General features: G+C 69.1%; 62 protein-coding genes (1 of these 62 cut by a window edge). 11 read left to right on the top strand and 51 right to left on the bottom strand.

What is annotated here, in order from left to right:
• A protein-coding gene (locus tag ABZ345_RS05060; RefSeq protein WP_359843037.1) for an isochorismate synthase crosses the window boundary here: on the top strand, positions 1–161 show its end. It extends 1,072 nt beyond the left edge of the window; 161 of the gene's 1,233 nt are visible here — the last part of the coding sequence; its start codon lies off the left edge, out of view; it ends in the stop codon at positions 159–161.
• Here ABZ345_RS05060 and ABZ345_RS05055 read toward each other — a convergent pair.
• The 3 genes from ABZ345_RS05055 to menD all read right to left on the bottom strand — a co-directional run bounded on the left by ABZ345_RS05055 (position 158) and on the right by menD (position 3,960).
• Entirely contained in the window at positions 158–697 is a 540-nt protein-coding gene (locus ABZ345_RS05055) for a GrpB family protein (protein ID WP_359843035.1), read from the bottom strand. The two genes, ABZ345_RS05060 and ABZ345_RS05055, sit on opposite strands and share 4 nt — an antisense overlap.
• A gap of 116 nt (positions 698–813) precedes the next feature.
• Positions 814–2,334: a M1 family metallopeptidase gene (locus tag ABZ345_RS05050; RefSeq protein WP_359843033.1), complete on the bottom strand. Its 1,521-nt coding sequence runs from the start codon at positions 2,332–2,334 to the stop codon at positions 814–816.
• 54 nt (positions 2,335–2,388) lie between these two features.
• Positions 2,389–3,960: a 2-succinyl-5-enolpyruvyl-6-hydroxy-3-cyclohexene-1-carboxylic-acid synthase gene (menD, locus tag ABZ345_RS05045; RefSeq protein ID WP_359843031.1), complete on the bottom strand. Its 1,572-nt coding sequence runs from the start codon at positions 3,958–3,960 to the stop codon at positions 2,389–2,391.
• A 71-nt stretch (positions 3,961–4,031) separates the two neighbouring features.
• Between menD and ABZ345_RS05040 the strand changes: the two genes are divergently transcribed.
• Both ABZ345_RS05040 and menE read left to right on the top strand, forming a co-directional pair.
• Entirely contained in the window at positions 4,032–4,934 is a 903-nt protein-coding gene (locus ABZ345_RS05040) for a 1,4-dihydroxy-2-naphthoyl-CoA synthase (protein WP_359843029.1), read from the top strand.
• 10 nt (positions 4,935–4,944) lie between these two features.
• Positions 4,945–5,979, top strand: coding sequence for an o-succinylbenzoate--CoA ligase (menE, locus tag ABZ345_RS05035; RefSeq protein ID WP_359843027.1), 1,035 nt, complete (start codon positions 4,945–4,947; stop codon positions 5,977–5,979).
• Between the two features lie 76 nt (positions 5,980–6,055).
• On the opposite strand, the gene ABZ345_RS05030 is transcribed toward menE, so the two are convergent.
• Both ABZ345_RS05030 and ABZ345_RS05025 read right to left on the bottom strand, forming a co-directional pair.
• A complete protein-coding gene (locus ABZ345_RS05030; RefSeq protein ID WP_359843025.1) occupies positions 6,056–7,033 on the bottom strand; it encodes a transposase in 978 nt (325 codons plus the stop codon).
• Positions 7,030–7,251, bottom strand: coding sequence for a helix-turn-helix domain-containing protein (locus ABZ345_RS05025; RefSeq protein ID WP_359843024.1), 222 nt, complete (start codon positions 7,249–7,251; stop codon positions 7,030–7,032). The genes ABZ345_RS05030 and ABZ345_RS05025 overlap by 4 nt, the downstream gene beginning before the upstream one ends.
• A gap of 170 nt (positions 7,252–7,421) precedes the next feature.
• Here ABZ345_RS05025 and ABZ345_RS05020 point away from each other — a divergent pair, with 170 nt between their 5' ends.
• Positions 7,422–8,513 carry a hypothetical protein gene (locus tag ABZ345_RS05020; RefSeq protein WP_359843023.1) on the top strand — a complete coding sequence of 364 codons (1,092 nt, stop codon included), beginning with the start codon at positions 7,422–7,424 and terminating at the stop codon, positions 8,511–8,513.
• Positions 8,514–8,559: 46 nt separating this feature from the next.
• Positions 8,560–9,432: a 1,4-dihydroxy-2-naphthoate polyprenyltransferase gene (locus ABZ345_RS05015; RefSeq protein ID WP_359843021.1), complete on the top strand. Its 873-nt coding sequence runs from the start codon at positions 8,560–8,562 to the stop codon at positions 9,430–9,432.
• 4 nt (positions 9,433–9,436) lie between these two features.
• On the opposite strand, the gene ABZ345_RS05010 is transcribed toward ABZ345_RS05015, so the two are convergent.
• The 9 genes from ABZ345_RS05010 to ABZ345_RS04970 are packed head-to-tail and all read right to left on the bottom strand — an operon-like array spanning position 9,437 to position 17,118.
• Positions 9,437–9,838, bottom strand: coding sequence for a hypothetical protein (locus ABZ345_RS05010; protein WP_359843019.1), 402 nt, complete (start codon positions 9,836–9,838; stop codon positions 9,437–9,439).
• On the bottom strand, positions 9,838–10,287 hold the full coding sequence (locus ABZ345_RS05005) for a hypothetical protein (protein ID WP_359843017.1): 450 nt from the start codon (positions 10,285–10,287) through the stop codon (positions 9,838–9,840). Before ABZ345_RS05005 ends, ABZ345_RS05010 begins: the two co-directional genes overlap by 1 nt.
• The gene (locus ABZ345_RS05000; RefSeq protein ID WP_359843015.1) at positions 10,287–11,258 is read right to left on the bottom strand and encodes a hypothetical protein; all 972 of its coding nucleotides are present in this window, start codon (positions 11,256–11,258) and stop codon (positions 10,287–10,289) included. Before ABZ345_RS05000 ends, ABZ345_RS05005 begins: the two co-directional genes overlap by 1 nt.
• The gene (locus ABZ345_RS04995) at positions 11,255–11,674 is read right to left on the bottom strand and encodes a hypothetical protein (protein ID WP_359843013.1); all 420 of its coding nucleotides are present in this window, start codon (positions 11,672–11,674) and stop codon (positions 11,255–11,257) included. The genes ABZ345_RS05000 and ABZ345_RS04995 overlap by 4 nt, the downstream gene beginning before the upstream one ends.
• Positions 11,650–14,907: a hypothetical protein gene (locus tag ABZ345_RS04990; protein WP_359843011.1), complete on the bottom strand. Its 3,258-nt coding sequence runs from the start codon at positions 14,905–14,907 to the stop codon at positions 11,650–11,652. Before ABZ345_RS04990 ends, ABZ345_RS04995 begins: the two co-directional genes overlap by 25 nt.
• Positions 14,904–15,209, bottom strand: coding sequence for a hypothetical protein (locus ABZ345_RS04985; protein WP_359843009.1), 306 nt, complete (start codon positions 15,207–15,209; stop codon positions 14,904–14,906). The genes ABZ345_RS04990 and ABZ345_RS04985 overlap by 4 nt, the downstream gene beginning before the upstream one ends.
• Positions 15,210–15,264: 55 nt before the next feature.
• Complete coding sequence (locus ABZ345_RS04980; protein WP_359843007.1) at positions 15,265–16,353, bottom strand: PLP-dependent cysteine synthase family protein; 1,089 nt, start codon at positions 16,351–16,353, stop codon at positions 15,265–15,267.
• Positions 16,354–16,379: 26 nt separating this feature from the next.
• Positions 16,380–16,649 carry a DUF4229 domain-containing protein gene (locus ABZ345_RS04975; RefSeq protein WP_359843005.1) on the bottom strand — a complete coding sequence of 90 codons (270 nt, stop codon included), beginning with the start codon at positions 16,647–16,649 and terminating at the stop codon, positions 16,380–16,382.
• Between the two features lie 4 nt (positions 16,650–16,653).
• Entirely contained in the window at positions 16,654–17,118 is a 465-nt protein-coding gene (locus ABZ345_RS04970; RefSeq protein ID WP_359843003.1) for an Lrp/AsnC family transcriptional regulator, read from the bottom strand.
• A gap of 168 nt (positions 17,119–17,286) precedes the next feature.
• Between ABZ345_RS04970 and ABZ345_RS04965 the strand changes: the two genes are divergently transcribed.
• Both ABZ345_RS04965 and ABZ345_RS04960 read left to right on the top strand, forming a co-directional pair.
• Positions 17,287–17,493, top strand: a complete 207-nt coding sequence (locus ABZ345_RS04965) for a BldC family transcriptional regulator (RefSeq protein WP_030473853.1) — start codon at positions 17,287–17,289, stop codon at positions 17,491–17,493.
• A 57-nt stretch (positions 17,494–17,550) separates the two neighbouring features.
• Entirely contained in the window at positions 17,551–17,718 is a 168-nt protein-coding gene (locus ABZ345_RS04960) for a hypothetical protein (RefSeq protein WP_359843001.1), read from the top strand.
• Positions 17,719–17,773: 55 nt separating this feature from the next.
• On the opposite strand, the gene ABZ345_RS04955 is transcribed toward ABZ345_RS04960, so the two are convergent.
• From ABZ345_RS04955 to ABZ345_RS04940, 4 genes are all read right to left on the bottom strand, one after another.
• Positions 17,774–19,117, bottom strand: coding sequence for an AAA family ATPase (locus ABZ345_RS04955; RefSeq protein ID WP_359842999.1), 1,344 nt, complete (start codon positions 19,115–19,117; stop codon positions 17,774–17,776).
• A 103-nt stretch (positions 19,118–19,220) separates the two neighbouring features.
• Positions 19,221–20,144, bottom strand: coding sequence for a c-type cytochrome biogenesis protein CcsB (gene ccsB, locus ABZ345_RS04950; RefSeq protein ID WP_359842997.1), 924 nt, complete (start codon positions 20,142–20,144; stop codon positions 19,221–19,223).
• Complete coding sequence (locus ABZ345_RS04945; protein WP_359843140.1) at positions 20,144–21,619, bottom strand: cytochrome c biogenesis protein ResB; 1,476 nt, start codon at positions 21,617–21,619, stop codon at positions 20,144–20,146. The genes ccsB and ABZ345_RS04945 overlap by 1 nt, the downstream gene beginning before the upstream one ends.
• A gap of 41 nt (positions 21,620–21,660) precedes the next feature.
• A complete protein-coding gene (locus ABZ345_RS04940; protein ID WP_359842995.1) occupies positions 21,661–22,437 on the bottom strand; it encodes a cytochrome c biogenesis CcdA family protein in 777 nt (258 codons plus the stop codon).
• Positions 22,438–22,576: 139 nt separating this feature from the next.
• Here ABZ345_RS04940 and ABZ345_RS04935 point away from each other — a divergent pair, with 139 nt between their 5' ends.
• The gene (locus ABZ345_RS04935; RefSeq protein WP_359842993.1) at positions 22,577–23,572 is read left to right on the top strand and encodes a M64 family metallopeptidase; all 996 of its coding nucleotides are present in this window, start codon (positions 22,577–22,579) and stop codon (positions 23,570–23,572) included.
• A gap of 336 nt (positions 23,573–23,908) precedes the next feature.
• On the opposite strand, the gene ABZ345_RS04930 is transcribed toward ABZ345_RS04935, so the two are convergent.
• The 19 genes from ABZ345_RS04930 to ABZ345_RS04840 all read right to left on the bottom strand — a co-directional run bounded on the left by ABZ345_RS04930 (position 23,909) and on the right by ABZ345_RS04840 (position 39,857).
• Positions 23,909–24,466: a TlpA disulfide reductase family protein gene (locus ABZ345_RS04930; RefSeq protein WP_359842992.1), complete on the bottom strand. Its 558-nt coding sequence runs from the start codon at positions 24,464–24,466 to the stop codon at positions 23,909–23,911.
• A complete protein-coding gene (locus ABZ345_RS04925; protein WP_359842990.1) occupies positions 24,463–25,092 on the bottom strand; it encodes a histidine phosphatase family protein in 630 nt (209 codons plus the stop codon). The genes ABZ345_RS04930 and ABZ345_RS04925 overlap by 4 nt, the downstream gene beginning before the upstream one ends.
• Entirely contained in the window at positions 25,089–26,384 is a 1,296-nt protein-coding gene (gene hemL, locus ABZ345_RS04920; RefSeq protein ID WP_359842988.1) for a glutamate-1-semialdehyde 2,1-aminomutase, read from the bottom strand. The genes ABZ345_RS04925 and hemL overlap by 4 nt, the downstream gene beginning before the upstream one ends.
• An 11-nt stretch (positions 26,385–26,395) precedes the next feature.
• Positions 26,396–26,755: a hypothetical protein gene (locus tag ABZ345_RS04915; RefSeq protein WP_359842986.1), complete on the bottom strand. Its 360-nt coding sequence runs from the start codon at positions 26,753–26,755 to the stop codon at positions 26,396–26,398.
• Positions 26,756–26,760: 5 nt separating this feature from the next.
• Entirely contained in the window at positions 26,761–27,180 is a 420-nt protein-coding gene (locus ABZ345_RS04910; RefSeq protein WP_359842984.1) for a hypothetical protein, read from the bottom strand.
• Positions 27,180–27,794: a hypothetical protein gene (locus tag ABZ345_RS04905; RefSeq protein ID WP_359842983.1), complete on the bottom strand. Its 615-nt coding sequence runs from the start codon at positions 27,792–27,794 to the stop codon at positions 27,180–27,182. The genes ABZ345_RS04910 and ABZ345_RS04905 overlap by 1 nt, the downstream gene beginning before the upstream one ends.
• On the bottom strand, positions 27,791–28,189 hold the full coding sequence (locus ABZ345_RS04900) for a hypothetical protein (protein ID WP_359842981.1): 399 nt from the start codon (positions 28,187–28,189) through the stop codon (positions 27,791–27,793). Before ABZ345_RS04900 ends, ABZ345_RS04905 begins: the two co-directional genes overlap by 4 nt.
• Complete coding sequence (locus ABZ345_RS04895; RefSeq protein WP_359842979.1) at positions 28,186–28,632, bottom strand: hypothetical protein; 447 nt, start codon at positions 28,630–28,632, stop codon at positions 28,186–28,188. Before ABZ345_RS04895 ends, ABZ345_RS04900 begins: the two co-directional genes overlap by 4 nt.
• Before the next feature lie 9 nt (positions 28,633–28,641).
• Positions 28,642–29,151 (bottom strand): hypothetical protein, encoded by a 510-nt coding sequence (locus ABZ345_RS04890; protein WP_359842977.1) that lies wholly within the window; start codon positions 29,149–29,151, stop codon positions 28,642–28,644.
• On the bottom strand, positions 29,136–30,110 hold the full coding sequence (gene hemB, locus ABZ345_RS04885) for a porphobilinogen synthase (protein ID WP_359842975.1): 975 nt from the start codon (positions 30,108–30,110) through the stop codon (positions 29,136–29,138). Before hemB ends, ABZ345_RS04890 begins: the two co-directional genes overlap by 16 nt.
• A gap of 74 nt (positions 30,111–30,184) precedes the next feature.
• Entirely contained in the window at positions 30,185–31,717 is a 1,533-nt protein-coding gene (locus ABZ345_RS04880; protein WP_359842973.1) for a bifunctional uroporphyrinogen-III C-methyltransferase/uroporphyrinogen-III synthase, read from the bottom strand.
• A gap of 18 nt (positions 31,718–31,735) precedes the next feature.
• Positions 31,736–32,671 (bottom strand): hydroxymethylbilane synthase, encoded by a 936-nt coding sequence (hemC, locus tag ABZ345_RS04875; protein WP_359842972.1) that lies wholly within the window; start codon positions 32,669–32,671, stop codon positions 31,736–31,738.
• Positions 32,668–33,984, bottom strand: coding sequence for a glutamyl-tRNA reductase (locus ABZ345_RS04870; RefSeq protein WP_359842970.1), 1,317 nt, complete (start codon positions 33,982–33,984; stop codon positions 32,668–32,670). Before ABZ345_RS04870 ends, hemC begins: the two co-directional genes overlap by 4 nt.
• Positions 33,985–34,021: 37 nt before the next feature.
• Positions 34,022–34,792 (bottom strand): redox-sensing transcriptional repressor Rex, encoded by a 771-nt coding sequence (locus tag ABZ345_RS04865; RefSeq protein ID WP_359842968.1) that lies wholly within the window; start codon positions 34,790–34,792, stop codon positions 34,022–34,024.
• Positions 34,793–34,955: 163 nt separating this feature from the next.
• Positions 34,956–35,516: a fasciclin domain-containing protein gene (locus tag ABZ345_RS04860; protein WP_359843138.1), complete on the bottom strand. Its 561-nt coding sequence runs from the start codon at positions 35,514–35,516 to the stop codon at positions 34,956–34,958.
• A gap of 131 nt (positions 35,517–35,647) precedes the next feature.
• A complete protein-coding gene (locus ABZ345_RS04855; RefSeq protein WP_359842966.1) occupies positions 35,648–37,126 on the bottom strand; it encodes a molybdopterin-dependent oxidoreductase in 1,479 nt (492 codons plus the stop codon).
• A 68-nt stretch (positions 37,127–37,194) separates the two neighbouring features.
• Entirely contained in the window at positions 37,195–38,091 is an 897-nt protein-coding gene (locus ABZ345_RS04850; protein WP_359842964.1) for an HAD-IB family hydrolase, read from the bottom strand.
• A gap of 41 nt (positions 38,092–38,132) precedes the next feature.
• Entirely contained in the window at positions 38,133–39,227 is a 1,095-nt protein-coding gene (locus tag ABZ345_RS04845) for a DUF5667 domain-containing protein (protein WP_359842962.1), read from the bottom strand.
• A gap of 54 nt (positions 39,228–39,281) precedes the next feature.
• Positions 39,282–39,857, bottom strand: coding sequence for a sigma-70 family RNA polymerase sigma factor (locus ABZ345_RS04840; RefSeq protein ID WP_359842960.1), 576 nt, complete (start codon positions 39,855–39,857; stop codon positions 39,282–39,284).
• Between the two features lie 211 nt (positions 39,858–40,068).
• Here ABZ345_RS04840 and ABZ345_RS04835 point away from each other — a divergent pair, with 211 nt between their 5' ends.
• A complete protein-coding gene (locus tag ABZ345_RS04835) occupies positions 40,069–41,544 on the top strand; it encodes an AMP-binding protein (RefSeq protein WP_359842958.1) in 1,476 nt (491 codons plus the stop codon).
• Positions 41,545–41,546: 2 nt separating this feature from the next.
• Positions 41,547–41,783 carry a glutaredoxin family protein gene (locus ABZ345_RS04830; RefSeq protein ID WP_359842956.1) on the top strand — a complete coding sequence of 79 codons (237 nt, stop codon included), beginning with the start codon at positions 41,547–41,549 and terminating at the stop codon, positions 41,781–41,783.
• Here ABZ345_RS04830 and ABZ345_RS04825 read toward each other — a convergent pair.
• Entirely contained in the window at positions 41,776–42,426 is a 651-nt protein-coding gene (locus ABZ345_RS04825; RefSeq protein ID WP_359842954.1) for a winged helix-turn-helix domain-containing protein, read from the bottom strand. The two genes, ABZ345_RS04830 and ABZ345_RS04825, sit on opposite strands and share 8 nt — an antisense overlap.
• Before the next feature lie 65 nt (positions 42,427–42,491).
• On the opposite strand from ABZ345_RS04825, the gene ABZ345_RS04820 reads away from it, so the two are divergent.
• A complete protein-coding gene (locus tag ABZ345_RS04820; RefSeq protein ID WP_359842952.1) occupies positions 42,492–43,751 on the top strand; it encodes an isocitrate lyase/phosphoenolpyruvate mutase family protein in 1,260 nt (419 codons plus the stop codon).
• Here the strand turns inward: ABZ345_RS04820 and ABZ345_RS04815 are convergent.
• The 13 genes from ABZ345_RS04815 to ABZ345_RS04755 form a co-directional block, all read right to left on the bottom strand.
• The gene (locus ABZ345_RS04815) at positions 43,720–44,679 is read right to left on the bottom strand and encodes a lysophospholipid acyltransferase family protein (protein WP_359842950.1); all 960 of its coding nucleotides are present in this window, start codon (positions 44,677–44,679) and stop codon (positions 43,720–43,722) included. The two genes, ABZ345_RS04820 and ABZ345_RS04815, sit on opposite strands and share 32 nt — an antisense overlap.
• 16 nt (positions 44,680–44,695) lie before the next feature.
• On the bottom strand, positions 44,696–45,733 hold the full coding sequence (locus ABZ345_RS04810; protein ID WP_359842948.1) for an NAD-dependent epimerase/dehydratase family protein: 1,038 nt from the start codon (positions 45,731–45,733) through the stop codon (positions 44,696–44,698).
• Positions 45,734–45,997: 264 nt separating this feature from the next.
• The gene (locus ABZ345_RS04805) at positions 45,998–46,099 is read right to left on the bottom strand and encodes an AURKAIP1/COX24 domain-containing protein (protein ID WP_015105422.1); all 102 of its coding nucleotides are present in this window, start codon (positions 46,097–46,099) and stop codon (positions 45,998–46,000) included.
• 130 nt (positions 46,100–46,229) lie between these two features.
• Entirely contained in the window at positions 46,230–46,442 is a 213-nt protein-coding gene (locus ABZ345_RS04800) for a helix-turn-helix domain-containing protein (RefSeq protein ID WP_030477960.1), read from the bottom strand.
• Positions 46,443–46,571: 129 nt separating this feature from the next.
• A complete protein-coding gene (gene proC / locus ABZ345_RS04795; protein WP_359842945.1) occupies positions 46,572–47,381 on the bottom strand; it encodes a pyrroline-5-carboxylate reductase in 810 nt (269 codons plus the stop codon).
• A gap of 10 nt (positions 47,382–47,391) precedes the next feature.
• Positions 47,392–48,174, bottom strand: coding sequence for a thioesterase family protein (locus tag ABZ345_RS04790; RefSeq protein WP_359842943.1), 783 nt, complete (start codon positions 48,172–48,174; stop codon positions 47,392–47,394).
• A complete protein-coding gene (locus ABZ345_RS04785) occupies positions 48,171–49,067 on the bottom strand; it encodes a proline dehydrogenase family protein (protein WP_359842941.1) in 897 nt (298 codons plus the stop codon). Before ABZ345_RS04785 ends, ABZ345_RS04790 begins: the two co-directional genes overlap by 4 nt.
• Positions 49,068–49,077: 10 nt before the next feature.
• On the bottom strand, positions 49,078–49,890 hold the full coding sequence (locus tag ABZ345_RS04780; protein WP_359842939.1) for a sugar phosphate isomerase/epimerase family protein: 813 nt from the start codon (positions 49,888–49,890) through the stop codon (positions 49,078–49,080).
• Positions 49,887–51,179, bottom strand: coding sequence for a hypothetical protein (locus ABZ345_RS04775; protein WP_359842937.1), 1,293 nt, complete (start codon positions 51,177–51,179; stop codon positions 49,887–49,889). Before ABZ345_RS04775 ends, ABZ345_RS04780 begins: the two co-directional genes overlap by 4 nt.
• A complete protein-coding gene (locus ABZ345_RS04770) occupies positions 51,179–52,159 on the bottom strand; it encodes a Ppx/GppA phosphatase family protein (protein ID WP_359842936.1) in 981 nt (326 codons plus the stop codon). Before ABZ345_RS04770 ends, ABZ345_RS04775 begins: the two co-directional genes overlap by 1 nt.
• Positions 52,160–52,186: 27 nt before the next feature.
• Positions 52,187–52,867 carry a response regulator transcription factor gene (locus ABZ345_RS04765; protein WP_109629061.1) on the bottom strand — a complete coding sequence of 227 codons (681 nt, stop codon included), beginning with the start codon at positions 52,865–52,867 and terminating at the stop codon, positions 52,187–52,189.
• Entirely contained in the window at positions 52,864–54,033 is a 1,170-nt protein-coding gene (locus tag ABZ345_RS04760; RefSeq protein WP_359842934.1) for an ATP-binding protein, read from the bottom strand. Before ABZ345_RS04760 ends, ABZ345_RS04765 begins: the two co-directional genes overlap by 4 nt.
• A 178-nt stretch (positions 54,034–54,211) precedes the next feature.
• The gene (locus tag ABZ345_RS04755; protein ID WP_359842932.1) at positions 54,212–54,958 is read right to left on the bottom strand and encodes a phosphoglyceromutase; all 747 of its coding nucleotides are present in this window, start codon (positions 54,956–54,958) and stop codon (positions 54,212–54,214) included.
• Positions 54,959–54,973 lie beyond the last annotated feature (15 nt).

Genomic DNA, 54,973 nt, shown 5'->3' with positions numbered 1-54,973 from the left:
ACGGCGAGCTCGGCATCGCGTTGCGGTGCGCGCAGATCAACGGCTCGACGGCGCGGTTGTTCGCCGGGTGCGGGCTGGTGGCGGACTCGGATCCGGACATCGAGGTGCAGGAGGCGCACGCCAAGATGCGCCCGATGCGTGAGGCCCTCGAAGGCCTCTAGGGGTTGAGAACGCTCGCGACGAAGGCTGCCTTGCCCTCGGTGTAGGCCTCGCGGTCGTGTCCGCGGTGGTCGGCCAGGTCGCGTTTCAGGTTCTCGTACTGGCGCGCGAGGTCCGGGCTGACGCGGAGGGCGTCGCGGAATCTGATCTGGTCGGCCCACCTCTGGTGTCCTGACTGGATCAGGTGGAGGTGTGCCACTCGGCGCAGTCCGGTGGCGTCCGGTTTGACGAAGAAGCGTCGCCAGGGGCGTTGGTCCAGTGCTGGGGGCACGTAGGACCAGCCGCTGGCTGCCAGCTGGTCTGATGCCTGCTCGACCACGGCGTCGAGGTCGGTGACCGCGGCCATCAGGTCGATGATCGGTTTGGCGGCCAGGCCCGGAACGGCCGTGGAGCCGACGTGTTCGATCTCCGCCGTCAGCCATGGTGCGGGCAGGGTGGTCAGCTCGGCGGTTTCCGCCTGTGCGCGGACCGTCCACCGCGGGTCGTGCGGACTCACCGCTGCCCGCTCGTACGCCCAGGCTGGGGCGCCTTCGCTCATCACGTCCACCCGTCGCGGCCCTGGAACAAGCTGACGCAGGGGTCCCCCCTTGCTGGGAACCCCTGCGTCATAACGTACTCAGCTGGTCTGACAGTCAGGTGCGGTCGGACGAGCGCTTACTTGTGCGCGTCCAGCAGCTCGTGCGTCAGCTGGATCTTGGCGCGCGACTTCGGCTCTGCAGCCTTGGCCGGAGCCGACGCCACCGACAGCGACTTGGCCGCCGCGTCCGCAGGGCGCCCCGGAGCCTCGGCCGGCTTGCCCTTGGTGAACAGCCACGTCTGGAACAGCTGGTCCAGCTGCTGGCCCGACACCCGCTCGGCCACCGCGATGAACTCCTCGATGGTGGCGTCGGAGTACTTCTTCTCGGCGGTCCAGGTCTTCAGGATCTGGAAGAACTTGTCGTCACCCACGGCCACGCGCAGGGCGTGCAGGGTCAGGGCACCGCGGTCGTACACGGCGCCGTCGAACACCTTGTCGGCGCCGGGGTCGCCGGGCAGGACGTCCCAGAACGGGCTGTCGGCCGGGTACAGGTCGTAGGTGAAGTCGGCGTTCTCCTGGGCCGTGCCCTCACCGATGTGCTCGGACCAGAGGAACTCCATGTAGGAGGCGAAGCCCTCGTTCAGCCAGATGTCTCGCCAGTGGTGGACCGACGTCGAGTCGCCGAACCACTGGTGGCCGAGCTCGTGGGCGATGACGTAGGTGTTGGCGCCGCGGCGGAAGAACGCCGTGTCGTAGTTCGGGCGGGTCTGGTTCTCCAGCGCGTAGCCCAGGCCCGGGGTGGCGACGCCGCCCTGCGCCTCGAACGGGTACGGGCCGACGTTCTCCGCGAGGAACTCGATGACCTCGGGAGTGCGCTCGACGCTGGCCTTGGCGGCGTCGGCGTTCTCTCCGAGACGCTCGGAGTACGCGTTGACCACCGGCAGACCAGAGGGACTGGTCGACTGACGGATCTCGAACTGGCCGATGGTCAGGAACGTCAGGTACGTCGCCTGCGGCTTGGTGCTGCGCCAGTTCCAGCGGGTCCAGCCGTTGATCTGGCGGGTCTGGCCGACGAAGGTGCCGTTCGAGATCGCCTCGACGCCGTTGGGGACGGCGACGTTGACGTCGAAGGTGGCCTTGTCGGTCGGGTGGTCGTTCGACGGGAACCACCAGGAGGCGATCTCCGGCTCACCGATGGCCAGGGCGCCGTCGGGAGTCTTGGTCCACGCCGTGAAGCCGTTGCGGTCCTTCACCGTGGACGGCGAGTCGGCGTAGGTGACGACGATGGTCAGGTCCTGGCCCTTGCGCACGCCGCCGCGGGGCGTGAGGGTCAGCTCGCCGTTGTCGGACACGAACGAGGACGGCGCGTTGTTCACCCGGACCGACTTCACCTTGAGCAGGAAGTCCAGGTTGAACTGCGTGAGGTCCTCGGTGGCCTTGGCGAGGATCGTCGTGGTGCCCGACAGCTGGTCGCCGTCCGGGTTGTAGTTGAGCCTGATGTCGTAGTGGGAGACGTCGTACCCGCCGTTGCCGTACGTCGGGTAGTACGGGTCGCCGGCACCGGGTGCACCCGGAGACGCCGCCAGCGCCGTCCCCGCGAAGAGCGTCATCGCGGCCGCGGACGCCACCGCGGCCGTCGCCTTGGATCTGATCGACATGCGCGGGACGCTAGCCACACGCCGAGATGTGAGCCACCGACTTCCGTAGGTTTCCTACCTGCTGAAAATGATTGACACCGTCGACTTGAGACGTTGGTGCAGCGCACGAAGTTCGTCTCTTTTTGCCTGCACTTCCACCACTTGGAGGCCTTTTGGCCGCGCAAGTGCGCTACGGAACTCCTCCTGGTCGTCCACTTTGGAGTGCGGAATTCGGTAGCCCGCGCACAAAGCGGTCAGATCCGTCCCGTGCGGGGTGCCGAAAATCCTTTCGAAACTTTGGTCGTGCTCCGGCGCCCCTTGTTCCAGCAATGAAAAGATCCCGCCGCCGTCGTCGTTGAGGACGACGATCGTGAGGTCCGGCCGGTGGTCGGCCAGCAGGCCGTTGCTGTCGTGCAGGAACGTCAGGTCGCCCATCAGCGCATATGCCGGGCCCTGGTGGTTCACCGCGAGCCCGATGGCCGTGGACACGCTGCCATCGATGCCCGCGGCACCCCGGTTCGCGTGAACGGTGATGTCCGGACGGCGCTCGCCCGCGTGGTCCACGTCGCGGATCGGGTTGGACGAGCCGACGAACAGCAGCGAACCCGACGGCATCGCCTGGGTGAGATCACGCGCGACGTGCAGCCCTGTCGGCCACGGCTCCGCGTCCAGCAGGTCGTCGACGGCCACGCTCACGGTCTTCACCGCGCTCTGCCACGCCTGCAGCCACTCCCCGTCGTGCTCGGACGGCTCGGGCAGCCACGTCGAGGCACGCGATGCGGTGAACTGCGTGTCCGGCCACTGCGCCTGGTCACCGACGGCGTGCACGATCTCGGTCTGCTTCAACAGCGCCTGCTGCCCCCGCGACAACGTCACGCGCCCCACGACGAGCACGGCATCGGGCCGGAGGTGCTCCGGCAGACCCGCGTTGAGCAGCAACGAACCGTGCCGCAGACCACCGGGAGCGGTCGGCTCGGCGATCACCGGCCAGCCGAGCCGGGACGCGGCGAGCACCCGTTCCGGGCGGTCGTCGCCGAGCAGCACCAGCGTGCGGGCCGGAAGCTCCGACGGCCTGGTCTCGACCGTGAACGTGCGGTCCGTCGCGGTCCACGGAGTCCGGTCGGAGGACGGCCACGCGTCGTCGTCCGGGGTGAGCGGCGGCCGGAAAGGCACGTTGACGTGCACAGGACCGGGAGTCGCGATGGCCCGGCAGACCAGCGAGCGCGTGGTGGGCTCGTCGGCGCCCTCCGGCATGTGCAGCGTCGGGATGCCGAGCACGTCGTGCTGGTTGATCGTCTGACTGGAGCCGGTGCGGTAGAGGTCGACCGGCCGGTCGGCGGTCAGCGCGATCAGCGGCACGTTCGTCAGCTGCGCCTCGACGACGGCGGGGTGCAGGTTCACGACCGCCGTGCCGCTGGTGCACGTCACGACTGCGGGCTCGCCCGTCTTCGCGAGACCTAGCGCGAGGAATCCGCCGCTGCGCTCGTCGATGCGCACGTGCACCGTGAGCAGGCCTTTCTGCTCGGCCTGGTGCAGCGCGAACGACAGCGGGGCGTTGCGCGAACCGGGGCACAGAACGGCGTGGCGGACGCCGTTGCGCACCAGTTCGTCGACGATCACCCTCGCCTGCGTCGTGGACGGGTTCATCCCGCAATTGTCACCGGGACACCTGAGAGGTCGCCCGCTGGTCTCAGCTCCAGGCGCCTAAAGTCTCCCGCGTGGCAGATCAGCAGCTCTTCGACCCGTCGCTGTGGAAGCCGATCGAGGGCTTCGACTTCACCGACATCACCTACCACCGCGCGCTCGACCAGGGCACGGTCCGCATCGCGTTCAACCGCCCCGAGGTGCGCAACGCGTTCCGGCCGCACACCGTGGACGAGCTGTACCGGGCGCTCGACCACGCGCGGATGTCGTCCGACGTGGGTTGTGTGCTGCTGACCGGCAACGGGCCGGCGCCTAAAGACGGCGTCTGGGCGTTCTGCAGTGGCGGTGACCAGCGGATTCGAGGTCGCAGCGGCTACCAGTACGCGTCCGGTGAGACCGCCGAGACGGTGGACCCGGCGCGGGCGGGCCGGCTGCACATCCTGGAGTGCCAGCGCCTGATCAGGTTCATGCCCAAGGTCGTCATCGCGGTCGTGCCCGGCTGGGCGGCGGGCGGTGGCCACAGCCTGCACGTGGTGTGCGATCTCACGCTCGCCAGCCGGGAGCACGCGAAGTTCAAGCAGACCGACGCGGACGTCGGTTCGTTCGACGGCGGCTACGGCTCGGCGTACCTGGCGCGTCAGGTCGGCCAGAAGTTCGCGCGCGAGATCTTCTTCCTCGGCCGCACGTACTCCGCCGAGGACATGCACAAGATGGGCGCGGTCAACGCCGTCGTGCCGCACACCGAACTGGAGAACACGGCGCTCGAATGGGCCCGCGAGATCAACGGCAAGTCGCCGACCGCCCAGCGGATGCTCAAGTACGCGTTCAACCTGATCGATGACGGTCTGGTGGGACAGCAGATCTTCGCCGGCGAGACGACCCGGCTCGCGTACATGACCGACGAGGCCGTCGAGGGCCGCGACGCGTTCCTGGAGAAGCGCGACCCCGACTGGTCGAACTACCCGTACTACTTCTGAGCGGGATCTGATGCTCGACGAACTGCGCGCGGCGCTCACCGGTGGCGAGCCCCTGGTGGACGGCCCGCTCGACGGCTGGGAGAAGCGGGCGGTGCTCGGCGTGCCCACCTCCGGGTCGACGGGTGAGCCGAAGACGGTCCTGCTCGACGCGGCCGCGCTGACGACGTCGGCGGAGGCCACGCACGAACGGCTCGGCGGCCCGGGAACGTGGCTGCTGGCGTTGCCCACCAGCCACATCGCCGGCGTCCAGGTGCTCGTGCGGTCGATCGTCGCGGGCACCACGCCCGGCGAGCTCGACATGTCGAAGGGCTTCCGGGCCATGGGGTTCGCTCAGGCCGCCCGGCCGGTGCTCGCCCAGCCCGGACGCCACTACACCGCGCTGGTGCCGACACAGCTGTCCCGGCTCGTCGTGGGCGAGGGGCCGGGGCTCGCGGCGCTGCGGCAGTTCGACGGCGTGCTGATCGGCGGTGCCGCCACCCCGCCGAAGCTCCTGCAGCAGGCGCGCTCTTTGGGCGTGCAGGTCGTCACGACGTACGGCATGAGTGAGACGGCCGGTGGGTGTGTGTACGACGGTGAGCCGCTGCGGGACGTCTCAGTGCGCACGGATGACGTGATCGAGATCAGTGGACCGGTGCTGGCACTGGGATATCGGGGCAGCGCGGAACCGTTCGGCGAGTGGTTCCGGACCGGCGATCTCGGGCGGCTGCGCGACGGGCGGCTGGAGGTGCTGGGCCGTGCTGACGACGTGATCGTCACGGGTGGCGAGAAGGTGCCGCCGGTGCTGGTCGAACGGGCTCTGGCGACCGTTGACGGCGTGTTGGAGGCGTGTGTCGTCGGGGTGCCGGACGAGGAGTGGGGCCACGTGGTCGCGGCGGCTGTCGTCGTGCGCGGCGAGGAGCCGTCGCTGGACGACCTGAGGGCCGCGGTCATGGAGGCGGTGGGCCGGGTCGCGGTGCCGAAGCTGGTGCGGTTCGTGCACGAGCTGCCGTTGCGCGGACCGGGCAAAGTCGACAGAACAGCGGTTCTCGACTCATTTAGGTCATGAGCCCGTCCCTTTGCGTACAGGCGGTTGTCGCCTGGTTCTCCGGTTCCGGGGTGCCGATAGGCTTGCTGCTGCCGCCCTAGCTGGCTGCCAGGGTGGGCGCTGCGTTTGGACGCATGACGTCGCCCCAGCTCGCCACACCACGTGTTGCGATGTTGCGTGCCGCGTTGTGGTCGGCGTGCCCAACGAAGCCGCACCGTCCACAGATGTACGACGCTTGTGAGCGCCGGCTTTTCTTGTCAATCTCACCGCAGTTGCTGCATTGCTGCGAGGTGTAGGCGGGGTCGACCTGGACAAGAGCGACCCCTGCCAGCTCCGCCTTGTAGGCGAGGAACTGGCCGAGTTGGGCGAACGCCCAGGAATGCAGCGTGGCCCGTTGGGGCTTTCGAAGCCGTACCCGGCCACGGATCCCCGTCAACTGCTCGACGGCGATGCCACGTCCGGTGCGTTCAGCCTCGGCCACGATGCGCTTGCTGATCTGATGGTTCACGTCGGAGGCGAACCGATGCTCCTTACGGCGGCGCTTCTTCAGCAATCGTCGCGCGGAGGAGGTCTTCTTGGCCTGCAACCGCCTGCGGAGCCGCTGCTGCCGCTTGCGATAGTGGTTCAGACGAACCCCGGACATCCGATCGCCGTCCGAGGTGGTCGCGAGGTTCACGATCCCCATATCGATCCCGAGGAATCCGTTCACCGGGCTCCGCCGAGGCGCCTTGGGGCTGTCGACGGCGGCATGCAGCACCCATACCCCGTCACGGCAGATCAGATCGGTTTCCCCGATCGACCTGGACCGCAACAGTGTGAGATGGCCGGGGTGCCCCATGATCCGCACGTTGCGGAGACGACCTGCGATGCTCCAGATCGACACGGTGCCCTCACGGCCGGTATCGCCGAGTTGCCAGGACAGGCAGCGTGCGTCGAACGGCTGTCCCGCCCCTGGGCGGAACATGATCGGGCTGGACTCGACCTTGCGGCGCCGGTCTGCCCCTGGAGGCCCGTAGTTCCCGGCCTCGAGGTTGGCACGCAGCGTCGTGTAAGCGTCCACAGTCTTGCCGATCACTCTGATGGTCGGCTGTGCCGCCAGTCCGAACGCTCCCGCAGTTCGGCGTAGAAGCGTTTCTGCACGTCGAACTTCCGGTACTCATTGGCGGCGTGCATTTGCCCGGACAGCCACGACGCGGCGACATTGCAGGCCAGCAGGGTCGCCGACAGTGCCGCCGCCTGTTCGGGCGTCGGCAGCAGTCGCACCTGCACCGCCTGCTTCACACCGATCAGCATGGCATCGCTTCACACCACCACAACGGCAGCCCTATCGGGCAACCTGGCTGCCATGACCAATGCTTCTCCAGAGAACATTGGGAGATTTAGGTGAACCTTTACCGCTGAGGACAACTCTCCCCCGCGAAGCGCGCGGACCTCACCGCGTGCGCTAGCGATGGGGGTTTCTCATGCGCTACCTGTTACCGCTGGTCGTCGGCGCCGCCCTGGTGGCCGGACTGGCGTCCCCTGCCCAGGCAGCGGCCGGCAACGAGTGGTCCGCCGACCTCAACTACAAGCTCGTCTCGTGGGGTGGCTCCCCGCGACTGGGTCTGATCGAGCTCGAGCCGCACAGACTCGCCCAGCCCGCCAACAAGGTCACGGCGGCGGTGACCGGTGACGGCGTTGCCGACGTGCGCGGGTTGCGACCGGACGGCCAGTGGACGGAGTGGCTGGAGGCGCCGGCCACGTTGCCGGTGACCACGTCGACCATCCAGACGCGGGTGGTTCTGAGCAGTGGCAAGGCAGAACGCGTGAAACTGACGGCGTCCACCGCCCCGGCCGCTTCGGACGACGTTTCCATTGCTGCTGCTGGACGTGCGTACCGCGTCTACGCGACGCGTGAGGGGCTCGTCGGCGGCAACACGGCGAACGGCCACACGATCCGCTCGCGCGACCACTTCGTCGCGCTGCCGTCGCGGCGTGGCTTGGCGCCCAACAACTCCGGCAGCTACAGCGTGCAGGTGTGCGCGTCGAACGGACGTTGCGAGTGGGCTCCGGTGTGGGACGTCGGCCCGTGGAACACCAAGGACGACTACTGGAACCCCTCCACCACGCGGGAGATGTGGAAGAACCTGCCGCAGGGCAAGCCCGAGGCGCAGGCCGCGTACGAGGACAACTACAACGGCGGCAAGGACCAGTACGGGCGCGAGGTCGCCAACCCGGCCGGCATCGACCTCGCTGACGGCGTGTTCTGGGACGGCCTCAAGCTGACCACCAACTCGTGGGTGACCGTGACGTACCTGTGGACCGGCTCCGGTCCTCTGGGGACGGTCCGCACCGCCGCGGCCAACGGCACGGTGAACGTGCGCAGCGGAGCGAACTCCTCGACTTCGCAGGTCGGTCTGGCCGCGAACTACGCCCAGGTCAGGGTCACCTGCCAGCTGACCGGCGAGTCTGTTTCCGGCACGCAGGGCACGTCGAACATCTGGTACCGCGTCGCGTCCGGCAAGCACGTCGCCAAGGCGTACGTCGCGGGTGTGTCCGGAGCGCCCAACTGCTGATACCCCCTTTGGCGGGTCCTCAGTAGCCATGGCGGAGGATGGAGGCATGGCCTCAGTCGTCCAGTGGATCCAGGGGACCCGCCCGCGCACCCTGCCGAACTCGATCGCGCCCGTGATCGTGGGAGCAGCGGCGGCGCACCACATCGACGAGTTCAACGCGCTCTTCACCGTGCTGGCTCTGGTCGTCTCGATCGCGCTGCAGATCGGCGTGAACTACGCCAACGACTACTCCGACGGCATCCGCGGCACCGACGACAACCGGGTGGGGCCGTTCCGCCTGACCGGTTCCGGTGCCGCCGAGCCGTCTTCCGTCCGGCTTGCGGCGTTCATCTCACTGGGTGTGGGCGCGCTCGCCGGAATCGCGCTGGTGGTGCTGTCCGGGCACTGGTGGATGATCGCGTTCGGCGCGGTGTGCATTGCGGGGGCGTGGTTCTACACGGGCGGCAAGCGTCCGTACGGTTACGCGGCGCTCGGCGAGATCGCGGTGTTCCTGTTCTTCGGGCCGGCCGCGGTGCTGGGCACGCTGTACGTGCAGACCGGGGAGATCACCGGGATCGGCATCGGCGCGTCCATCGCGATGGGGTCGATCTCGGCGGCCGTGCTGGTGGCGAACAACCTGCGCGACATCCCGACGGATGCCGTGTCGGGCAAGCGAACCCTGGCCGTGGTGCTGGGCGACAAGGACACCCGCAGGCTCTACCTCGCGCTGGTGGCCGTGCCGTTCCTGATCGCGCTGGGGATGACCGTGCGGGTGCCTTACGCGTTGCTCGGATTCCTTGCGGCGCCGGTGTTGTTGCCCGCGGTGCGCAGGGTGGCCGCCGGTCGTGGTGGCCGTGACCTGATCCCCGTGCTGCAGTTCACCGGGTTCGCGATGCTGGCCTGGGCCGTGCTGATCAGCGTGGCACTGTTCCTCGACTGAACGGCTACCAGGCGTCCTCGGTGAACTGGGTGGGCTCGTCGTCGTCAGGCCGTGCGGGCCTGCGCGGAGGCGGTGGAGGTGCCGTCTCACCCTTGATCAGCGCGTCGAGCGTGGCGCGGTCGGCCTCCAGCGCTTGGCGCACAAGGGGATCGTGCCCCGCCTCGCCGGTGAGGACCTGACGCCAGCTCAGCCCGGCACCGCGGGCGATGCGGTCGGCGAGCTGCCGCATCGCCGGTGACGCGTCGCTCGACCTGGCGAACTGCATGACCCTGCGAACGTCCTCAGTGGACGGTTCCTTGCCCTTGAGGCTCTGCTGGGCGGACCGCATGGCGCGGTCCACGTCGGCGACCGCGCCCGTCAGGAAGTCCTCCGCGGCGGCGATGTCCGGTGTTCGCCAGGCCGTCATCACCACTTGTCCTCCGTGAAGATGTCGGGGTCGAGCTCGTCGCCGTCGTCACCCCGGCCCCTGCGCGGGCCCTGCGCGTTCATGATCTCTTCGGCGGTCATGCCCTCCTGGAGCATCTGGAACGCCTGCTTCATCTTCTTGACGTTCTCCTGCTGCAGGGCCTGGACGTCCGGATCCTGGGCGGCCTTGCCCGAGACGACGTCTTCCCACGTGAACTCGCCCGCGTCGACCTTGCGCTTCAGGGCTTTCAGCTGCGCCGGCGCGTCCTTCTCCTGCGCCGCGCGCTCGACCTGCTGGGCGATCGCCTTGAAGTCGACGGGCGGAACCGGGGGCAACGGCGTGTCCTTGAGCCTGGCCGCGAGGTCCTGCGCCTCCTTGAAGCGCGCGTCGACCCGGGCTTCGGCAGCGCGCAGCTCCGCCGGCTTCCAGCTGTCGTTGGGGGTGGTCATCAGTTCTCGCTCCCGAAAAGACCTCGCCGGATCGTCCGGACCTCGTCGCGGACGTCGCTGAGCTCGGTGCGCGCGACGATCGTGCGCCACTGCCGGAAGTCCACTTCGGTCAGCCCGAGCTGCTGCGCCACCTCGTAGTTCTCGCCGAGGAAGTGCAGGACAGCCTGGTCGCCCTGGATGCCGATGATCTCGAACTCCGCGTTGCGGAAGGTGCAGAGCTTGCGCAGGTAGCCGAGCTCGTCGACCGCGGCGTCGGGGATCTCCAGCACGCCCTCGGTGAAGTCCGGCGGTGCCGGCTGACCGGCGAGCGGGTGCAGCGTCAGGACGCCGGGCCGCGGGCCGAAGTCGACGTCGAAGCCCTGGCCGCGGTAGGTCGCGACCAGTCCACGCCGGACGGTCGGCCGCAGCGGAACCGGGGCCTGCCAGTACCTTCCGGGCCCGAAGCCGACGTCGCCGATCGGGTACCAGCCGATCTGGCGGTTGATGTACTTGCCGACCGCCCTGCTCTCGCCGTTGGGCTCGAACCGCCACAGCTCGGTGGCCGCGGGCAGCTCGCTGAGCTCCATGACGTACTCGGGGATCGGCTCGACGCTCGGCGTGTAGCCGGTGCCGGTGAACGGCAGGGGGTAGACGCGGGCGGTGCCCATCTTCAGCGCGCCTTCGAGCGTGGGTCCGCCGAAGCTGGTCTCGAAGATCTCCGTGGTGTGGGCCAGGAACCGCAGCACGTACTGCGTGCCCTTCGGCCAGCCCTCGACCTTGTCGACGCCGAACTTCTCGGCGAACTGGTCGGCCGTGCCCTGCGGGAAGTCCTGACCGCGCGTCACGAACCCGGCGGTGCGGTGGGGCTCGAACCGGCCGGGCACCACGACGTTGCCCAGGTGGAGCTGCGCGACCGCGGGGTGCACGATCTTCTGCAGGATCGTCTCCGGCCCGATGCCGGCCGCCTTCTGCACGGCCTGTGGGGTGCTCATCCCGGGTTCTTCTCCTTCCACCGCGCCAGGTAATCGGTGCGGTCGACCTGCACGTCCTCGAGCTCGTCCTCAGGGATGATCTTGTGGAAGCCGTTGTACGGGTCGCCTTCGAGACCGTTGTCCTCGGCCCAGACCTGCGACGGCCCAACGTAGTCGGCGCCCATCGTGCCGTCGCGGTTCGGGTGCACGACGAACGGCTGGCCACGCCACTTCGCCGTCATCTCGTCGCGGTACCAGGCGTCGAGCTCGCGGATCGGCACCTGCTTGCGCCGCAGGTCTTCGCAATGCTCGAAACCCTCGTCCGTCGCGTAGGTCTCACCGGGGATCTTGACGATCCAGATCTTCCCGTCCGACTCGGTGCCCGCGTAGTAGGTCTCGTTGTTGTACTCGATCACTTCACGGGTGTGGGTGACCACGCCGACTCCTTGTCCTGGAGCTGGTACCAGCCGAGGCCCTTCTCGTACACGGCGTGCAGGCGTTCCTTGCCGTCCTTGACCTCCCAGATCTCCGCGCGGTCCGGCAGATCGGCAGGCTTGGCCACCCACTCCGGCACGCCACCACCGGTCGACCCGGTGCCCGTGAACGGATCCCGCCCCCGCTTGGGTTCGGCGGCACCACCGGCGTCGGCCATCTGCTTGGCGGACGCGTCGTAGTGCGCCTTCTCCTGCGGCGACTGGTACTCGCGGTGCTCCTGGCCGGGAGTCGGCGGCTTGCTGAAGTCGCGATCCGACTTCTCCGGACCACCGTAGGGGATGTTCGCGGTCGCGGCCTGGTCGTCGGTCATGTGGTAGCGGAGCTGCATCGCCGAGTCGGCCTTGTCCTTGATCGGCGTCCAGCCCTCGCCCTTGTCGTCGAGCGCCAGGCCTTCGCGCAGCCCCATCGGGTTGTTGATGGCGTGCACGTCCTCGGCCCTGGCGATGCTCCCGGCCACCGTCCCCTGCCGACGCGCCGCCTCGGTGGTCGGGTCCTCGTGGACCTTCAGGTAGCCGTCGACAGCGTTCTGGTGCAGCACCTTGGTGACGAGGTCGCCGGAGCCGACCGTGATCTGGTTGCGGGTGTTGGCCACTTCGCGGGCTTCGCTCGGGCTCAGCTCGGTGGACAGCTTCGAGCTCAGCTCGACGTACCGCTGGCGCTCGGCCTCGGTCGGGTAGATCTGCTCGAGCTGGTGCTTGTAGCCGTCACCGGACGCCGCCATGGCCGCGTGGTCGAAGGCGGGCGTGAGGTCGTGGCCCTTGGGCGACCGCGGCGTGTCGTCGCCCGATCCGCCGTTGCCACTCCCGTCGCCGTTCCCGTCGTGGCTGCCGTGGCCGCCGGACGCGTCGGTGTCGTGCTTGGGGTCGGCATCGTGGTCGGCCGTGTGGTCGGCCGGGGTGCTGTCGGGGTGGTCGTCGTGGGACTTGGCACCGTCGGCGTCGCTGGTGTCGGTGTGGTGGTCCTTGCCATCGCCGTCGTGCGGCTTGCCATCGGTGTCGTGCGGCTTGCCGTCGGCATCGTGGGGCTTGCCGTCGGTGTCGTGCGTCGTGTCGTGGGGCTTGCCATCGGTGTCGTGCGGCTTGCCGTCGGCATCGTGGGGCTTGCCGTCAGTGTCGTGCGGCTTGCCATCGGTGTCGTGCGGCTTGGCGCCAGTGTCGTGCGGAGTCGTGTCGTGGGGCTTGGTGCCATCCGGCGCGTCGTGATGCTTGGTGTCGGTCGACCCGTTGGGCGTGGAGTGGTCCGTGCTGGGGCTCGGGTGCCCAGGAGGCGACGGCAAGCCACCACCGCTGCTCGGAGTGTCGTGTCCGGGAGGCGATGGCAAACCGCCACCGCTCGAGGTCGGATGAGCCGGAGGCGATGGCAGGCCGCCACCACTGCTCGGGGTCGGATGTCCGGGAGGCGACGGCAGGCCGCCACCGCTCGGCGCCGGGTGCGCCGGAGGCGTTGGGAGGCCACCGCCGCTGCTCGGGGTCGGGTGGCCGTTGCCCGTGCCTGACGGGGCCGGGGCCGTTGCCGTGCCGGAGCTGGCGCTCGGGTGGCTGGGCAGGCCGCCGGAACCGGGCGACGTCGGGTGTGAGCCTGCGGAGCCCGGCGTCGGGTGTGTGCCCGCAGAGCCTGGCGTCGGGTGCGAGCCCGTGCCTGACGGAGCGGTGGGCAGGCCCGCGCCGCCTGGGCGGGAGCCTGGGGTGGACTGTCCGGGCGCGGCCGGGAGGCCCGTGCCCTGGCTGCCGTGGCTGGGCGGTGTCGGGAGGCCGCCGGCAGCGGGCTTGGGCTGGCCTGAAGGGGCGCCGGAGGGCGTGGTGGGCCAAGCGGAACCCGCGGACGAGCCTGGGCGTGAACCCGAGCTGCGCGAGGAGTCACCGCCTCCGCCCGCCATCGGGGGTGCGCCCATGGGCATCGCACCGCCGACCGGGGTCTGGTGGTGTGACGGCGGGGCGGCTGTGGGGGCGGCGCCGGCCGCGTGCGTGGTGTCGACGCGGGGTGGGGCGGCAGGGCCGCCGTGGCCGCCGGTCGGGACGCCGCCTGAACCAGCGTGGCCACCGGTCGGGACAGCGCCCGAGCCAGCGTGGCCACCGGTCGGGACACCGCCGGAGCCACCACCCGTGGGCACACCGCCGGAGCCACCACCCGTGTGTGCACCGCCGGAGCCGCCCGAACCCGAGCCGGCACCCAGCGTGGGCGGCGCGGACACCGTCGGGCCGGCTGCCGTTGCGGCGTGCGTGGCGGGAGCGTCGGGGCCGCCGTGCAGCGTGGGCGCGGCCGAGACCGGGGCACCGCCGGGAGCCACGGACGTGGCGGCGGCCGCCTTGGTGCCGTCGGAGGAGTCCGAGCCTGGCGGCGTGTAGACCTCGCGGACCTTCGAGCCGATGTCGTGGCCGCGGTCCGCGATCTCGGTGGCCGAGTCCTTGATGGAGGTCGCGTCGTCGCGGATGTCGTTCACCGCGTTGCGGACGTCGCGGCCCGCCTCCGCCACCTCCTGGGTGGCGTTCATGGCCTCGGCCAGAGAATCGGCGTCCTTCAGCTTGCCGATGGCCGAGAAGACGCGGCCCACGGCGTCGAACAACGACTTCACGTCGGCGATGAGCTTCTTGACCGTGTCGATGATGTCCATGACACGGCGGTAGATCTGGTAGGCGTTCCAGACCATCTCGGCGGCCTTGATCCACCCGGCCAGCGGGATCCACACGGTGGCGGCGGCCTCGAGCAGCTTGTTCACCAGGTAGTCGAGCAACCGCGCGGCCTGCTTGCCGAGGGCCTCGGCGCCGGAGGCGACCGTGTCGAAGCCCTTCGCGATGAGCTGCGCGACGCCCATCTCCGCGAACAGCGCGGCCTTCCAGCCGAGAGCGACGTACTTCTCGTGGGCACGAGCGGCGTCGCCGTCCCAGTGCTGGCGCACCTTGCCGACCGCGTCGGTCATGTTGTACGAGACGTCGTTCATCGCGTTGCCGACCATGCGCCACGCGTCACCGTCGGCGCGGATCTTCGTCCAGTCACCGGTGATCGGCGTGATGATCGTGGAGACCAGCGACTCGCCGGTCACGCCCTCGAAGACCCAGTTGACCGCCTGCACGCCCCAGCCCTGGTCGGCGAGGACGTCGTTGAGGGAGGCCTTGTCGATCTCGGGCTGCTTCAGGGACGCGGCGACCGGGCGCGGGTCCTGGTAGGAGGTGGTCACTTCAGGATCCCGTCGAAGATCGTCGCCTGCAGGCGGTCGACTGTCTCGTAGGCGTGCGCCGTCGTGTCGACCGCGGACGCCGTGCCCTCCAGCTTGGACTTGCCGAAGTCGAGCGTCTCGTCGAACAGCGCGCGCACGACGTCCACGCCCGGCTGCAGCAACGTCAGCAGGCCGGTGAAGCCCGCCTTGTCGCACGCCGTGGCGTGGACGTACTTGCGGATGGTGTCGAACTCCTGCGCTTCTGTGCGCAGATATTCGGCGTACGCGCGCAGCTCGGCTGCGTCGGTGGACAGCGACGACACGGGGTCCCCCCTGCGGACTCAAGTGCTCAGGTCACGCTGTGACGCAGGACTCCCGTCACCAGTTCCCCGTGCGGTGGAAGTTGTTGAGACGTTCAAGACACGGGTCGAGATCCATGTCCTGTGCGGTCACCCATGTGTCGTCGTAGTAGGTGTTCGCGTAACGCTCGCCACCGTCGCACAACAAAGTCACCACGCTCCCGCGCGTGCGAGACTGCCGCATCTCGGACACGATCTGGAACGCGCCCCACAGATTCGTTCCGGTCGAGCCACCGACCCGCCGCCCGAGCAGGTCCTCCACGTACCGGATGGTCGCCACGGACGCCGCGTCCGGGACCTTCATCATGCGGTCGATCACCTGGCCGACGAACGACGGCTCGACCCGCGGCCGCCCGATGCCCTCGATGCGCGAGCCACGCGTGCCCACCAGCTCGGGCGTGCTGTCTCGCCACGCGTCGAAGAACACCGAGAACTCGGGATCCACCACGGCCAGCCGGGTCGAGAGCTTCTGGTAGTGGATGTACCGGCCGATCGTGGCCGACGTACCGCCCGTGCCCGCTCCCACGACGATCCAGTCCGGCTCCGGCGAGGGCTCGAGCTTCATCTGGTCGAAGATCGACTCGGCGATGTTGTTGTTGCCACGCCAGTCCGTCGCGCGCTCGGCGTGCGTGAACTGGTCCATGAAGTGCCCGTCGAGCTCGGAGGCCAGCCGCCGCGACTCGTCGTAGATCGTCGACGGGTCGTCGATGAAGTGGCACCTCCCGCCCTGCCGCTCGATCAGCGCGACCTTCTCGGCCGAGGTCGACCGGGGCATCACGGCGATGAACGGCAGCCCCAGCAGCCGCGCGAAGTACGCCTCGGAGACCGCCGTCGACCCGGACGACGCCTCGATCACGGGCGTGCCGCCGGTGATCCAGCCGTTGCAGATCGCGTAGAGGAACAACGACCGCGCCAGCCGGTGCTTCAACGAACCGGTGGGGTGCGTCGACTCGTCCTTGAGGTAGAGGTCGATGCCCCAGTCGAGCGGCAGCGGGTAGCGCAGCAGATGGGTGTCCGCGCTGCGGTTGGCGTCCGCCTCGATGATCGAGACGGCTTCGCACACCCAGTGCCTGGTCCTGCTGCAAACACGGTCAAGAGTGGTACTCACGCAGGCACGATAACCGCAGGTGACGCCTACCCCTGAGTAAGAGGGCCTTCGTCACCACGCAGCTCGGCGCGCAGCTTGTCGCGCTCGGCCTGCCGGACCGCCTGGCGCTCGTTCAACCCGACCGCCACGCGCTGCCGCAGCCCCTTGAACAGGAACAACGACGCGGGCAGCGCCACGACCACGCCGACGGCCAGCGCGGGGAGCAAAGGAACCTTGACCAGCATGAGCGCGCCCGCCACCACCGCGACGAGACCGAGGCGGGCGAGAACGTAGAACGTCACATCTCGAGCGAGCACCCGTTCAGGTTACGTCGCCCATCTCGTCGCTCGTGTTGGGCCGCCCCTCGAAACGCGTGGACAGCACCACCGTCGTGCGCGTGCGGGCAACGCCGTGGATGCGCCGCAGCCGCCCGAGAGATCGCTCGAGGTCGTCCACGGTGGCCACCCGGACCTTCACGATGAACGACTCGTCGCCCGCCACCCGGTAGCAGGACTCGACCTCGATGAGCTCGCTCAACGCGTCCGCGACCTCGTTGTCGTCCGCGATGTCGGTGGGGTGGATGCCGATCAGCGCCGTGACGCCCAGGCCGACCGCGCTGGGGTCGACGACCGCGTGATACCCGACGATCACGCCGCTGGACTCGAGCTTGCCGACCCGCTCGTGCACGGCGGAGGCGGACAGGCCGACCTGCCTGCCGAGCTCGGCGTAGGTGGCGCGGCCGTTGGCGCGCAGTGCGGCGATGATCTGACGATCAAGAGCATCCACCCGGAACACCCTATGCCCAGTCCTCACGCGGAGCCCTCACACACTCCTGCAGCTTGTCCGGTTCGCCCCTGTCGTCCCTTACTACCTCTTTACCAAAAAACAAGCGTTCGAGTACCTGATGGGTCAGATGCCACGATCAGACCGGAACGTCTGATCTGAGGAGGACGAGTGACTGCAGCCACCGAGCGGCTCTTGACGCCTGGGGAAGTCGCCAATCTGTTCCGGGTCGACCCGAAGACCGTGACCCGATGGGCCACTGCAGGTCGCATCGGCTCGATTCGCACGCCTGGAGGACATCGCAGGTTCCGTGAGACCGAGGTGAAGGCTCTGCTTTCGGAGCTCACGACCGAGGCGACTGAACCCGTCCGCCACTGAAACCGTAGTTACCCCTGTGCCGCGGGTAATCTCGTGGCAAAGGGAGGTGGCGACCAGATGATCTACCTGCTGGCGGTGATCGGTGCGCTCACCGTGGCTGTGCTGGTGTGGCGAGCCTTCGCCCCACAGCATTCGGAGTACACCCCGGGCCGCAAGGTGATCGCACCTGACGACGACCCGGAGTTCCTGCGCAAGCTCGACGAGCGGCGCAAACGCGACGAGTGACCGGAAAAGGGGCCCTGTCCTCAGGGCCCCTTTCGCCAGGTCGAACGCCGCCTGACTAGGTGTTCGGGAAGTCGTCCGCCACGACGGCGCCGAGCTCCAGCAACGCCAGGCGGGTCTCCGGCGCGAGCCGGTCCAGCGCGATCTCCGCGCCTTCTTCGAGGTGCTCGTCGAACGGCAGCCGGACCACCGCGCGGCATCGCTGCTGGAAGTGCGCGGCGAGCTTGTCGAGGTCGACCTTGCCCGACTTCGGGCGCACCGAGTTGATCACGCAGACGGACTTCGCGACCAGGTCGCGGTAGCCGTGCGCCTCCAGCCAGTCCAGCGTCGCCGCGGACGTCTGCGCGCCGTCGACCGAGCCGGACGACACGAGCACCAACTGGTCCGCCTCGTCCAGGACGCCCTTCATCGCGGAGTGCATCAGTCCGGTGCCGCAGTCGGTGAGCACGATGTTGTAGAAGTGCTCGAGCAACGCCACGGTGCGCCGGTAGTCGTCCTCGCTGAACGCCTCCGACACGGCCGGGTCCTGCTCGGACGCGAGCACTTCGAGACGCGCCGGTGACTGCGATGTGTAAGCACGCACGTCGCTGTACCGGGTGATCCGCGAGGCGTCGCGCAGCAGGTGCCGCACGGTCGCCGTGGTCTCCCGCGGGATCTTCAACGCCAGCGTGCCGCGGTCCGGGTTCGCGTCGACCGCGATCACCCTGTCCCCGCGCAGCGACGAGAAGGTCGAGCCCAGCGTGGTCGTCGTCGTGGTCTTGCCGACACCGCCCTTCAGGGACAGCATCGCGATCTTGTAGCACCCTCGCAGCGGCTGGTTGATCCGCGCGATCAGCTCACGACGCCGCACGTCGGCGGCGCTCTCACCGAGGTTGAGCGCACCGCCGGTCATCGCGTGCAGCCCCTTGCGCCAGCCAGAGGCCGGCGGCCGCTTCTCCTTCTTGATGAGCTGCTGCGACGACACTTCCTGCGCCTGCGAGCGGTACGGCTGCTGCGGGAAGTTGTTCGGGTACTGACCGCCGGCGAACTGGCCGTACTGAGCCGTGTTCTGGGGCATGTTGTGGGGTCCGGACTGGCCGCCGCCGACCGAGTAACCACCCGACTGGCCACCGCCGACCGAATAACCACCCGACTGGCCGCCACCCACCTGGTACGCGCCGGAGCCGTCCACGGAGTACGCGCCGGACTGCGAACCGGGCACCACGTAGGGGCCGCTGGCGTTGCCGGGCACCTGGTACGGGTCGGCCTGGTACGGGTCCTGGGGACCGCCCACGTTGTACGGGCCTGATTGGCCGCCGCTGACGTGCTGCGGACCGGACTGCTGCGGGTCGAGGTAGGCCGTCTGCGGGTCGACGTACTGCGGGCCGGAGCCCTGTTCCTCACCCGGTGGTTGCCAATTCACCGCTGTGGCCCTCCCTGAGCAAGAGGGACCAGGACTTCCCCGACCCCCAGGTTGCGACGGTACGCAACCGACGGCGGTTCCATCGACCTGGGGGCTTAACTCGTTAGAGACCTGCGTACGAATGCAACCCGCTGGTGACCAAGTTGATGAAGAACAGGTTGAACACGTTCAGGGCAAAGCCGCCGACGTTGATCCAAGCGGCCCCACGACCACGCCAACCGGCCGTCGCGCGCGCGTGCAGATACGCCGCGTAGACCACCCACGAGACAAACGCCACGGTCTCCTTGGGGTCCCAGCCCCAGAACCGGCCCCAGGCGGCCTCGGCCCAGATCGCGCCGCAGATGATGCCCGCGGTGAACAGCGGGAACGCCAGCACCGTCGTCCGGTACGACATCCGGTCCAGGACGTCGGCGGACGGCAGCTTCGGGAAGCTCTCGGGCTTGCGGTCCTTGAGCAGGTAGAGGATCGAGGTCACGCCGGGGATCAGCAGCACACCGGACGAGATCGAGATCACCGAGACGTGGATCACCAGCCAGTACGACCGCAGCGCCGGCTGGACGGGCGCGGAGTCGGCGTACAGGACGGTGCCGCCGAGGAACAGCAGGATCAGGATCGGCGTCAGCACGAACACGCCGAGACGGCGGATCGGGAACTTCGCCATCAGCACGATCCACGTCACGATCGCGGCGAGGCAGAGCAGCGACATGTACTCGTACATGTTGCCCCAGGGCGCGCGCCCGGCGGACAGACCGCGCATCACCAGCGAACCCAGGTGCAGCAACGCGCCGAGCACCGTCAACGCGGCACCCATGCGACCGATGCGCTCCGGCCTGCTCACTTCGGTCCTGACCGGCTCCTGCACCAGACCCGGAACTGGCGCACCGGCTCCGACCAGCGCTTTCTCCTCACGCGGGGCACGCGCGAACGCCTGCTCGACCGCGTAGAGAAGGATCGCGAAGAGGTAGACACCCAGCGCGCTGCGGTACAGCCAGTCGCTGTAGGTCGCGAGGGTCTCGTTGACCGGCATCAGGACTTCTCCTCGTTCAGCACCGCGCGGGCCAGCCGCGTGAACTCCTCGCCGTATCCAGCCTGGTCAGTGCGGGCCAAGCCGCCGACCTCGACCAACGTACGCCCGTCGTCCTGAGGGGTCGCACGCACCCACACCCGGCGGCGCTTGACGGTCAGCGAGACCCCGAGACCGAGAATGATCAGGATTGCGAACACCAGCACGTACCCCTGCGTCGGGTCGTGCGAGACCTGCAACGACACCCAGTCGCTCACGGAGTCGAACCGCACCTTGGTGCCGTCGTCGAGCGCGATCTCCTCGCCCAGCGCGAGGTTCTTGCGCGCGACCTTCTGCAACCGGCCCTGCTCGACCATCTTCGTGTCGATCGAGAAGATCGACTGGCCGCGGCCGTCGTCCACGCCGAGATCGCCCCGGTACACGTCGACCGCGACCATCGGGTTGTTCAGCGCGGGGAACTTCGAGTTCAGGATGTTGCCGTGCAGCAACGGCGTCGGCGCCAGCAGGCCCGTCACCGCGATCTGGCCCTTGCGCCGCTGCTCGGAGTCCGTCACGCCGGGCGGGTCGAACTTGGTCGCGCCCTCAGACGCCAGCGTCAGCTGATCGGTTGGCAGCCACTGGATGCCCTGGGTGCGCTTCTCGCCGTTGGGGAACGTCACCGTGAACGTCGGCGTGTACCCGTGGCCGAGCAGGTAAAGGCGATCACCTTCGGTCCGCAGCGGATGGTTGACCTGGAGGTTGAACGGCTTCCACGTGTTCGCCGCGAGGTCGTCGCCCGACTGGTAGCGGATGTCGGCCTGGTAGCCGACGGGCTGACCGTTGTCGAGGTAGTCGGCGGAGAACTTGCCGATCTCCACGCAGAACGGCGTGAGGTCCGTGCCGTCGACGCGCAGCCCCGGCCGGAACTGGTCGTAGTTGAAGATGCCGCCGTTGCAGAACTGGCCGCCGTTGGCCTGGACGATGACCTGGCCCTCGTAGCTGAACATCTTGCCCAGCGCGAACGACACCAGCAGCCCGAGCAGTGCGAAGTGGAAGACCAGGTTGCCGGTCTCGCGCAGGTACCCGCGCTCGGCGCTGACCGTCTCGTCCCCGGTGTCCATCCGCCAGCCGCGCATCGACTTGCGCGCACGCTCGACGGCCTCGTCCGGCGTCACGTCGAGCACGGCCTGCGCGTGGTGCGGCATGCGCGAGAGATTGCGCGGCGTCAGCACCGGACGCGCACGCATCTGCTTGAAGTACTCCACCGTGCGCGGCAGCAGACACCCGACGAGCGAGGTGAACAGCAGCAGGTAGATCGCCGCGAACCACGGCGTCGCGTACACCTCGAAGAACCCGAGCTTGAGCAGGACGTCGCCCCACCACCCGTGCTGGGCGATGTACTCGTCCACCTTCGACGCGTTCAACGACAGCTGCGGCAGCAACGCCCCCGGCATCGCCGCCAGCGCCAGCAGGAACAGCAGGGTCAGCGCGGTCCTCATCGAGGTGAGGCCGCGCCACGTGTTGCGGAGGAAGGCGATCACTAGAGCGGCAGCCTCACGACGTCGACGAACGAGTAGCGCAGCCACCCGACGAACTCACCCCAGAGCCCCGTGACCAACGCGATCCCCACCAGGATCAGCAGCACGCCACCGAAGACCTGCACCTGCCGAGCGTGCGAGCGCAACCACTTGGTCACCCCCAACGCCCACCGCGCACCGAGCGCCAGCACCACGAACGGCAGTCCGAGCCCCAGGCAGTACGCCAGCACCAGCACGCCCCCGCGCACGGTCGACGACCCGACCTCGGTACTGCGCGCCACCGCCAGCACCCCGGCCAGCGTCGGCCCGAGACACGGCGTCCACCCGAGCGCGAACACCGCCCCGAGCAACGGCGCCCCCACGAGCCCGGCCCTGGGCCTGGCGTGGAACCGCACGTCCTTCTGCAGCGCCGGAACGAGCCCGATGAACACCAGTCCCATCAGGATCGTGACCACACCACCGATCCGCTGGAACAGATCGGCGTTGAGGAACAACGCGTCCGACGCCCCGAGAATCGCCATCGAGGCCAACGCGAAGACCACCGTGAACCCGAGCACGAACAGCAACGAGGCCCCAGCCACCCGCCACCGCCCGGCCTTGGCGGGCTCGTTCGCCTCGACCCGAGGCGCCTCGGCCCCGACCAGCCCGGCCAGGTACGCCAGATAACCGGGCACGAGCGGCACCACGCACGGCGAAGCGAACGAAATGAACCCGGCGAGCAAAGCAACCCCGGTGGCCAGCAGCAACGGCCCGGAGATCGCCAGATCGGTGGGGTTCACACAACTCAGGGTAGGTAGTTGCCCAGATCACCCGCCCACCGAGGTCGCTTTTCCGTATCCAACGGCCTCGTTCAACTGCGGCATAAGTACCGACGATTGCCGCCTTGTGGGTGACATCACGGTTGCTTAGCGTCAGCGCATGCATCGTTCCCGGCTGATCCTCCCAGCGCTCACCGTCGCCGCGCTGGCCCTGTTCGCCCAGGTACCGGCCGGCGGCGCTGCCCCGGCGATGGAATGGCGCGAGGTCTTCAACGAAGACGGCTCCATCACCCAGGCCCTGACGCCCAAAGCCCCGGCCGAGAGAACAAGAACGGGCTTCAAAGCCCTGGCCACCGCTGAAGTGATCCAAATCCAGCAGGCCGAGGGCGGCGAAGACCCCAACAACGCCTTCGACCTGGTCTTCGTAGGCGACGGCTACACAGCCGCCGACCTCGCAACATACTCCGCCAACGTGGAAAGCAAGTGGGCCGAACTCTCCGCCGTAGAACCGTTCGCGGAGTACAAAACCCACTTCAACGTGTGGCAGGTCAACGTCATCTCCAATGAGTCCGGTGTGGACAACGACCCGACCAAGGGCCTGCAAAAGGACACCGCACTGGACATGGGCTTCTGGTGCCAGGGCCGCGACCCGAACACCGAACGCCTCCTGTGCGTGAACGAAGCCAAGGCCAAGGAGTACGCCGCCCTGGCCCCCCAGGCCGACCAGGTGATCGCCCTGGGCAACACCACGAAGTACGGCGGCGCAGGCGGCTCAGTGGCCACCGCCGCAGGTTCCAACGCCCAAGCAGGCCAAATCGCAATCCACGAACTGGGCCACTCGATCGGCGGCCTGGCCGACGAGTACGACTACCCGTACCTCACCTACACCGGTGCCGAACCACGCGAAATCAACGTGACCAAGGACCCCACCGGCGCCAAGTGGTCCGAGTACCTGGGCCAGCCCTCCCCGGACGGCGGCGTGATCGCCCCAGTGGAAGGCGCCCGCTACTACAAGAGCGGCCTCTACCGCCCAACCAGCAACTCGATCATGCGAACCCTGGGCAAGCAGTTCAACTCGATCGGCAGGGACGCCATGATCAAGGCCTTCAAGGCCAAGATCCCAACCCCGACGCCCCCGCAACCGCCCGCGAACTAGCCCCCGCACGCCGAAGGCGGCGGCCCTCAAGCGAAGCCGAAGGCGAGCAGTACCGATGGCGAAGCCGAGGCAGCTTTTCCCGTGCGCTTCGGGTGGGGTCCCGTCACGAGTCGTGCCTGATCGTCTGCCGCTCCGGTACGGCTTGGGACGGGACCCCACCCGGACCGCACCACCTACGGAACTGGCAGCCGCCGAAAGCACCAGGCGTGCCATCAACCCGCAAGCGGCGCTGGCCGGTCTTTGATCAGATTGGCGGGGTCCGGGGCAGAGCCCCGCGCCCTAAACAGGACACGCCCAAAGCAAGGCGACCACCCACAAGGCCGCGTCACACCAAGATCATTCCTTACCCAACTCATCCAAAACCGGCTGAACATCAGAAGCCAACACCGGCACCAGGAACACCGCCGCCACCTTGTGCTCCTTGTCCACCACAAACGTGGAAGGCACAGTATTAGCCGGAACCCCCTTGAAAACATTGATAAAACTACGCGAAGAACCGTCGTAAATGGACGGATAAGTCAACGACCGGTCCTTCATGAAGTCCTGCGGATGCGACTTGGCAGTCTCCTTCACATCCACCCCCACCACCTGAGTCCCAGAATCGAACAACTTCTGCATCTCAGGCGCCTCAGTCCGGCAGGGCCCACACCAGGCCCCCCAAATGTTGATCACGACGGGTTTCCCGGAGTAGTCGGACAGCCGAACCGTCTTCCCCTCCTCCATGAGGGACTCCCCCTCAAGCCCGGTCAGCGCCTTCCGCTCCCCAGCCGCGTACCGGATCTTCACCTGCCCACCGGGCGCCACCAGGTAGAAGTCCCCGGCCCCGATCTGAGCAGCGTCCTTCCCCACCGAGCACCCGGAAACCAGCAGCAGCAGTACGAGCAGCCGTTTCATGCCCCGGTCACCCGAGGGTTGGTCGCACCGACCGGCTCCGAGTAGGCGATCCGAACCAACTGCTCCCCCTCGAAGATCAACGAGGTGAGCGAGGCCAGCGAGCACTCCCGGCGACGCGGGTCGTGCCACATCCGCTTCCCTTCCAGGAACCGCCGCACGGTCCAGATGGGCAACTGGTGCGACACGCAGACCGCCTCGTGCCCCTCAGCCTCTGCCCGAGCCTTCTGCACCGCACCGAGCATCCGGTGAGCGATCTCGATGTAGGGCTCGCCCCAGGACGGCTTGAACGGGTTGATCAGCTTCGGCCAGTGCTGGGGCGACCGCAGTGCGCCGTCGCCCACCGCGACCTTCAGCCCCTCGAACTGGTTGTCGGCCTCGATCAACCGCTCGTCGGTGGCCAGTTCCAGCCGGTGCGAGTCGGCGATCGGCGCAGCAGTCTGCTGTGCACGCTCCAAAGGCGACGCGACCACGTGCACGATGTCGTTCTCCGCCAACGATTCGGCGACGGTCAGGGCCTGCTTCACGCCGCGCTCGGACAGCCGGAACCCGGGAATCCGGCCGTAGAGGATGCCCGTGGGGTTGTGCACCTCACCGTGGCGCAGCAGATGGACGACGGTGCGGGTCACTGGCGGGCCTCCTTGGCAGCGCGGGCCGCGGCGGGCAGCGCGTCGGCGATCACGGCGAACTCCTCTTCACCCATGGCGGCGTTGACGAACCAGGCCTCGTACGCCGACGGCGGCGCGTAGACGCCTCGTTCCAGCAGGGCGTGGAAGAACGGCGGGAAGCGCCACGTCTCGGACGCCTGCGCACCCGCGTAGTCCTTCACCTCCGAAGAACCGAAGAACACGCTCACCAGGTTCCCGGCGAACTGCACGCGGTGCTCGACGCCGGCCTCGGTCAACGCGGCCGTGAACAGCGCGCCCAACCGGGTCGCGTTGCGGTTGAGCGCTGCGTACACCTCGTCGTCAGCCGCACGCAGAGTCGCGAGCCCGGCCGCCACCGCGACGGGGTTACCTGACAACGTGCCCGCCTGGTAGACGGGACCGGACGGCGCGAGCCGAGCCATCACGTCCGCACGGCCACCAAAAGCGGCCGCGGGCAGACCGCCCGACATGACCTTGCCGAACGTGTAGAGGTCGCCGCGCACGCGCTCCAGACCGAACCAGCCGGCCCGCGAGACGCGGAACCCGGTCATGACCTCGTCCATGATCAGCAGCGCGCCGTCGGCGTCGCAGATCTCGCGCAACGAAGCGTTGAACTCAGGACCGGGCGCGACGGCGCCCATGTTGCCCGCCGCCGCCTCGGTGATCACGCAGGCGATCTCGCCGGGGTTCTCCGCGAACGCCGCCCGCACGGCCTCGACGTCGTTGTACGGCAGCACGATCGTGTCCTCGGCCTGCGCGCCCGTGACACCCGGCGACGAAGGCAGGCCCAGCGTCGCGACGCCCGAGCCGGCCTGGGCCAGCAGTGCGTCGACGTGACCGTGGTAGCAGCCGGCGAACTTGATGATCTTGCGCCGCTCGGTGAAGCCGCGGGCCAGCCGGATCGCGCTCATCGTGGCCTCGGTGCCCGAGTTGACCAGGCGGACCTGCCGGACGGGCTCGACCCGGTCGACCAGCTCGGCCGCGAGCTCGATCTCACCCTCGGTCGGGGTGCCGAACGACAGCCCGGACGCGGCCGCCTTCTGCACCGCCTCGACGACGGCGGGGTGGGCGTGCCCGAGGATCATCGGGCCCCACGAGGCCACCAGGTCGACGTACCGGTTGCCGTCCGCGTCCCACAGATGTGGACCTTCGCCCCGGACCATGAAGCGCGGGGTGCCGCCGACGGAGTGGAACGCCCGCACCGGTGAGTTGACCCCGCCGGGGGTCAGCGTGGAGGCGCGCTCGAACAGGGCCTGGGATCGACTCGCAGTCACGTACCCCAGTCTCACACGTCGGCTTCAGCGGCTTTCTGCGGCCGGGTGCGCACGGCCAGCACGACCTGCCGCACCGCGTCCAGCGCCAGGATCACGGCCAGCGTCAGCGCACCGACGGCCGTGCCGATCCAGTTGCCGTGGTAGCGCGTGGAGATCAACGGCTCCTGGCCCTCGATGATCGAGTAGGCCAGCCTGACGACACCGCGGTTCCAGCACCACACGGCGAGCCACGCCAGCAGGACGATCGCGACGATCTCACCCGCCGCGATCAGCCACCGCCTGGGCTGGTGCAGGCTCGGGCCGGCGGGCGGGGCCGCTTCCGGCTCCTCCATCACGGTCTCCGAATCCGGCTCAGTCACGGCCTCTGTCACGTTGCTCACCCTCTCACGACCTGCCGCAGGGCTGCGAGCAAGGCTTCCGGATCGCGCGCCCACGCCAGCACCACGGTGCCGTCGAGCAGGCGCAACGGCACCGCCGTCGTCCCCTTCGGCACCGACCAGCCGCCGCCGAGCACCCGCGCACCGGCCGGCGCGCCGACGTCCCGGAAGGCCTCGATCATCGCGACCGGCAGCTTCTCCCTGCCGAACTGGGCCTCGTCGGCCGTCAGCGCGATGCTGCCGGTCTTGATCCGCCCGTGCACCCACAGGACCGCGCCGAGCGTCAGCCCGAGCCCCACGATCGTCCACAGCGCCACCGACGCGGGCCCGGTGATGAGCTCGACGAGGTATCCGGCGACCGCGAACGCCGGTCCCCACAGCAACGGCCACCAGCTGCTGCCGGCCTCCCGGTACAGCACTACCGCACGAACCGGTTGGACGCCGGGAGGAACTGCAGCACCACGGCGGCGACGATCAGTCCGAGCACGACGATGCTGATCGCCGTGCCGGGCTGCCACACCTGCGCGGCCAGCGCGACGAGCATGATCGCGATCGTCGAGAGGAACCCGATCGCACCGAGGACCGTCAGCAGGATGCGCGCCCAGTTCTGCCCGTTGCGCAGCACGACCGCGAACGCGACGTACGGCGCGGCGGCCACGAGCATCGCGAAGCCGGAGACCAACGCCAGCGCCCGCACACCGAGCTCGCCCGCCGCGCGGTCCACCGAGTCGTCCTGGTTGAGGAAGTACTCGGTGTTGGTGAGGAACAACACCGGGAACACGGCCACCGAGAGCACCGCACCCGCGATCCAGATCCACATCGCCGCCGTGATCGTCGCCGGACGCTGCGGCGCGAGCTCCTGAGGCAGCACGGGCCCGAGCGGCGGCATGGGAAAGCCCATGTTGTTGACCGCGTGCACCTCGTACGTGCCGTGCGTCGCGGGCGCGGTGTACGGGTTGTCCTGCCACTGCACGTTGTCGGGGTTCGACCACGGGCTGGGGCTCTGTGCGGGGTTCTGGGCAGGATCGGTCACTTCTCACGCACCTCCGCCAACCACTGTGCCGTAGCCGACTGCCACGTGAAGATGATCGCGACACAGATGAGCAGCAGAGTGACCAGAGTCGCCGGGCTGACCCCGACGATCAGCAGCCACAGCATGTGCGCGATCGCGACCAGCGACAGCGCGATCCGGGCCCAGTTCCTGCGCCTGAGGAACAGCCGGGTCAGCCACGCGTAGAGACCGGCGAAGATCACCGCCACGACGGTCAGCGAGATCAGGAAGTTCGTCACCTCGCCCGGTGGCCTGTTGCTCAGCCGCTCGATCTCACCGCGCTGGAACCACAGTCCGGCAGTGGTGAACAGCACGAACACCGCGGTCGCGAGCCACACGCCGACAGCGATCCGGACCTGCCTCGGAGCGTCGTTCACTCCGCCCGCTCGCTCTCGGTCAGGTAGTCGCTCGACTGCCGGAAGTAGAACAGCACCAGACCGGCGATCGCGACCAGGCAGGGAACCAGCCCCAGCACGTTGTCGACGGCCAGCTGGAAGAACAACGCGATCAGCAACGTGATCAGCAGGCCGGTGCGGCTCCTGCGCACGCCCGTCCTCACCCTGTGGGCGAAGAACACGGCGAGAGCGGTCAGCAGGAGGTTCACCGCGAGTGTCGTGACGATGATGACCGTGACGGCGGACTGGATCTCGGCGGGAGTGAACTGGGGGTCGGTGTTCGCCTGCACCTGTGCGTCGATCAACACCTGTTTGTTGAGGTACAGGTAGATCGGGGTGAGCACGACGAGCGCCATGCCGGCCACGACGAGCCAGAAGCCCGCGGTGATCGTGCCGGGAGTGCCCGATTCCTTCGGAGACGTCACGGTCGGAACTTAGGTCCGCAGGAAGTCGCTGTCCACCGTGACGCGCGTCCTGAAATGCGCCGACACGCGGTACATCAGCACGATCGCGGTGGTGTCCATGACCGTGGTGACGAAGGTGACGCCGACGTCGACCGGTCGCATCTCCACGCCGACGGACGCCGCGACCCCGCTGCCGAACGCGACGAGCCGGAACAGTCCGAACGCGACGGACGCCGCGCCCAGCACCGTCAGCACGACGCGAGCCCAGTTCCGCCCGCGCGCCATCGTGTTCGCCAGCCGCGTGTACGCGACGAGCATCGCGACCGCGAGCAGCAGTCCGAACAGGATCCCGCCGTTGACGCCCGCGTCGATCTGGTCCTGCCCGAGCAACGGGTTCTGCCGGCGTGCCTCGGCGATGAGCGTCTCGCGGTCGAAGAGTTGCGCGACGAACCTGACCATCCCGATGCCCGCGCTGGCGATCCACAACCAGCGCGAGACGTTGATCAACCTCGGGACCGGGGTGCTTACCGGTCCAGCCACCGTGCCGCTTCCACGGCCCAGTACGTCAGCGCGATGTCCGCACCCGCGCGACGGATCGACGTGAGCGACTCGAGAATCGAGCGCTCGCGGTCGATCCAGCCGTTCGCGGCGGCGGCCTCGATCATCGCGTACTCACCGGAGATCTGGTACGCCGCAACGGGAACGTCCGAGATCTCGGCGACCGACCGCAGCACGTCCAGGTACAGCAGCGCCGGCTTGACCATGACCATGTCCGCGCCCTCGGCGAGGTCCAGCTGCACCTCGCGCAACGCCTCACGGCCGTTCGCCGGGTCCTGCTGGTAGGTCTTGCGGTCGCCGGAGAGCTGCGACTCGACGGCGTCGCGGAACGGGCCGTAGAACGCCGAGGCGTACTTGGCCGCGTAGGCGAGGATGCCGGTGTCCTGCAGGCCCGCGGTGTCCAGAGCGTTGCGGATGAAGGCGATCTGGCCGTCCATCATGCCGCTGGGGCCGACGACGTGAGCGCCGGCGCGCGCCTGGGCCACGGCCATCTCGCCGTAGACCTCGAGGGTCGCGTCGTTGTCCACGGTGCCGTCGGCGGAGAGCACGCCGCAGTGGCCGTGGTCGGTGAACTCGTCGAGGCAGCAGTCCGACATCAGCACGGTGCTGTCGCCCAGCTCCGCGCGGAGGTCGCCCAGCGCGGCGTTGAGGATGCCGTCCGGGTCGGTCGCACCGGAGCCCACAGCGTCGCGCTCGGCAGGGACGCCGAACAGCATGATGCCGCCGACCCCTGCCTGCACGGCCTCGACGGCGGCCTTCCGCAGCGAGTCACGGGTGTGCTGCAGGACGCCCGGCATGCTCGCGATCGCAGCGGGCTCGCGCAGGCCTTCCTTGACGAACATCGGCAGCACGAGCTGCCTCGGGCGCACCTCGGTCTCGGAGACCAGGCGACGCATTGCGGGCGTCGTGCGCAGACGCCTCGGCCGGTGAAGTGGATACATCTCTGACTCCCTGACTACAAGAGAGTCGAAGGGGCCACCCAAAGGATCTTGAGTGGCCCCGACGGCTTCGTGACTTAGCTGCGGCGCAGACGCTTGGTCTTGCGCGGAGGAGGCAGCGCTCCCTCGGCGCGCAACCGGGCGGCGTGGGCGGCCAGCGCGTCGACCAGCGCGGGCACGTTCGCCTCCTCGGGCTGCACGTCGACCCGGAGGCCGAACTCCCGCGCCGTCTCGGCGGTCTGCGGGCCGATGCACGCGACGAGCGTGCGGGCGTGCGGCTTGCCCGCGATGCCGACCAGGTTCCGCACGGTCGACGACGAGGTGAAGCACACCGCGTCGAAGCCACCGGACTTGATCATCTCGCGGGTGTCGGCGGGCGGCGGGGCCGCACGCACGGTGCGGTACGCCGTCACGTCGTCGATCTCCCAGCCACGTTCGCGCAGGCCGGCGGCCAGCGTCTCGGTGGCGATGTCGGCCCGCGGCAGCAGCACGCGGTCGACCGGGTCGAGGATGTCGTCGTAGGGCGGGAAGTCGTTCAGCAAGCCCTCGGACGACTGCTCACCGGACGGCACGAGCTCGGGGATGATGCCGAACGAGCGCACCTTCGCGGCCGTGGCCTCGCCGACGCAGGCGATCTTCACGCCGGAGAACGCACGGGCGTCCAGGCCGAACTCGCGGAACTTCTCCCACACCGCGCGGACGGCGTTGGTCGAGGTGAAGACGACCCACTGGTAGCGGCCGTCGACCAGACCCTTGACCGAACGTTCCATCTGCGCGGGGCTGCGCGGCGGCTCGACGGAGATCGTCGGCACCTCGACGGCGATCGCGCCGTGCGAGTGCAGACGCTCGCTCATCGCGCCGGCCTGCTCCTTGGTCCGGGGGACCAGCACGCGCCAGCCGTACAGCGCCCGCGACTCCCACCAGGAGAGCTTCGAGCGAGCAGCGGCGGCGGCACCGACCGTGACGACCAGCGGACCGCCCATGTCACCGGCGTCGGCTGCCACGGAGGCCAGCGTCGTGTCGATGGTGCGCTGCTGGAATCCGGTGCCCTCGGCGGTCACGGCGACCGGGGTCTGCGGCGCGAGGCCGTTCTCGACCAGGTTCGACGCGGCCTCGGCCAGGTGCGAACCGGTCGCGTGCAGGACGAGCGTGCCGGGCGAGGCGGCGAGGCCTGCCCAGTCGCTCACCGCGCGCACGTCGACCTCGGTGTGCACGCCACCGAGCGCGACACCCGCGTACGCCGGCACCGCGGTGCCCGAGGGCACACCGGGGACGACGTCGAACGGGATCGTCGACTTCGCGACGGCGTGGGCCTCCTTCACGACCGAGTCGAGGGTGAGCGGGTCACCCGCGACGAGGCGAACGACGGTCGCTCCGTTGCGCGCCTCGGCGACCAGGTCCTTGGCGACGTCGGCGGCCTCGCCGACAGCGGGGCGGACCTCGACTCCCTCGGCCACGGTCGCGAGGACGTCCGCGGGGACGTCCGGGTCGGTGACCACGAGTTCAGCCCTGGTGAGCAAGTCGTGGGCCCGGACCGTGAGCAGCCCGGTGTCGCCTGGGCCGGAGCCCACGAAGGCGATGCGTCCGGGGGTCTTGCGTGCGCGGGTCATCAGGGCACTCCCCATCGATTACGCCTCTGGGCCGCTGAGAACGGCGGCCCCGAGGTCGAGCAACTCGGCGGCCAGCGCACGGCCGAGTCCCTCAGCTTCGGTCAAGTCACCGGTGGCGGACGCACGGAGGAGATCGTTCTCCGGCGTCGCTGCGACCCCGCGCAGGGAAAGCCGATACACGACCTTCCCCTCGTCATCGAGGTCTTCCACCACATCGGCCAGCGCGCCGACCGGCGCGCTGCAGCCCGCCTCGAGTGCGGCCAGCATGGCGCGCTCGGCGGTCACAGCGGCCCGGCTGGCCGAATCGTCCAAAGTGGACTGGATCAGGTGCTCGGCGTCGACGTCGTCGACCCGGCACTCGACTGCCAACGCACCCTGTGCCGGTGCGGGAAGCATCTGGATGGGCTCCAGGTTCTCGGTGATCTCGCTCGTGCGACCGAGGCGCGCGATGCCGGCGCGAGCCAGCACCACGGCGTCGAGCTCGCCGTTGCGGACCTTGCCGATCCGCGTGTCCACGTTGCCGCGCAACGGAACGATGTCCAGCCCGAGGCCGAGAGCCTCCAGCTGGGCCGCGCGGCGCGGCGAACCGGTGCCCACAGTGGACCCCGGCGGCAGCTCACCGAGCGTGAGGCCGTCGCGCGCCACGAGGGCGTCGCGCGGGTCCTCGCGCTGGGGCACCGCCGCGAGCACCAGACGCTTGTCCGGCGCGGTCGGGAGGTCCTTGTAGGAGTGGACGGCGACGTCGATCTCGTCGTTCGCGAGCGCGTCCCGCAGTGCGGACGTGAACACGCCGATGCCGATCTGGGCGATCGGAGCGTCGGAGAGGTCGCCCGGCGTCTTGATGACGACGATCTCGACCTGAGCTCCGGCAGCCTTCAGCGCCTCGGCCACGGTCCCCGTCTGCGCGAGCGCCAGTGCGCTGCCTCGGGTACCGATCCGTAGGGTGCGGGTCACCGCGTTTCACCATCCACAGAAGACTTCTTGGTCTGGCTGACTACCCCAGGCGACTGGGGGTCGAGCCCGAACAGTTCACGGAGAGCCTCCGCGTAGCCCGTACCACCGGGTGAGGACGCGAGCTCCTTCACCCTGACGGTCGGCGTGTGCAGGAGCTTGTCTACAACGCGGCGCACCGTCTTGGCCAATTCACCGCGTGTCGCGGGGTCCAGTTCGGGAAGTCGCGAATCAAGTCGGAGCAGTTCGGCGTCGACCACCTCGGCCGCCCGCTTGCGCAGCGCCGTGACGGTCGGGGTGACCTCGGCGGAGCGCTGACCCGCGAGGTACGCCTTCACCTCGTGGGCGACCAGCTGGGCCGCCATGCGCGCGTCCTGGCCCGCGGGAGCGTCCGAGAGGCGCCGCTGCAGCGTTTCCAGGTCCACCACACGAACGTTCGGCAGCTCGGCCGCGGCCGGGTCGACGTCCTTGGGCAGGCCGAGGTCGCACACGACGAGCGGCCGGGTGCGCGCGCTGATCATGTCCGCGCGGACCACCGTGTCGACCGATCCCGTGCACGCGAAGACGATGTCCGCGAGATCGAGTTCGCCCGGCAGCTGCGACAGGTCGACGGCCGTCGCGGGGACGCCCTCCGACTTCAGCGACGTGGCCAAACGCACACCGTTGGCCTGCGTCCGGTTGGCGATGACGACCTCGCCGACGCCCGCCCTGCGCAGGTGGGCCGCAGCCAGGCCGCCCATGGCACCGGCGCCGACGAGCAGCGCGCGCTTGCCCACGAGGGTGCCCAGCGCGGCCTCGGCGTCACCGAGGGCCTCGGACACGACCGACGCGCCCGCGTGGTCGATGCCGGTCTCGGTGTGCACGCGCTTGCCGACGCGCAACGCGTTCTGAGTGAGCTCGTGGACGGTCTTGCCGACGGTGCCCGCCTCGTCCGCCGCCGCGTACGCACCGCGCAGCTGGCCGAGGATCTGGGACTCGCCGACGACCATCGAGTCGAGGCCCGCCGCGACGGAGAACAGGTGTTCCACGGCTGCGGCGGCGTAATGCACGTAAAAGTGCTCGTAGAGCGACTGCGGGTCGACCTGGGCGTGCTGCGCGAGCACGTCGACGACCTCGGACATACCGCCGTGGAACGACTCGACGACGGCGTAGACCTCGACCCTGTTGCAGGTCGACAGGACCATCGCCTCGGAGACGCTGGGGGCGGCCAGCAACTGGCCGAGGACCTTGGGCAGGTCCGGCTCGGCCACGGTGACGCGTTCGAGGACCGGGACCGGGGCGGTGCGGTGCGACAGACCGACTACGAGCACGCTCATGTACTCACCACGTCTGCCGGAGCCGTCTGGCTCACGCTCACGGGCGAATCACCATCCCGTCCACACCGAGTCCGTTGCTGCCGATCGAGACCCCGCCGCTTGAGACGTGCAGAGCCTCGTCCGCACGTCGAGCGACGTGGAACGACAGGATCTGCATCTCGACCGCCAAGTCAACCTTGCGCACCTCGACGTTGTCTGGAACCTGAAGGACAACTGGTGCAAAGTTCAGAATGCACTGGACGCCCGCAGATACCAAACGGTCGCAAACTGACTGAGCGGCGGGCGGCGGCGTCGCGATCACGCCGATCGAGACCTCGCGTTCCAGGCAGACCGCGGTGATGTCGTCGATGTGGCTGACGGGAATGCCCCCAACAGGGATTCCTACGAGATCGGGGTCCACGTCGAACAACGCGGTGACCGGGAACCCGCGGCCGGGAAAACCGCCGTAGTTGGCCAGAGCGTGACCAAGGTTACCGATGCCGACGACCGCGACGGAGTGGTTGCGCGTGAGGCCGAGGATGCGCTCGATGTGGCTCACGAGGACCTCGACGTCGTAGCCGACGCCCCTCGTGCCGTACGAGCCGATGTAGCTCAGGTCCTTGCGGAGCTTCGCCGCGTTGACGCCCGCGGCCTGGCTGAGCTCCTCGCTGGAGACGGCCGTCACGCCCTGGTCGGCCATGCCGGACAGCACGCGGAGGTACACGGCGAGCCTGGCCACCGCCGCCTCGGGAATCGCGCGGGCGCGCTCCCTGTCGGCAGGCTCCGCAGGGGTGGTGGTCGTCTCACCTTCGCCCCGCTGTGATGCCACGCTCCGACCTCCGGGTGTGCTTCACCGCAGGGACCCCGCGGCTCTGGTGATACACACACCGTACCGCTTGTGAACGTATGCACAAAGTCGGCGGCTGGACGCCCTGAGAAGAGTTGCAGCGCTGGTCACAGGGCGTGACCAGCGCCGGAACGTCCGATGATCACTACGGGGTGAGCACCTTGCCGATCACGAACACGGTGGCGTTCTTGGTCGGGATGTTGCCGCACAGGACCGGGGCACCGTTCACCGTGAGGTTGTCACCGGATCCCGCGATGGTGACCTCCTGGCCGGCGAGGGTCTTGACCGTCTTGGCCGCTTGCAGGCCCTTCGCGTCGTAGCGCATCGGCACGACGTGGTACTGCAGGATCGGCGTCAGCGCGGCCGGGTTGCCGGCGAGCTCCGCGAACTTCGCGTCGCCCAACTCGGCGAAAGCGGGGTCGGCCGGGGCGAACACCGTGATGGCCTGCTGCGAGTTCAGCGTGTCCACGAGGTTGGCGGCCTTGACCGCGGCGACCAGCTTGGTGAGCAGCGGGTTGTTGGAGGCCGCGGTGGCCACCGGGTCCTCGGCCATGCCCAGCAGCGAGCCCTTGCCGTCCTGCGGAACGCTCGCGCAACCTGGGCCGAAGACGTCGCTGGTCTTGGTCATGCCCATGGCGCTGCCGGTCGGCGCGCTGGACGACGTCGTGCTCGTCGGGGTGTTCGTGGTGGTGCTCGCCTGGTCCATGCCGCCGCACGCGGTCAGGCTCGCGATTGCGATCGCAAATACACCTGCGAGGGTCTTTCGCACTTCGATCACTCCCTGAATGTTCTTTCGACCTGTCTGTCAGAACATTCGGGAGAGAGCGGGATTTGGTTCTACCCGGTCGGCTGAACTGTGAAAGAAATCGAATGCCATCCGGTCGCGCCGTCCGGAACCGGGTCCAAACGTGCTTGGTCCTGAGTGAAACCGCTTTTGTCGGTCGCCCGGCACTCGACGATGTGACTACCCGGCTTCAAGTCGAGCTCGAGGCGCCACATTCGCCAGGTGCTGTCGCTGACGTCCGCGCCCAGCTCGGCTTCCTGCCACGGGCCGCCGTCCGCACGCACCTCGACCTTGGCCACGCCCTTGGGCTGAGCCCAGGCCGTGCCCGCCACGACCGTCTTGCCCTGGATTTTGCTCAGGCCTTTGGGGCGGTCGATTCGCGACATCGTTTTGATCGGGGCCCTGGTTGCCCAGCCCCGTGGAATCCAGTAGCCCTGCTCTTTGGCGAACGTCGTGACGTTGAGATCAGTCACCCATTTGGTGGCGGAGACGTAGCCGTAGAGACCTGGGACCACCAGTCTCGCCGGGAATCCGTGCTCCGCGGGCAGGGGCTCGCCGTTCATGCCGATAGCGATCAGCCCCCGTTCCAGGACGTAGTCGAGGGGGCTGCCCGCGGTGAAGCCGTCATCGCTGGTGCTGAAGAGCTGGTCGGCGCCTGCCTTCACGCCGGCTTCCCGCAGCACGTCGCCGATCTTGATGCCGACGAACGTGCCGGTGCTGATGTACGGGCCGCCCACCTCGTTGGAGACGCAGGTCAGGGTGACCGTCTCCTCGACCAGGTCGCACTGGCGGATCTCGTCGAACGTCAGGACCATCGGGCGGTCGACCATGCCGTGGACCCTCAGAGCCCACTCCTCCGCGCGGATCCTGGGGACGCTCAGCGCGGTGTCGATGCGGTAGAAGTCCTTCCCGCTGGTGATGAAGCTCGGGGTGCCGTCCCTGGCGAAGTCGGCGTTGACCGGGATCTCCGGGGCCTTGGTCTTCGGCGTCAGGTCGCCGATGGCCCTCCTGGAGCCCTCGACGTCCGTCCGGGTGCCCACGACCTGGCCCACGACGCCTGCTGCCACGGCGAGCCCGGCCGTGATCAGGAAACCGCGCCGCGACTCGTCCTGCTGGACCTCTTTGTGCAGGTAGCGGAAGCTGTAGACGCCTGCCGCGAGGCTCACCAGCGGGGCCAGGACGCTCAGCTGGCCGATGTCCGGCCTGGTCAGGACCGCAGTGATGCCCACCAGACCCAGGACGACCGCCACGACCGTTCCCGGCGTGGGACTGGTTCGGCTGGCCAGGCCTGCCGCCACGCCGACGCCGGCCAGGACCACGGCCATGCTCGTCAGCAGCACGAGCTTGTCGTTGGTGCCGAACGTGGTGACCGCGAATTCCTTCAGCCACGACGGGGTCAGGTCGATGGCCGCGTTGCCCACGGCCAGGTACGGGGAGGCGCTCAGGCCGACGAAGGCCGCGACCAGGTGACCCGCCGCGAGAGCGGCGATGATGGCGAGCAGTCCGGTCAACGCGGCCTTGGCGGGCTTCATGCCTCTTATTCGACACCGATCAGGTGTTGGTTCGCCTGAGCCGTAAGGCCCCGGTAATCACATCGGGCTCACTTCACCCGGCGGCGGTAGGCCAGGGTGGCTGCCACGGCGCCGGCCAGGGCACTCGCGCCCAGGACCGAGGGGACGCCGATCTTGGCGGCCTTTCGCCCGGTGCGGAAGTCGCGGATCTCCCAGCCCTTGCGGCGGGAGATCTCGCGGAGCTGCGAGTCCGGGTTCACGGCCACGGCGGTGCCCACGACCGAGAGCATCGGGACGTCGTTCGAGGAGTCGGAGTACGCGGTGCAGCGGCGCAGGTCCAGCCCCTCCTTCGCGGCCAGCGAGCGGACGGCCTGGGCCTTGGCCTTGCCGTGCAGGAGGTCGCCCACCAGGCGGCCGGTGTAGACGCCGTCCTCCGACTCGGAGACGGTGCCGAGAGCGCCGGTCAGGCCCAGGCGGCGGGCGATGATCTGGGCCAGCTCCACCGGGGTGGCGGTCACCAGCCAGACGCGCTGGCCCGCGTCCAGGTGCATCTGGGCCAGGGCCTGCGTGCCCTTCCAGATGCGGTCGGCCATCAGTTCGTCGTAGATCTCCTCGCCCAGGGAGACCAGTTCGGCGACGCTGCGGCCCGCCACGAACGAGAGGGCCTGCTCGCGGCTGGCCTTGACGGACTCCGGGTCCTCGCGGCCGCCCACCCGGAACTTCAGCTGTTGCCAGACGAAGCCCGCCAGGTCCGAGGACGAGAAGTACTTCCGGGCGGCCAGGCCTCGGGCGAAGTGGAAGATCGAGGCGCCCATCATCATCGTGTTGTCCACGTCGAAGAAGGCGGCTGCGGTCAGGTCTGTGGGCACCGTGAGCGAGGCTTCGAGCTCTGGCGCCGCCGCAGCAGCCCTGATCGCCGCCTCGGCCGAGGCCTCGCCCGCGAGCTCGGCGAGTCGGTCGCTCTCCACGTCACGCTTACCTGCCATGTCACAAGCCTAGCGATCAGGTCCGGCGGTAAACCCCCGACTCAGCCGAAGCTGATACCGGGCAGCAGCGGCAGCGAGATGCTGGGCAGCGGCAGGGGCAGCGGAATGGTGATTCCCGGCTTGCCGGAGTCGGGTGGGGTGGTCGTGCCGGGCTTGCCGGACACCGGTGGGGCCGCCGAACCCGGCAGCACGGACTGCGAGGGCTGCGTCGAGGGCGTCGACGAACCCGACGGGACGGGCAGGCCGGACGGGGTCGGCTGGACCGAGGACGGGTCACGTCCGGGAGAGGTGTTCGGGTCGGCGACCACCGTGGCGCACTCGTCCTTGGACGGCAGAGGGCCGAGGGTGTCCGACGAGCCGCTGACGATCGAGGCGCAACCGGCGCGTGCGGCCAGGTCGTGGGCTCGTTGGGCGATGCTCGCCAGCAGCCACATGGTGGTGTCGGCGTGGGCACCGGAATCACCGGGCAGGCGGGGGCGCAGGGTGCCGAGCTTCACGTACTGGGCCAGGGCCCAGTCGCGCAGGTCGGGCAGCGCCTTCTTGTCGGACGAGGTGGCGTAGGTGGTGAGCTGGCGGGCGCCTTCCACGGCGTCGGCGTTCAGGTCGCTCAGGGCCGTGAGCTGCGCGGACTCGTCGGAGGCGCGTTCGGCCAGCGTCTCCATCTCGGTGACCCGGGACGCGGCGAACTCCAGGTGCTTCAGGGCGCGCGACTCGTCGTCGAAGGTCAGGCCCAGCGAGGCGCCTTCGGCCGTGCGTTTGATGCCGTAGAGCGGATCTCCCGGGAGCGCGTCACGGCTGAGCAGCACACTCATACCGGCCAGCGACATCAGCAGGCAGAGAACGGCGGCCGCTGCGACTGCTAATCGTGCGCGCGCTCCCACGCGTCTTACCGACGGGAGGACCAGCGGCTTCTCGGGTGGGGGCGCGGTGAGGATGCGCTGCTTCATGCGCGCACGAGTCTCCGCGTCAGGGCCCACGTCCATGGCCCTGAGCAGCTCGACGATCGCCAGGTCCTCAGCGAGATCGGAGTCCCTGAGACCGTCACTGGCGACCGGCTGCGGACCGCCTTCCACCGCACGAGCGAACCGCTCGTGCTCCGTGTGCCGCCACCGCGGTGTGCTTCCCTTACCGTCCATCTCAGCCCGAGTAACGAAGTTGATCTGCTTTGGGTTACGCGCTTGTCGTCCTGATCACCGCAACCAGGACGGAAGAATCTGTGCGAGCCGCCGAACGGCCCGGTGTTGCAGGGCCTTCACGGCGCCTTCGTTGCGGTCCATGAGCTCCGCGACCTCGGACACCGACTTGCCCTCGATGAACCGCAGCCTGATGCACTCCTGCTGGTCGTCCCCCAACTGGGAAACGCAGCGGAGCAGCTCCGCGTTGGTCGCCTCGGTCATCACTTCCTGCTCAGGGCCGCCGGTCTCCTCGCGGTTGTCCTGGAGCTCCGCCGTCGTGACCTCGAGCCGGTAGCGACTCGACTTCACGTGGTCGAACACGATGTTGCGGGCGATCGTGACGAACCACGCGCCCACGTCCCGGCCCTGGTAGCTGACCGAACCGATGCTGCGCAGCGCACGCAGGAACGTCTCGCTGGTCACGTCCTCGGCGAACGCGCGATCGCCGCCCACCCGGAAGAGGACATAGCGAAAGACCATGTCGACGTACTTGTCGTAGAGCACGCCGAACGCCTCGGTGTCACCCTCTTGGGCGGCCTTGACGAGCTGCCACGGCTCGTCGGCGGTGTCGTCGTGCTGACCTCCCGTCATGGCCCGGGTGGTCCTGATCGTGTTCGGTCGTGCCCGCGCGGTCATCGGCTGGCGGCACCTCCACAGAGTCGCCGTGGCGGCAGCATACGTGTTGTTACTCCGTAGTAGGGAGCTGGCAGGGTTGCGAAGTGGAGACGCGCGAACCACGGCTTCATGACGCCCGTCACGCGTGGAAGACTGCTCGAAGCGTTCAGTTGTTCATGAGGAGGCCATGTTGACTTCCGCTCGCAATGTCGCAGATCTGGTCCGTGCTTCGGCACAGCGGGGGCCGAGCCACGTCGCACTCGTCGACGTCGCGAGCGGTGTGAGCCTCACCTGGGAAACCATCGACGGTGCCGTCGATGCTTTCGCCCGCCGTTTGGCCGATTCCGGCGTCGAACCGGGCGACCGGGTGGCGGTACGGCTGCCCACGTCGCCCGAGTTCGTGGTCGCGGTGTTCGGCATCCTGCGCGCCGGCGGTGTCGTCGTGCCCACTGGTCCCGGCAACCCGCCGCGTGAGCTGCAGCGCATCCTGGCCGACTCCGGCGCCACGCTCCTGGTGGGCGACGGCGAAGGCTCGGACGCGCAGGTGCTGGACGTGCCGGACGTCAACGCGACCGCCGAGCCGTTCGAGGCCGTCCGCGGGGGCGAGGACATCGCGGTGCTCGGCTACACCTCGGGCACGTCCGGCGTGCCGCGCGGCGCGATGCTGTCCCACCGCGCACTGCTCGCGAACGTCTCCCAGTGCGCCTCGCTTCGCCCCGCGCCCGTGACCGCGGGCGACCGGGTGCTGCTCGCGCTGCCGTTGTTCCACGTCTACGGCCTCGGCCCGGGGTTGCTGCAGGTGGCGGGTGCCGGCGCGACGGCGGTGCTGCTGGAGCGGTTCGAGCCCGCCCACGCACTGGACGTGATCGAGCAGCACCGCGTGACCACGATGGTCGGCGTGCCGCCCATGTACCGGGCGCTGCTGGCGAACCCGGTCGAGGTGCTGCGCGAGAAGCTGGCCACGGTCCGACTCTTCACGTCCGGCGCCGCGCCGCTTCCGGCAGGGGTCATCACCGAGATGCGCACCGCCATCGGCATCCCGGTGTTCGAGGGCTACGGCCTGACCGAGACCGGCCCGGTGCTGACGTCCACGCTGGTCGGCGGCACGCCGAAGCCCGGTTCGGTGGGCCAGGCACTGCCCGGGGTCGAGATCCGGCTGGTCGACACGGACGGCTCGGTGCTCGACATCGACGAGGACGAGCCCGGCACCGGCCTGGTGTCCGCGAAGGGCGACAACCTCTTCAGCGGCTACTGGCCCGACGGCGCCCACGGCCCGGACTCCTCTGGCTGGTTCCGCACCGGTGACGTCGGCTTCATCGACGCGGACGGCGACCTGCACCTGGTCGACCGCGCGGGCGACCTGATCATCGTGAACGGGTTCAACGTCTACCCGCACGAGGTCGAGCAGGTCATCGGCGAGATGGAGGCCGTCGTGGAGGCCGCGGCCGTCGGCGTGCCGGACGAGAAGACCGGCGAGTCCGTGAAGGTCGTCGTGGTGCTGCGCGACGGTGCGGCGGTGTCGGCCGAGGACGTCGTGTCGCACTGCGCGACCCGGCTGGCGAAGTTCAAGGTGCCGACGTCGGTGGAGTTCGCGCCGGCCTTGCCGCACTCGCCGACCGGCAAGCTCGCCCGCCGCGTGCTGCGCAAGCCCCTGGGAGCCTGACGATGACCCACCACGTGACCGTGATGAGCCGTGCGACGTGCCACTCGTGCCACGTCGCCGCGGCCGAGATCGAACGGATCTGCGGCGAGATGGGCGCCACCTGGTCCGTCGAGGACGTGGACGCCGATCCGGAGTTGCGGGCCGAGTACGGGGACCGGGTGCCGGTGTTCCTGGTCGACGGTGCCGAGCACGGCTACTGGAAGGTCGAGGAGGACCGCCTGCGGGCGGCCCTCAGCTGAGCCCGAGGTCGCGCCAGCCCTGTTCACCGGCCGGCGTGAGCACGACGGCGCGGGTGGTGCCGATGCGCTTGGTCCACCCGCGCTCGAAGAACACGTCGCACAGATGCGCTCCAGCGGCGCCCGCGAGGTGCGGAACTCGTTCGGTCCAGTCCAGGCAGGCCCTGCTGACCTGGCGTTTCGAGGGTTCGAAGCCGAGCTCCTTCAGCCAGACCATGCCGGGCTCGGTGATCGCGAGTTCCGAAGTCACCACGCCGAGGTCGAGCAGGCCGGACTTCAGGGCGATGCCCAGCTTCCCCGCCAGGTGGTCGTAGCAGGTCCGGCCACGTGCCATCGCTTCCGACGCGGACGCCGCACGCAGACCGCGCGGTTTCGGATCGGGGCCCGCGAAGGCCGTCATCGTCTCCAGCAGTTCGGCCACGTGCGGGCCCGCGAGCGAGACGTAGCGGTGCCGGCCCTGGCGGTGCTCCACGAGCAGACCGCCCTCGATCAGGCGGCTCAGGTGCTCGCTGGCGGTCGACGGGGCCACGCGGGCGTGGGTGGCCAGTTCGGTGGCGGTCCACGCCCTGCCGTCCAGCAGGGCCCCGCAGAACGCTGCTCGCGTCCTGTCGGCCAGCAGCGCGGCTACCTGGGCCAGAGCCTCCATGAGAACCATTCTGCGGGCCGGACACTTCGGCCGGCGCCGAAACGTCCGACGCCTAGCGTCGAGGCATGACCGAAGAGCTGCTGAGCCTTCCCGTCCCGTCCGTGCCCGCTGCCGACCGAGGTGTGGCGTGGCTGCGAGCCGGCGTCGTCCGGTTCAGCAACGGCGCCGAGCACGAACGCAGGCGCGCGCTCACGGCGAAGCTCATCCCGGACGTCACGACGCTCGATGACCTGGCGACCGCACTCCACCTCCCCGGATCGCTCGGCGACATCGCCACGATCGCGCCCTGCTACCAGCCGCACGAGCCGATCACGGCGGAGGCGGACGCGGCGGTGGAACGACTCGCGAGCAGGCACGACGAGGAGACGGCGGCGAGGATCGGACTCCTCGTGCAGGCCTGGGCCGCCACTCACGCGCTCGCGAAGCGCCTCGAAGCCGGGGACCCCGCGCCGCCGGTTCCGATCACGCGAAGGGTCGCCCGGGAAGGCGTGATCGAGGTCGGCCTGGAAAGCCACCCGTTCGGGCACGGCGCGCACGCCTGCCCCGGCCGGGAGCTCGGCATCCGGATCGCCAAGAACATGGCGTTCCGGGCCATGCACCACCAGGACGAGCCGCTGGTCCTGCCCAACGCCTGGGACTACGCGTCGGCCGCCGCCCTGCACGCCGCGGGTTTCAAGGCGATCGGCACGACGAGTCTCGGTGTCGCCGCCGCACACGGCATCCCCGACGGCATGGGACTGGCGGGCAGCCAGGCCGTCGCGCTCGCCACCCTGCTGAAGGAGCTGCCCTGCCCGGTCACGGTCGACCTGGAGTCGGGGTTCGGCATGGACCCCGCCGAACTGGTCTCCACTCTCGACGCGGCGGGCGTGAACCTCGAGGACGGGCGCCCGCACGGCCTGGCCACGCCGCAGGAGCAGGCGATGATCATCAGCAGGGTCAAGGAGAGTGCGCCCGGCGTCTTCCTGAACGCCCGCGTCGACACCCATTGGCAAGGCCTCGCCATCGAGGAGACCGAGGAGCGCGCCAAGAGGTACGTGGACGCGGGAGCGGACGGGATCTTCGTCCCCGGCCTCACCGAGCCGCGCGACATCGAGAAGCTCGCCGCGCTGGCGCCGTTGAACGTGCTCGCCCAGCGGCGCACACCGAAGGAGCTCGGCGACCTCGGGGTGCGCAGGATCAGCACCGGATCGTTGCTGTTCCGGGCCGCCCTCCAGCACACCGTCGCGACCGCGAGGGCCGTTCGCGACGGTGGTGTGCCGGAAGCGTTGAGCTACGACGAGGTGCAGGCCCTGGTCAGCCGAGGAACACGTTCCGACGCTGGGTGAGCAGGCGGTAGAGGGTCTGCTGGATGGTCTCGCGGACCTGGTCGGTGAGGTTGAAGACCAGCATCGGGTCGTCGGCCGGGTTCTCGCCGAAGACGTCGGTGCGGATCGGCTCGCCGAACTCGATGTACCACTTCGACGGCAGCGGGATCGCGCCCAGCGGGCCCAGCAGCGGGAAGAACGGCGTCACCGGGAAGTACGGGAAGCCGAACAGCCGCGCGAGAGCCTTGATGTCGCCGATCATCGGGTAGATCTCCTCGGCCCCGACGATCGAGCACGGGATGATCGGCGTGCCGGTCTTCAACGCCGCCGCCACGAAGCCGCCGCGGCCGAAGCGCTGCAGCTTGTAGCGGTCCTTGAACGGCTTGCCGATGCCCTTGAAGCCCTCCGGCCACACGCCGACGAGCTCGCCGTTCGACAGCAGCCGCTCGGCGTCCGGGTTGCAGGCCAGGGTCTGGCCGGACTTGCGGGCCAGCGCGCCCAGCAACGGCGTGCGGAAAACGAGGTCGGCACCGAGCATGCGCATGTGCCGCTGGGCCGGGTGCTCGGACGCGATGCCGTAGGACGTCATCAGGGCGTCGAGCGGCAACGTGCCGGAGTGGTTCGCCACGAGCAGCGCGCCACCGGCCGTGGGGATGTTGGACAGCCCGATCGTCTCGACCCGGAACCACTTCTCGTAGAGCGGCTTGAGCGGGGGCATCAGGACGTTCTCGGTGAGGTCGCGGTCGAAACCGAACTCGTCGATCTGGTAGTCGCCCGCGATCCGCCTGCGCGCGAACGACAGCAAGTCGGCCAGCCTGCGTTCCCAGTCCGGTGTCTCGGACTGCTGCTGCGCCGGCTCGGGAACCACCTCGACGTGGCGCGATCTGCGCGCGGCGTCGCGCTCCGGGTCGTGCAGCGGGATAACGCGTGCTCCTGCCACTGCGTTCATCTCCTCAAGGCAAAGATCAGCGGAAACGAGCGGCTGCGTCGAGGATTCCCCGTTCCGCAGCCTCGATCGTCTCTGGGTCGATGAACGGCTTCAGACCTCGGCCGCTCACGTAGTCGTCGAACGCCTGCTGGGTGGTCCACCGCGGCGTGAACCCGAATTCCTTGCGCAGCAGGGTGGTGTCGACCACACGCCCCCAGTTGAGGAACCTCATCTGGTCGGGCGAGAAGTCGACGAGCCGGGCGCTCCGGAAGAAGCCGCCGACCGTGGGCACGGCCGCGCTGGGCACCGGCAGGTTCAGCCTGCCCGCCCGGCGGATGGCCTGCGACAGCAGCAGCACGCCGTCGCCGCCCACGTTGAACACTCCGGGCAGGTCGTGCAGCGTCGCGCGTTCGAGGACAGCGAGGGCGTCCTCGGAGTGCAGCAGCTGCACGCGAGCGTCGTAACCCAGCACGGTGGGTACCACCGGGAGCGCGAAATAACGCGTCAGCACCGTGTCGATGCGCGGGCCGATGAAGTTCGTGAAGCGAAGCGTGGTGACGTTCACATCCGGCCTGCGGCGGCCGAACCCTCGCACGTACCCCTCGACCTCGACGGCGTCCTTGGCGTAGCCGGACGACGGCAGGTCCTTCGGGCCCATGTCCTCGGTGAACACCGCCGGGTCGCGCGAGCTCGACCCGTACACGGCGCTGGTGGACTTCACGACGAGCTTCTGCACCTTCGGCGACTTCTGGCACGCGGCCAGCAGCTGCATGGTGCCGATGACGTTCATCTCCTTCATCACCGTGCGGCCGGTGGGCCCGGCCGGGCTGGCGGTGACCGAGGCGTGGACGACCGTGTCCACGTTCGCGGTGGAGATGACCTTGCTGATCAGCGGGTTGCGGATGTCGGCCCGCACGAACTCCGCCCTGCCCATCCGGCGCAGGAGATCACGTGGCGGCGGCTCGGTGTCCACACCGAGCACGCGCTCGATGTCCGGGTTGGCGGCGAACCGCGCGGCGAGATGGCCGCCGAGGAAGCGGCTGACTCCGGTGACGAGGACGACCTTGGGCGTCATGCGACTCCAAGCAGATGGGCGTTGCGATTGGTCGATGCTACAAGCCCAATCGGAAACCGGAGGGGGCCGGAACGCCGTCTTGACGCAGGTCACGAAGGCTTTACCGGCTAATCACCCGATCGGCGGCGACCGTTCCCGTGTTTCCCGCGGCTCGTCCCAGTGGGTGATATTCCGTGCCACTGCAACTACCGCTGACAGGTCCCGGAAATGCAACCGCCGCCGGTCCCCGTGAGGGAACCAGCGGCGGTGAGAGCGCAAGCGGGCTTACTTGCCGCGCTTCCTACGCTGAACCCTGGTCTTGCGCAGCAGCTTGCGGTGCTTCTTCTTCGACATGCGCTTGCGGCGCTTCTTGATGACCGAGCCCATGCGGGATCCTTAGCTCTAGACGTTGCTTTGACTGGCGCGCCCCAGCCTTGGCCGTGTCAAGCACGGCGCGCCGGTAAGCACGATCGGCCTACCAGTCTACCCGCTGGGGTTCGCCAGTCTTCAGCCACCGTCAGCCAGCGTCGAAGTACGCGTTCTCGAGGTAGGCGTGGACCGCCTTCTCGGGCACCCGGAACGACTTGCCGACCCGCACCGCGGGCAGCTCACCGGAGTGCACCAAGCGGTACACGGTCATCTTCGAGACCCGCATCATCGAGGCCACTTCGGCCACGGTCAGGAACTGGACCTGAGCGAGACCTGTTCGTTCGTTCTCCTTCGCAGGCATGTATCACCGCATCCTTCGACACGTGTCGTGCCGTCGGTCTTCCCCACCGACGGTTCGACACGCACGTGCTCTCTTGAGAGTAGCGGGACTGGTGTGACTCCTGCGACGTCCAAGCGAGGTGAGCTTCTCTCAGTCTTCGTGTTGCCTGCCCAGCTCGACGGACCGGTCGCGCGCCGACTCGATGGCGGCCAGCAGGGCCGCGCGGACGCCGTGCTTCTCCAGCTCGCGGATGGCCATGATCGTCGTGCCCGCGGGCGACGTGACCGCCTCGCGCAGGATGACGGGGTGCGACGAGCCCTCTGCCAGCATCGTTGCCGCGCCGACCGCCGACTGGATGATCAACGTCGACGCCAGGTCGCGCGGGATGCCGAGCAGGATGCCCGCGTCGATCATCGCCTCGACGAGGTAGAAGAAGTAGGCGGGACCAGAGCCGGACAGGGCCGTCACCGCGTCCTGCTGCGACTCCGGCACGACCGCGACCTTGCCCACGGTCGAGAGGAGCTCCTCGACGACCTTGAGGTGCTCGGGCGTGGCGTTGGAGCCGCCGGAGACCGCGCTCATGGCCTCTCCGACGACCATCGGCGTGTTCGGCATGACCCGCACGACCGGAGTGCCCGCGGGCAGCCTGCGCTCGTACAGGGACGTCGGCAGGCCCGCGCACAGCGAGACGATGAGCGTGCCGGGCCGCAGCACCGGCTTGAGCTCGGTGAGCAACGGCTCGATGTCCTGCGGCTTGACCGCCACGATCAACACGTCGGCCTGCGCGGCCGCACCGGTGACGTCCACGGCCTCGAACCCGTACTGCTCGGTGAGCGAGCGCGCACGGGCCTCGTGCTTCTCCGTGAACATCAGATCGGCGGCCGACCGGCCGCCCTGCAGAAGCCCGGACAGCAGCGCCTCACCGATCTTGCCCGCGCCGAGCACCGCGATCTTCGTCATCGGTCAAGTCTCACACAGCTGGTGTCAACGCCAACTGCCGTGCCTGACACACCAGCCGGCCAGCCGAGTCGATCACCGTGGCGTCCTCGTCGAACCACTGCCCGTGCACCGACTGGCAGGTCACGTGGATGCGCAGCCATCCCGGCGCCGGCCTGGCCCGCAGCAACGCGGTCAGCTGCACCGTCGGCGACCACCCGAAGCGGCCGAGGTTGAACGTCACCGGCATCGACAGGTCGCCCGCGAGCAACGCGAAGTACGGGTCCGGCTGCTCGTCGATCGGCCGCGCCCAGAGCTTCAGCGTGAGGGGCCCGTCCGTGCGCCGGTCGAGGAACGAGGCCGACTCCCGGTCGACCCGCAGGTCGCACAGGCTGCCGACCTTGTAGATCCCGCCGGTGGGGAACGTCGCGAGCTCCACCGAACCGGGTGGCGGCGCGGCGGGGATCGACGGCAGGTTCGCGTAGTCGGCGCGGTGCTCGGGGATCCGGCCCGTCGTCACCGAGGCCTCGACGCACACCTGGCCGCGCTGTTCGAGGGTCACCGCGATGACCGTGGCCGTCCGCCCCGCCTTGCGCACGTCCGTCCTGACCAGCACCGGTCCGATCTCGGGCGCGCGGAGGAACTGGGCGGAGACCGCGAGCGGGTCGCCGTCCGCGATCTGGGAGGCCGCGCGCGTCATCACCGCGAGGAGGAACCCACCGTGGGGCTTGGGACCGACGGTCCACTCGGCGGGAAGGGACGCTGTGAAGGTTCCGTCACCGAGTGACCGCACCGCGCTGGACTTGGTGAAGGTCATGAGCGGCTGGCCAGCGACCGCAAGAAGAAAGTCACGTTGGAAGGCCGTTCTGCTAGTCGCCGCATGAGATATCCGTACCACTGCTCGCCATAGGGGACATAAACACGAGTGCCGAGACGCCTCTGCTCGTCGGGCCGAATGCCGTAGAGCATCTGGTACTCGAAGTCGGTTTTGTCATACCAGCGGGCCCGCTCGCCAATGATCTCGATCAACCTCGGGTCGTGCGTGGCGAACATCGGATACCCCTCCCCAGCGAGGAGAACGTTCAGGCACCGCACGTAGTTCAGATCGACCTCGTGCGGGTCCTGGATCGCCACCTCCGGCGGCTCCGCGTAAGCGCCCTTGACCAGCCTCACCCTGCTGCCGGGGCCCGCGAGCTGCTTGCAGTCGTCCAGCGTGCGGTGCAGGTAGGTCTGCAGCACCGCGCCCACCCACGGCCACGTCCGGCGCAGCTCGTTCAGGACCCGCAGCGTGGAATCCGTGGTGGTGTGGTCCTCCATGTCGAGCGTCACAGTGGTCCCGCACTGCTCGGCCGCGGCGCAGATCCGACTGGCATTCGTCAGGGCGAGCGACTCGTCGAGCGCCTGTCCAACTGCGGACAATTTGACACTCACTTCAGCGTCCTGGGCCAGACCGGCCGCGTGCAACGCGTCGAGCAGCTCCAGGTACGCCTGCACGGTCTTCTCGGCCTGAGCCTTGTCGGTGGTGTCCTCGCCGAGGTAGTCCAGCGTGACCGGCAACCCGAGGCCGCGCACGACGTCGACGGCGTCCTTCGTGGTCTCGCCCGCGACGAAGCGCTTCACGACATCACGGCTGATGGGCGCGTTGGCGACGAGGTGGCGGACAGTCTCGTTGCGAGACGCGGCCATGATCAACGCTCGCAGCGGGTTCACACCACGAACCCTAACTCGACTGGGGCCAGTCCAGATGCAACCGCGCGAACAGCAACGACTCGGCCAGCATCTCCCGGCGCGCGGCCGGCGTCGCGGCCCTGCGGGTGTTGACCTCCAGCACGACCTGCCCGTCGAACCCGCCGCGCGCGAGCATCTCGCACAGCTCCGCGCACGGCTGAGTACCGCGCCCCGGCACCATGTGCTCGTCCTTCGGCGCGCCGGACCCGTCGGCGAGGTGGATGTGCCGCAGCCCGTCACCCATCCGCTTGGCCAGCTCCAGCGCGTCCATGTGCGCGGCGGCCGAGTGCGAGAGGTCCAGCGTGTAGTTGCTGTGCCCCACGTCGGTCGGGTCGACGGACGGCTTGAACGCCGTCATCTCCACCGAACGCCCGCGCCCCAACGGGCGGCGCACGGGGAACATGTTCTCGACCGCGATCGCGATCCCGCTCTCGTCCTCCAGGGACGACACGAGCTCGGCGAACCCGTCCGCGTACTTGCGCTGCCATCGGAACGGCGGGTGCAGCACGACGGTCGGCGCGCCCAGGTCCTGGGCCGCCTTCACCGACTTGCGCAGGCGCTCGGCCGGATCCGGGGACCACACCCGCTGAGAGATCAGCAGGCAGGGCGCGTGCACGGCGAGCACCGGCATGCCCGTTCGGGACGACAGGCGGTCGACCGCGCGGATGTCCTGGGACACCGGGTCGGCCCACACCATCAGCTCGACGCCGTCGTAGCCCAGTTCGGACGCGATCTCGAACGCCGCTCCGGCAGGCTGCGGGTAGACCGACGCCGTGGAAAGCCCGACCGGGATGCGGGCGGTCAACTCTTCACCAGCAGCATCGCCGCTGGTGAGACGGTCACGATGAGGCCGACGAGCACGGCCAGGACGGTGGTCTGCAGATCATCCGCTCGGCGGATCTTTCGAACGAGCAACACCAGGCCCACGGTAACCGCAAGCGCCACGACGAGTGCGGCGGCGGGTACGGAGCGCCACAGGAAGTTGAAGGCGAGCCACAGGGCCGCGCCGCCGAGCACGCCGACGGCGAGCTGGCCGATCATGATCAGCCATTCCTTGGCGGGCGAGCGGACCGGTTCCTCGTCCGGTTCGTCCGTGGCCTCGTCGGCGTCGTCGAGGCCGGCCGGACCCTCGTCCTCGGCCTCGTCGGAGTCCGCGAGGTAGTCGTCCTCGGCGCGGTAGACGGCGTACTCCTGCGAGTCGTCGTCGTCCACGTACGGGCCGGGGTGGGCCGCGGTCGACTCCATCGGCGCCATGGACAGGTCGGTCTGGACGTCCGCCTCGTCGTCGCTGAACCAGGCGTCGGGGACGTTGTTCGGCAGCGGCTCGGGCAGCCTCGGCGGGGCGGGCGGCACGATCAGCACGGACTCGGTCTCGAGCGCGGCGATCTTGTCCACCGGCGCCTTGGCCGGGATGCGCGGGAGCTGCTCCGTCATCGCCTCTCGGGGCGGCGGGCTCTGCGGAGGGGGCTTCGGCAGCTGCACCGACGGCGGCACCGGCTTGGGGGGCCGGGTGATGTTCGTGCGCGACGGTGCGGGCGGCGCTCCGGCGTCCAGGCGCGAGCTCACCTCGGGCCGCGGCATGTCCGAGCGCGAGGGCGCCTCCGGACGTGCGGCCTCGGGGCGGGGCATGTCGGGCCGCGACGGCTGGTCGCGGACCGGCGGCACCTGCCGGGTCTGCTCGGCGGCAGCGGGAGGCGGTGTCGCGGGAGGTCCGGGTCTGCGCACCTGGGGCGGCTGCACGGGCGGGACCACCGGCGGTTTCGGCTGGTAGGCGGTGCGCTCGGCGGCAGCGGGAGGCGGTGCGACAGGGGCGGGCTTCGCGACGGGGGGTGGTGCGACGACGGGAGGTTCGGGAGCCGCGCGACGGCCGGACGGTGCCTGGTCGTCGTCGCGGATCGCCATGAGCCGGCCGCTGTCGGACAGGACCCGCTCGATGATCGTCTGCGGGGCGGTCTCCGGCTGCTGGACCTCGTCCTCGTCGTCAGCCGCTCGGCGGCGTCGCCGACGTGGCGCACTCTCTGCGCTGCCCCCGTACTGGGCGAGCAGCTCAGCGACTGTGCGCTGCGTCTGGTCCGATCCGCTCTCTCGACTCATCAACTCCACCGTGCCCCGTGCTGGCCAGTACGTCCAGTATCGCTCTGGTCCGTCCCATCAGTGTGATCCAGCCGCCTGAGGATGACACCCTCCCGGAGGGCCCAGGGGCAAATCTCCAGCTGCGTGAGTGACAGGGCTCGCATCGTGGCCTCCGCGACCAGGGCGCCCGCGACCAGTTGGTGCGCGCGCGAGGTGCTCACGCCTTCCAGCTCCGCCAGGTCGTGCGCCGACATCCGGGAGATGAACGCGATCAGCTGCCGCAGGCCCGCGTCGGTGAGCACGCGGCGTGCCCTGGGCCCGGCAGACGATGGCGCGGCCCCGGTGAGCCGCGCCAGTGTTCGGAAGGTTTTTGAGGTCGCAACCACCCGATCGGGTTCACCCGCGCGTTTCAGCTTCCGCGCGACGGGCGCGAGCTGCTCGGCGAGCCAGTCGGAGGTCTCGCGGACCTCCGAGCGCCGCGGCGGGTCCTTCTTGAACCGGGTCCTCGTCAACCGGCCCGCGCCCAGCGGCACGGAGAAGGCCATGTCGGGGTTCTCGTCACGGCCGACGGCGAGCTCCAGCGAGCCACCGCCGATGTCGAGGCACAGCAGCTTGCCCGCGGACCAGCCGTACCAGCGGCGGACCGCGAGAAAGGTGTACTTCGCCTCGTCCTCGCCGGACAGGACCTTGAGCTCGACCCCGGTCTCGGTGCGCACCCGGTCGAGCACCTCCGCGGAGTTGCCCGCCTCGCGCACCGCCGAGGTCGCGAAGGCCATCAGGTCCTCGCAGCCCGACTTCTTGGCCGACGCCTTCGCGCCGGCCACCGCGCGGACCAGCTGGTCAGCACCTGACTTGGAGAGGTCTCCCTTGCCGTCGAGCTGTTCGGCGAGACGGAGGATCGACTTCTCGGACGTGGTCGGAATGGGATGGGCACCACGATGCGCGTCCACCACCAGTAGGTGGACGGTGTTGGAACCCACGTCGAGAACGCCCAGGCGCACGCCGGAAACGGTACCTGGTCGTGTCCGTCAGGACTCGAACTTGTAACCGAGACCCCTCACGGTCACCAGGTGCCGCGGGGCCGACGGGTCAGGTTCGATCTTCGACCGCAGGCGCTTGACGTGCACGTCCAGCGTCTTCGTGTCGCCGACGTAGTCAGCACCCCACACGCGGTCGATCAGCTGGCCGCGCGTGAGCACGCGGCCGACGTTGCGCAGCAGGTACTCGAGGAGGTCGAACTCCTTGAGCGGCAGGCTGATGTCCTGGCCGCTGACCGTGACGACGTGACGCTCGACGTCCATGCGCACCGGGCCGGCCTCGAGGATCTGCGGGAGCAGGTCCTCGGACTCGCCGCCGCGGCGCAGCACCGCGCGGATGCGGGCGATGAGCTCGCGGGCCGAGTACGGCTTGGTGACGTAGTCGTCGGCGCCCAGTTCGAGGCCCACGACCTTGTCGATCTCGCTGTCGCGCGCGGTCACCATGATCACGGGGACGGCGGAGCGCTGCCGCAGCTGCTTGCAGACGTCGGTGCCGCTCATGCCGGGCAGCATGAGGTCGAGCAGCACGATGTCGGCGCCGTTGCGGTCGAACTCCTCGAGCGCCTCCTGGCCGGTGGCCGCGAGCGCGGCGGTGAACCCTTCCTTGCGCAGCAGGAAGGCGAGCGGATCGGCGAAGGACTCCTCGTCCTCCACGATGAGCACCCTGGTCACAGCTCTCCTCCTGAGTCACCCGCGCCAGTCGGCACGAGAGTCGGGTTGGGCTCGGCCGCCGCGGCCGGAAGCCGCAGCGTGAAGGTGGAACCCGTTCCTGGCAGGCTCCACAGCTTCACCTCGCCGCCGTGGTTGGCGGCGACGTGCTTGACGATCGCGAGCCCCAGACCGGTACCGCCGGTCGCACGCGATCGAGCCTTGTCCACGCGGTAGAACCGCTCGAAAACCCGGCCCTGCTGGTCCTCGGCGATGCCGATGCCGCGGTCGGTCACGGCGATCTCGACGTGCCCGTCCACCAGTCTGCGGCTCACGCTCACCGGACTGCCGGGAGGCGAGTACGCGACGGCGTTGTCCAGCAGGTTCGTCAGCGCCGTGACCAGCAACGACCTGTCACCCGGCACGACGAAGCCGCTCGGCTCGTCGGTGGTGATCGAGATGTTGACCGACTCGGCGGCGAGCTTGGACCGCGACAACGCCTCGTTGATGACGACGTCGATCTCGGTGTCGGACAGCTCCGGCAGCTTCTCCGCGCCCTGCAGGCGGGACAGCGCGATCAGCTCGGTGACGAGCACGCCGAGGCGGGTGGCCTCCTGCATGATCTTCGCGCTGAAGCGGCGGACCTCGTCCTGGTCGTCGCTCGCGTCCAGCACGGCCTCCGCGAGCAGCGCGAGGGCCCCGACCGGGGTCTTGAGCTCGTGGCTGACGTTGGCCACGAAGTCGCGGCGCGTCTTCTCCAGCCGCACGGCCTCGGACTCGTCGCTCGCGTCCACGACCGTGAAGCCCTCGGTGAGCAGCCGGACCTCGGCGTGCACCGCGGCGGGCTGGCGGCCCTTGGAACCCTCCGGCGGCGAGATGTCGACGTAGACGACCTCGTTGCTGTTGCGGACGGCCTCCGCGGCCTTGCGCGCGCGGTCGTCGACGCGGTTGTTGCGGACGACCCCGAGCTCTTCGGCTCTCGGGTTGTGGAGCACGACGTCGCCGAAGTGGTTCAGCACCACGATGCCGTCGTGGGAGTCCTGGACGATCCTCTGCATGAGGTCGGCGACCGTCAGGCCCTCGGGGGCTCGCGGACGGCTGGGAGCGGTGAACCTGCCAACGAAGAAAGCGGCGATCACGCCGATGAGCGCGAGGCCGATCGACACAGCGAGGTAACCCGTTGTGGTCACGAAGCGAATGGTAAGCAGCCCGGAGGTGTCTTGGCCTAGTGCACAAGCGTGAACCGTGATACCCGCGACACCTCAGTGGACGGTTGTTCCCGCCCTGGTCAGACCGTGTTCACCCAACCGTGTCCTAACACGCCGAAAGGCGCACCCGAACGCCGGATGCGCCTTTCTCACAATGCGGTCAGCGACCTTGGTTGGCCACTGCGGCAATCGCGTCCTTGGCGGCGTCCGGGTCGAGGTATTCGCCACCCGGCTTGAGCGGCTTCAGGTCCTCGTCGAGGTCGTAGCGCAGCGGGATGCCCGTCGGGATGTTCAGCCCCGCGATGGCCTCGTCCGAGATGCCGTCGAGGTGCTTCACGAGCGCGCGCAGCGAGTTGCCGTGCGCGGCCACGAGGACGGTCTTGCCGGTGCGCAGGTCCGGCACGATCGCCTCGTCCCAGTACGGGAGCATGCGCTTCACGACGTCGAGCAGGCACTCGGTCAGCGGCAGGTCGGGGCCGAGGTCCGCGTAGCGCGGGTCGGAGTCCTGGGAGTACTCGCTGCCGGGTTCGATGGGCGGCGGCGGGACGTCGTAGGACCGGCGCCAGAGCATGAACTGCTCCTCGCCGAACTCCTCCAGCGTCTGCTTCTTGTTCTTGCCCTGCAACGCGCCGTAGTGGCGCTCGTTGAGGCGCCAGTCGCGCTTGACCGGGATCCAGTGCCGGTCGGCGGTGTCGAGCGCCAGGTTCGCGGTCATGATCGCCCGGCGCAACAGGCTGGTGTGCAGGATCTCCGGCAGCACACCGGCTTCTTTGAGCAGCTGGCCACCGCGGCGGGCCTCCCGCTCGCCCTTCTCCGACAGGGGAACGTCCACCCATCCGGTGAACAGGTTCTCCGCGTTCCACGTGCTCTCGCCGTGGCGGAGCAGCACCAAGGTTCCGACAGACATGGCAGCTAGCCTGCC

It is taken from the genome of Lentzea sp. NPDC005914 (genome assembly GCF_040629405.1).
GTDB lineage: Bacteria > Actinomycetota > Actinomycetes > Mycobacteriales > Pseudonocardiaceae > Lentzea.
This window is presented reverse-complemented; position numbering and strand designations above follow the sequence as displayed.

What these genes read in the sequence shown, in the direction of transcription:
- ABZ345_RS05055 (WP_359843035.1), bottom strand. Translation starts at nt 697, where the DNA reads ATGAGCGAAGGCGCCCCAGCCTGGGCGTACGAGCGGGCAGCGGTGAGT.
- ABZ345_RS05050 (WP_359843033.1), bottom strand. Translation starts at nt 2,334, where the DNA reads ATGTCGATCAGATCCAAGGCGACGGCCGCGGTGGCGTCCGCGGCCGCG.
- menD (WP_359843031.1), bottom strand. Translation starts at nt 3,960, where the DNA reads ATGAACCCGTCCACGACGCAGGCGAGGGTGATCGTCGACGAACTGGTG.
- menE (WP_359843027.1), top strand. Translation starts at nt 4,945, where the DNA reads ATGCTCGACGAACTGCGCGCGGCGCTCACCGGTGGCGAGCCCCTGGTG.
- ABZ345_RS05025 (WP_359843024.1), bottom strand. Translation starts at nt 7,251, where the DNA reads ATGCTGATCGGTGTGAAGCAGGCGGTGCAGGTGCGACTGCTGCCGACG.
- ABZ345_RS05020 (WP_359843023.1), top strand. Translation starts at nt 7,422, where the DNA reads ATGCGCTACCTGTTACCGCTGGTCGTCGGCGCCGCCCTGGTGGCCGGA.
- ABZ345_RS05015 (WP_359843021.1), top strand. Translation starts at nt 8,560, where the DNA reads ATGGCCTCAGTCGTCCAGTGGATCCAGGGGACCCGCCCGCGCACCCTG.
- ABZ345_RS05010 (WP_359843019.1), bottom strand. Translation starts at nt 9,838, where the DNA reads ATGACGGCCTGGCGAACACCGGACATCGCCGCCGCGGAGGACTTCCTG.
- ABZ345_RS05005 (WP_359843017.1), bottom strand. Translation starts at nt 10,287, where the DNA reads ATGACCACCCCCAACGACAGCTGGAAGCCGGCGGAGCTGCGCGCTGCC.
- ABZ345_RS05000 (WP_359843015.1), bottom strand. Translation starts at nt 11,258, where the DNA reads ATGAGCACCCCACAGGCCGTGCAGAAGGCGGCCGGCATCGGGCCGGAG.
- ABZ345_RS04960 (WP_359843001.1), top strand. Translation starts at nt 17,551, where the DNA reads ATGATCTACCTGCTGGCGGTGATCGGTGCGCTCACCGTGGCTGTGCTG.
- ccsB (WP_359842997.1), bottom strand. Translation starts at nt 20,144, where the DNA reads ATGCCGGTCAACGAGACCCTCGCGACCTACAGCGACTGGCTGTACCGC.
- ABZ345_RS04945 (WP_359843140.1), bottom strand. Translation starts at nt 21,619, where the DNA reads ATGAGGACCGCGCTGACCCTGCTGTTCCTGCTGGCGCTGGCGGCGATG.
- ABZ345_RS04935 (WP_359842993.1), top strand. Translation starts at nt 22,577, where the DNA reads ATGCATCGTTCCCGGCTGATCCTCCCAGCGCTCACCGTCGCCGCGCTG.
- ABZ345_RS04930 (WP_359842992.1), bottom strand. Translation starts at nt 24,466, where the DNA reads ATGAAACGGCTGCTCGTACTGCTGCTGCTGGTTTCCGGGTGCTCGGTG.
- hemB (WP_359842975.1), bottom strand. Translation starts at nt 30,110, where the DNA reads ATGTATCCACTTCACCGGCCGAGGCGTCTGCGCACGACGCCCGCAATG.
- ABZ345_RS04880 (WP_359842973.1), bottom strand. Translation starts at nt 31,717, where the DNA reads ATGACCCGCGCACGCAAGACCCCCGGACGCATCGCCTTCGTGGGCTCC.
- ABZ345_RS04870 (WP_359842970.1), bottom strand. Translation starts at nt 33,984, where the DNA reads ATGAGCGTGCTCGTAGTCGGTCTGTCGCACCGCACCGCCCCGGTCCCG.
- ABZ345_RS04860 (WP_359843138.1), bottom strand. Translation starts at nt 35,516, where the DNA reads ATGGACCAGGCGAGCACCACCACGAACACCCCGACGAGCACGACGTCG.
- ABZ345_RS04855 (WP_359842966.1), bottom strand. Translation starts at nt 37,126, where the DNA reads ATGAAGCCCGCCAAGGCCGCGTTGACCGGACTGCTCGCCATCATCGCC.
- ABZ345_RS04850 (WP_359842964.1), bottom strand. Translation starts at nt 38,091, where the DNA reads ATGGCAGGTAAGCGTGACGTGGAGAGCGACCGACTCGCCGAGCTCGCG.
- ABZ345_RS04845 (WP_359842962.1), bottom strand. Translation starts at nt 39,227, where the DNA reads ATGGACGGTAAGGGAAGCACACCGCGGTGGCGGCACACGGAGCACGAG.
- ABZ345_RS04840 (WP_359842960.1), bottom strand. Translation starts at nt 39,857, where the DNA reads ATGACGGGAGGTCAGCACGACGACACCGCCGACGAGCCGTGGCAGCTC.
- ABZ345_RS04835 (WP_359842958.1), top strand. Translation starts at nt 40,069, where the DNA reads ATGTTGACTTCCGCTCGCAATGTCGCAGATCTGGTCCGTGCTTCGGCA.
- ABZ345_RS04830 (WP_359842956.1), top strand. Translation starts at nt 41,547, where the DNA reads ATGACCCACCACGTGACCGTGATGAGCCGTGCGACGTGCCACTCGTGC.
- ABZ345_RS04825 (WP_359842954.1), bottom strand. Translation starts at nt 42,426, where the DNA reads ATGGAGGCTCTGGCCCAGGTAGCCGCGCTGCTGGCCGACAGGACGCGA.
- ABZ345_RS04820 (WP_359842952.1), top strand. Translation starts at nt 42,492, where the DNA reads ATGACCGAAGAGCTGCTGAGCCTTCCCGTCCCGTCCGTGCCCGCTGCC.
- ABZ345_RS04815 (WP_359842950.1), bottom strand. Translation starts at nt 44,679, where the DNA reads ATGAACGCAGTGGCAGGAGCACGCGTTATCCCGCTGCACGACCCGGAG.
- ABZ345_RS04810 (WP_359842948.1), bottom strand. Translation starts at nt 45,733, where the DNA reads ATGACGCCCAAGGTCGTCCTCGTCACCGGAGTCAGCCGCTTCCTCGGC.
- ABZ345_RS04805 (WP_015105422.1), bottom strand. Translation starts at nt 46,099, where the DNA reads ATGGGCTCGGTCATCAAGAAGCGCCGCAAGCGCATGTCGAAGAAGAAG.
- ABZ345_RS04800 (WP_030477960.1), bottom strand. Translation starts at nt 46,442, where the DNA reads ATGCCTGCGAAGGAGAACGAACGAACAGGTCTCGCTCAGGTCCAGTTC.
- proC (WP_359842945.1), bottom strand. Translation starts at nt 47,381, where the DNA reads ATGACGAAGATCGCGGTGCTCGGCGCGGGCAAGATCGGTGAGGCGCTG.
- ABZ345_RS04790 (WP_359842943.1), bottom strand. Translation starts at nt 48,174, where the DNA reads ATGACCTTCACCAAGTCCAGCGCGGTGCGGTCACTCGGTGACGGAACC.
- ABZ345_RS04775 (WP_359842937.1), bottom strand. Translation starts at nt 51,179, where the DNA reads ATGAGTCGAGAGAGCGGATCGGACCAGACGCAGCGCACAGTCGCTGAG.
- ABZ345_RS04755 (WP_359842932.1), bottom strand. Translation starts at nt 54,958, where the DNA reads ATGTCTGTCGGAACCTTGGTGCTGCTCCGCCACGGCGAGAGCACGTGG.